We start from the raw sequence: 57108 nt of genomic DNA, 5'->3' as shown, positions 1-57108 counted from the left end.
CGAGAGGTAGCGCGCCGCTCCGCGGAACCCGATCATCGGGTTCTCCTCGATCGGCTCGTACCGGCTGCCGCCCAGGAGTCCGGCGTACTCGTTCGACTTGAAGTCGGAGAGGCGGATGATGACGGGCTTGGGATCGAAGGCCGCGGCGAGGGTGGCGACGCCCTCGGCGAGCCGGCGGACGAAGAAATCGGCGGGGCTGTCGTAGGCGGCGATCCGCTCCTCGATCTCCGCTCGGATGTCGGCCGGCTGGGTGTCGAGCTCGAGCAGGGCGCAGGGGTGGACCCCGATCTGCCGCGAGATGACGAACTCCATGCGCGCCAGGCCCACGCCGTCGTTGGGCAGAGCCGAGAGCGCGAAGGCGGACTCCGGATTACCGACGTTCAGCATGATCTTCCCGGGGAGCACAGGGAGGGAGTCGAGTTCGATCCGCTCGATCCGCACCTCCTGGATGCCGGAGAGCACGACTCCGGTCTCGCCCTCGGCGCAGGACGCGGTCACGTCCTGGCCGTCGTGGAGGACCTCGGTGGCGTTCCCCGTGCCGACCACGGCGGGAACGCCGAGCTCGCGGGCGATGATCGCGGCGTGGCAGGTGCGGCCGCCGCGGTTCGTCACGATGGCCGAGGCGCGCTTCATGATCGGCTCCCAGTCGGGATCCGTCATGTCGGCGACGAGGACCTCTCCTGCCTGGAAGTCGGCCATCTGATCAGGCGAGGTCAGCACGCGGACCGCGCCCGAGCCGATGCGCTGTCCGATCGCCCTGCCCTCGAGGAGGAGGGGTCCGGTGCTCTCGAGCCGGTGCCGTTCGATGGTGCCGGCCGAACGGCGCGACACCACGGTCTCGGGGCGCGCCTGCAGGATGTAGAGCTTCCCGTCGAGAGCGTCCTTGCCCCACTCGATGTCCATCGGGCGCCCGTAGTGGCGCTCGATGGCGAGGGCGGACCGGGCGAGCTCGGTCACCTCGGCGTCGGTGAGCGAGAAGCGCCGGCGATCGGCGGGCTCGGTGTCCACGAAGGCGGTCGTGCGTCCGACGGCGGTGTCGTCGGTGAAGACCATCTTGATCGCCTTCGAGCCGACGCGGCGCGAGAGGACGGCCGGGCGGCCGCGGCGCAGCGCGTGCTTGTGCACGGTGAACTCGTCCGGGTCGACCGCGCCCTGGACGACGCCCTCTCCCAGGCCGTAGGCGCTGGTGATGAAGACCGCGCCGTCGTGGCCCGACTCGGTGTCGAGGGTGAACATGACGCCGGAGGCGGCCTGGTCGGAGCGGACCATCCGCTGCACTCCGACGGAGATGGCGATGTCGGTCTCGGCGAAGCCCTGGTGCACCCGGTAGGCGATCGCCCGGTCGGTGAAGAGCGAGGCGAAGACGCGGCGGGTCGCGTCGAGGATGTTGTCGATCCCGCGGATGTTCAGGAAGGTCTCCTGCTGGCCGGCGAAGGAGGCGTCGGGGAGGTCCTCGGCGGTCGCGCTGGAGCGCACCGCGAAGCTCGTCCCGCGCGAGTCCGCTTCGAGATCGCGGTACGCCTCGCGGATCGCGTCGGCCAGCTCGGCCTCGAGTGGGACGCTCTCGATCTGGGCCCGGATGCGGGCGCCGGTCTCGGCAAGAGCGGTCACGTCCTCGACGTCGAGGCCGATGAGCTTCTCGGCGATCCAGTCCGCCAGGCCGGAGGCGGCGAAGTGCCGACGGAAGGCGGAGGCGGTGGTGGCGAAGCCGCCGGGCACCCGGACGCCGGCCGCGCTCAACGTCGCGATCAGCTCGCCGAGGGACGCGTTCTTGCCGCCCACCTCCGGCAGATCGGTCAGGCGCACGGCGGTGAACGGAAGGACTGTGCGGTGCGTGACCTCGAGGTCGTGGAGCAGCGTCATTGGCGTGGCCCTTTTCGTTTGGTGGAACGTCGGTCAAACTGATGGTGGTCTGTTACTCGGGCCGTCGACCCGATCGGCTGGCGTGAAGAACTCCGGTTCTTGCGCTTTCGTCAAGCGAGACGATCGCGAGCCCGAGTCCTTCCTCCGATCCGCGGCGACGCGGCCGGACGGACGGGCCGTTCCTGCCCGTGACGCCGACCCGCCCCGGATCGTGCTCCGCCCGACGCACCGTGTGAAGGAGCGCTTCTCGTGCCTCCCGTCCGACCCCTCCCCGCCGACGACGACCACGCCCTGGTGCTCGGCGCGCGTCTCCGCCACTACCGCACCGGCGCGGGGATGACCCTGGACGACCTCGCCGCCGCGCTGGGCACGAGCGCCAGCCGGATCTCCTTGATCGAGAACGGGCACCGGGAGCCGCGTCCGTCCGAGCTGCCGGCGTTCGCCCGCGTGCTCGGAGTGTCCGTCGAGGAGCTCATCAGGCTCGAGGCCCCGAACGACCGCTCGGGCCTCGAGCTGGAGCTGCGGCGCTTCCAGGACTCGCCCTCGTTCTCGGGACTGGGTCTGCCCGCGGTGAAGGTAGGGCGCGGCATCTCGGACGACGTGCTCGAGGTCCTCGTCGGGCTGCACCGCGAGCTCGAACGCCGTGTGCGGACGGCGTCGGCGACGCCGGAGGAGGCGCGCCTGCGGAACACCCAGCAGCGCGCCGCGATGCGCACTCGGAACAACCACCTGCCCGAGATCGAGGGCCTGGCCGAGGAGCGCCTCCGCGCGGTCGGGCACGTCTCGGGCGCGCTCACCCATCGCGAAGTGCACCTGATGGTCGAGCAGCTCGGACTCGAGGTCGTCTACGTGGACGATCTCCCGCGCTCCACTCGGAGCATCACGGACGTGGAGAACGGGCGCATCTACCTCCCGCCGGCGTCGATCCCGGGCGGGCACGGCCTGCGGTCGATCGCGCTCCAGGCGGTCGCCCACCAGCTCCTCGGGCACACGCCGCCCGAGTCCTACGCCGACTTCCTCCATCAGCGGCTCGAGATCAACTACTTCGCCGCCGCCTGCCTGATGCCGCAGCGTCAGTCGGTCGAGTTCCTCGCGAACCGGAAGACGGCGCGCGATCTGGCCGTCGAGGACTTCCGGGACGCGTTCGGCGTGACTCACGAGGCCGCGGCGCTGCGGATGACGAACCTCATGACCGAGCACTTCGGCATCCGCGTCCACTTCCTCCGGGTCGGAGCGGACGGCGAGGTGCTGAAGGCGTACGAGAACGACGACCTCCCGCTGCCCGTCGACGTCACGGGGGCGGTGGAGGGGCAGATCGTGTGCCGCAGGTGGGGAGCCCGCAGAGCCGCCGAGATGGCGCACCGCACGACCGAGTACCGGCAGTACACCGACACCCCCGTCGGCACCTACTGGGCGTCCGTGCAGACGGGCCAGTCGACCCAGGGGCCGTTCGCGATCACCTTCGGCGTGCCGTTCGACGACGCCCGATGGTTCCGCGGCAGGGAGACCACGCACCGGCAGACGTCCACCTGTCCCGACCCGTCGTGCTGCCGACGTCCGCCGAGCGACCTCGAGGCGCGGTGGGCGGGCAAGGCGTGGCCGAGCGCCCGACTGCACGCGCAGATCCTCGCCTCGCTGCCGACCGGGCGGTTCCCGGGCGTGGACGAGGCCGAGATCTACAGCTACCTCGAACGGCACGCCCGCTCGTGACACGGGGAGGCGCTCAGCGCCTCCCCGTTCAGGAGCGGGTCACGTCGTCCAGCACCTGGAGGACGTGACGGTACGGCTCGCCCGTCGCCCGCGTCATGCCGAGTTCGCACGTGCGGTTCACGGAGGCGTGCACGGCGGCGTCCGCGCGCCGCACCTCCTCCGCCTCCGGACCGGTCGCCGAGGCCGTGAGCTCGGGGTGCAGCATGCCGCGGTCGCCCGCGAAGGCGCAGCAGCCCCAGTCCTCGGGGATCAGCACGTCGTCCGCGGCGGCCGCGGCCACCCGCGACAGCGCACCGTCGATCCCGAGCCTCTTCGAGGAGCAGGTGGGGTGCAGGGCGAGGGAGGAGACCTTCGACGCCTCGGGGAGCCGGGGCAGGACGGTCTCGTCCACGAACGCCACCGCGTCGACGACCCGGATGCCGAGCTCGCCGGCGCTCTCGAGGAGGACGTGGAGCCCCTCGGTGCAGGACGACGCATCGCAGACGACCGGCAGTGCGCCTCCCCGGGTCGCCCGGAGCAGCGACGCGGCGACCCGGTCCTTCATCACCGCGTACCCCTGTGTCAGTCCCTTCGACTTCCACGGCGTCCCGCAGCAGAGTGAGGGCAGATCGTCGGGGGTCGAGATCGCGACCCCCGCGCGCTCGCAGAGCCGGACGAAGGACTCGCCCACGCCTCCGCCTCCCTCCGAGCCGAACATGGTCGTCGTGCAGCTCGAGAAGTACACGGCGACGGGCTCGTCAGCGGTGAGCACGGGCCGCCGGCGACCGCCGCCGGGGAGCTCGCTCGAGTACTGCGGCATGACGTCGTGGCTGATCACCGCGCGTGCTGCGGCCGTCGCGAGCGCGGGCAGGACCGACGGCACCTTCTTGGCGACCGAGAGCGCGATCCCGCCGCCGCGACTGACCGCGTCCCAGTTCTTCGCGAGCGCCTTCCAGCCTCCCTGACTGAGGGCGTCGGCGCTCTCGGCGCGGAGCCGACGGGTGAGATCGCCGGTGTTGATGAGCACCGGGCACGCGGTCTGGCACATCCCGTCGACGGCGCAGGTCTCGACGGCGTCGTACTCGTACTCCTTCTCGAGGGTCCGGAGCAGGACGGTGTCGCCGGCCTCCTTCGCCCGGGCGATCTCGCGGCGCAGCACGATCCGCTCGCGCGGGGTGGTGGTGATGTCCTTGCTCGGGCAGACCGGCTCGCAGTACCCGCACTCGACGCAGCGGTCGACCTCCTCCTCGACCGTGGGAGTGGTCTTGAGGTCGCGGATGTGCGAATCGGGATCCTCGTTCAGGAGCACGCCGGGGTTCAGCAGGCCGTCGGGGTCGACGAGCGCCTTCACGCCGAGCATCACGTCGTAGAGCTCGTCGCCGTACTGGCGACGCACGAAGGGAGCCATGATCCGGCCCGTTCCGTGCTCGGCCTTCAGAGTCCCTCCCTGCGAGAGGACGAGGGCGACCATCTCCTCCGTGAACGCCTCGTAGCGCCGGAGCGAGACGGGGTCGTCGAAGCGCTCGTTGAGCATGAAGTGGATGTTGCCGTCCTTGGCGTGCCCGAAGATCACGCTGTCCTCGTAACCGTGCCGGTCGAAGAGCCGGATGAGCTCGGTGCAGGTGCCGTACAGCTTCTCGACCGGTACCGCGATGTCCTCGAGGAGCGCCGTCGTCCCCGAGGGTCTCGCGCCGGCGACGAGCGTGTACAGGCCTTTCCGGATGTGCCACAGCTGAGCCCGGCGGACGGGATCGGTACTGAGGACCGCCTCCCCGGCGAGCGGCAGAGTCGCGAGGACCTCCACCGCCTGAGCCAGGCGGACGGCGAGCGACTCCCCTGAGTCCTCCTGGTACTCGACGAGCAGCGCGGCCTGGTCGACGACGCGCAGCGCGAGGAGGTCGGCGGTCGCCTCGGGGTCGCGCTGGGCGACTCGGAGGCTGGTGGCGTCCAGCAGCTCGATCGTGGCGAAGCCCGCGGCGACGAGTGCGGGGAGGGAGCTGGTCGCGGCCGCGAGATCCGGGAACACGAGAAGGCCGGTGGCGACGGAGGAGTGGACGGGCACCGTCCGGAAGACGGCTTCCGCGACGAAGGCCAGCGTGCCCTCGCTCCCGATCACGAGGTGGGCGAGGAGGTCGATCGCGCTGTCGTGGTCGAGGAAGGAGTTGAGGCCGTACCCCATCGTGTTCTTGATCGAGTAGAGCGCACGGATCGTGTCGAGGGAGGCGGGGTCCGCGCGGACCCGGTCCCGCAGGCGCAGGAGTCCCTGCGCGAGAGCGGGCTCGGCGCGGTGCAGCTGCTCGTCCGCGTCCGCAGCGGAGGTGTCGACGATCGTGCCGCTCGGCAGGACGAGGACCGCGGACGCGAGGGTGCGGTAGGTGTTGCCGGTGATCCCGCAGGCCATGCCGCTGGAGTTGTTGGCGATGACGCCGCCGATGGTGCAGGCGATCTCGCTCGCGGGGTCGGGGCCGAGCTTGCGCTTGTAGCGCGCGAGCCGGGTGTTCACGGCGCGGACGGTCGCTCCCGGGCCGGAGCGGACCAGAGCTCCTCCCTCGAGGACCTCGATGGAGCGGAAGTGCCGACGGGTGTCGAGGAGGACGCCCGAGGAGCCGGCCTGTCCACTGAGGCTCGTCCCGCCGGAGCGGAAGGTCACGGGCACGCCGCGGCGGCGGGAGGCGGCCAGCACGTCCGCCACCTGGCGGGCGGAGGAGGGGGTGACGACCGCCTGCGGGGTCAGCTGGTAGTGCGAGGCGTCGTGGGCGGAGGCGAGTCGGTCGGTCGCGCGAGTGGCGACTCCTCCTGGCGCGGCCACCTCTAGCTCGGCGATCAGCGCATCGGACACGGGCGCGAGAGTGGTCGAGCGCTCAGTGCGACTCACGGGACACGTCCGATCCGCGCGAGCCGCGCAGGAAGTCGAGGTCGGCGCCGGTGTCGGCCTGGAGGACGTGGTCGACGTAGAGGCGCTCCCAGCCGCTGCGCGGGTTCGCGTACGCCTGCACGGTCTGCTCGTCGGGGGTCCGGGCGGCGAGCTCCTCCGCCGGCACCTCGAGCTCGAGGCGCCCGGCGCGGACGTCGAGGAGGATGCTGTCCCCGGTGCGCACCAGTGCCAGCGGACCACCCGCTGCGGCCTCCGGTGTGACGTGGAGGACGACGGTGCCGTAGGCGGTGCCGCTCATCCGGCCGTCGCAGATGCGGACCATGTCGCGGACGCCGCGCTCGAGCAGCTTCTTCGGCAGCGGCATGTTCGACACCTCGGGCATCCCGGGGTAGCCCTTCGGGCCGCAGCCGCGGAGCACCATGATCGAGTTCTCGTCGATGTCGAGGTCCGGGTCGTCGATCCGGGCGTGGAAGTCCTCGATGCTGTGGAAGACGACCGCCGGACCGCGGTGCTTCAGCAGGTGAGGGGAGGCGGCGGCGGGCTTGATGATGGCGCCGCCCGGCGCGAGGCTGCCACGCAGGACGGAGATCCCCGCGCGCGGGATCAGCGGGGCGTCCCTGGGCATGATGACGTCCGCGTCCCAGACGCGGGCGTCGTCGAGGTAATCGACGAGTGGCTGCCCGGTGATGGTCAGCGCATCGGGATCGAGGAGGTCCTTCACCTGGCGGAGCACGGCGAGGAACCCGCCCGCCCGGTGGAAGTCGTCCATGAGGTAGCGTCCGGCCGGCTGCAGGTTCACCAGCAGCGGGACGTCTGCGCCGATGCGGTCGAAGTCGTCGATGGTGAGGTCGATGCCGAGTCTGCCGGCGATGGCGAGCAGGTGGACCACCGCGTTCGTCGATCCGCCGATCGCGGCGAGGGCCACGATCGCATTGTGGAAGCTGGCCTTGGTGAGGAACGTGCTCGGGCGGCGGTCCTGGCGCACGAGTTCTACGGCGAGGCGTCCGGTCTCGTGAGCGGCCTCGAGGAGCCGGCTGTCGGGAGCCGGTGTGCCTGCCAGGCCCGGGAGGATCGTGCCGAGCGCCTCCGCCACGAGCGCCATCGTCGACGCGGTCCCCATCGTGTTGCAGTGGCCCTTGCTGCGGATCATCGACGACTCGGACTTCAGGAAGTCGCTCGGCCGCAGCTCTCCGGCGCGCACCTCCTCGCTCAGCCGCCAGACGTCCGTGCCGCAGCCCAGGTCCTGGCCCCGGAACGTCCCGGTGATCATCGGGCCGCCCGGCACCACGACAGCGGGGAGGTCGACGGAGGCCGCCGCCATGAGGAGGGACGGGATCGTCTTGTCGCAGCCGCCGAGGAGGACGACGCCGTCGATGGGGTTCGCGCGGAGCATCTCCTCCGTCGCCATGGCCGCCATGTTCCGCCACAGCATCGCGGTGGGGCGCACCTGGGTCTCACCGAGGGAGACGACCGGCAGGTTGAGGGGGATCCCACCGGCCTCGTACACGCCGTTCTTCACCGCCTGCGCGACCTCGTCGAGGTGGGAGTTGCACGGGGTCAGATCCGACGCGGTGTTGGCGATCGCGATCTGCGGGCGGCCCTCGAAGGCGCTGGACGGCGCTCCCCGTCGCATCCACGCGCGATGGATGTACGCGTTCCGGTCGTCGCCGCTGTACCACTCGGAGCTTCGGAGGTGAGACGCCATTGCTTTGCCAACTTTCGGAATGACTGTTTAGCAGTTCGAAACTAGGGCTAGCATAGCCCCGCACCCGGGCGGAGCGCCGGTCGACCCGGGAATCCCACTCCGCAGCTCGTCCGGCTGATCCGCCTCGCTGCGCCGTGGTGCCGACGGCGGAGCCGGGAAGTCTCCCTCCCGCGTGCACCTCGCCTCAGCGCTCGTGAAGGACGGATCCCGTGCCACTGCCTCCCGCTGTCGTCTGCAATCCGGTGGACCTGCCCTACCGCTATCAGGACGTCCGTCCGCTCCTCGGGCGGAGGTCCGTGCACCGTGAGGGAGCGGACCCGTCCGTGGTCCTGTTCCGGGGGAGGTACTACCTCTTCGTCTCCCTGTCGCGCGGGTTCTTCCACTCGTCGGATCTGCGCACCTGGTCGTTCCGGAGCACGGACAGGCTGCCCGCCCTCGACTACGCGCCCGATGTGAGCGTGATCGACGGAGCGCTCTACATCTGCGCGTCCCGGCGGCTGCGGGCGTCCCCGATCTTCCGCAGCGTCGATCCGCTCGAGGACGACTTCACCGAGATCGCCACGGGCGGCTTCCCGTTCTGGGACCCCCACCTGTTCCAGGACGACGACGGGAGGACGTACCTCTACTGGGGCTGCTCGAGCCGGGCGCCGGTGCGCGGGAGGGAAGTCGACCCGTCGACCTTCCAGGGGAGGGGCGAGCGCCGGGATCTGATCTCGTCGGATGCGGGCCGGCACGGATGGGAGCGCAGGGGAGGGGACTCCGTGCGGGAGACGTCACCGACCCTCGTCGATCGGATCTCGGACGCGATCCTCGGCGACGGTCCCTTCCTCGAGGGTGCGTGGATGACGCGGCACGGTGATCGGTACCACCTCCAGTACGCCGCCCCGGCCACCCAGAGCAGCGCCTACGCGGACGGCGTCGTCACGGCCTCGTCGCCGCTCGGGCCGTTCGAGCCCTCGCCGCACAATCCCTACTCCTCCAAGCCCGGTGGCTTCGTCACCGGCGCCGGTCACGGCAGCACGTTCCAGGACGTCCACGGCAACTGGTGGCACACCGCGACGATGCGCATCTCGGTGAACCACGTCTTCGAGCGCCGGATCGGTCTGTTCCCCGCCGGCTTCGACGCCGACGGCGTCTTGTTCTGCAACCAGAACTTCGCGGACTACCCGATGGTGGTGCCCGACGGTCCGTTCGACCCGTGGCGCGACGCGTTCGCCGGATGGATGCTGCTCTCCTATCACAAGAGCGTCGTCACCTCCTCCGAGGCCGACGGTCGCCCGGGGTCTCTGGCGGTGAACGAGGACATCCGGAGCTGGTGGACGGCGGGCTCGCCCGAGGAGGGCGAGTGGATCCAGGTCGATCTCGGCGAGGATCGCGTGGTCGCGGCGATCCAGGTCAATCTCGCCGACGCGGGTGTGGCCCGTTTCGCGCCTCGCTGTGCGGACGGGAGGCCGGTCATCGACGCCCTCCGCGCCGTGTATCCCGACTCCGAGCCCACCGAGATGCTCATCGAGGTGTCGGAGGACGGCGTGGTGTGGCAGGCCATCTCGGACACGCGCGGTTCCGGAGTCGATGCTCCTCACCGCATGACCGTGCTCGAGAGTCCGCGCCCGGCGCGCTTCGTCCGGGTCACCGCGGGCAGGATGCCCTTCGGATCGCCGTTCGCCGTCAGCGGCCTCCGGGTCTTCGGAACGAAGGAGGGGCCTCTGCCGGTCGACGTCGAGGTGATGTCCGCCCGGGTCGACCAGCTGACCGCCGAGCTCCAATGGGTGCCCGTCGCGGGAGCGGACGGGTACAACGTCCGCTACGGACTCGCTCCCGACAAGCTCTACCACTCGTGGATGGTCTACGACCGGACCCGGTTGCAGCTTCCGACCCTCACGGCAGGACGGGACTACTGGGTCGCGGTGGACTCGTTCGGGGAGACGGGGATCACCGAGGGGGAACCCGTGCTGGTCCCTGCCCCGTGAGCACGGAGAGCGGGAGCAGGCCGCGCGGCGAGTCGGCGCAATCCCAATTCTCGGAACAGCTGTTCAACAATCCGAATCTCTGACTAGCATGGGTCTGCGGGGTGGACCCTCCCCGAGAGGCGGCGAGGTCGCCGTCGAGCGGTGCATGCAGCCGGATGCGTCGCCCCCTCCCACGATTCAACCCCGAGGACACCATGAAACTGCTCCGCATCGGCCCCGCCGGATCCGAGAAGCCCGCCGCGCTGGCATCGGACGACTCGTACATCGACCTCTCGGACGTCGTCGACGACTTCGACGAGCGGTTCTTCGGTTCCGGGGGACTCGAGCGCGTGCGGCCGATCGTCGCCGACCGCCTCGCCTCCGGCGCCGTCGCACCGCTCGCCGGCCTGCGCGTCGGTGCCCCGATCTCCCGTCCGCACCAGATCCTGTGCATCGGCCTGAACTACAGCGATCACGCGGCCGAGACGGGGCAGGCGGTCCCCTCCGAGCCGATCCTCTTCACCAAGTCCCCCAACACGCTCATCGGCCCCGACGACGACGTCCGCATCCCCCGCGGCTCGACGAAGCCCGACTGGGAGGTCGAGCTGGGCATCGTCATCGGCGCCCGCACCAGCTACCTCGACTCCGTCGAGGACGCCCGAGGAGCGATCGCGGGCTTCGTCGCCGTCAACGACGTCAGCGAGCGCGCCTTCCAGCTCGAGCGCGGTGGCCAGTGGAGCAAGGGCAAGTCGGCCGAGACCTTCAACCCGGCGGGTCCCTGGCTCGTCACCCCGGACGAGATCGACGACGTGCTGTCGCTGGACATGTGGCTCGACGTCAACGGCGTCCGCCGCCAGACCGGCTCGACCTCGACGATGATCTTCGACCCCTACTTCATCGTCCACTACCTCAGCCAGTTCCTCGTCCTGGAGCCCGGCGATCTGATCAACACCGGGACCCCGCCCGGAGTCGGGATGGGCTTCCAGCCCCCGATCTGGCTGCAGCCCGGCGACGTGATGGAGCTCGGCATCGAGGGCCTCGGACGGCAGCGCCAGAACGTCCTCCCTCCGCGATGAGGGCCTTCGTCATCACGGGCCCGGGGGAGGCCGGCGTCCAGGACGTCGAGCCGCCGTTCGCCGCGTTCGGCGACGTGGTCGTCGACGTCCAGCGCGCCGGTGTCTGCGGGACCGACATCGAGCTGTTCACCGGCGAGATGCAGTACCTCGCCGACGGTGCGACCACCTACCCGATCCGCATCGGGCACGAGTGGATGGGCACCGTGTCCGCTCTGGGCGACGGGGTCGATCCCCGGTGGCTCGGCCGCCGGGTGACCGGCGACACCATGCTCGGCTGCGGCGTCTGCCACCGGTGCCGTCGCGGCCAGCAGTGGGTGTGCGGGTTCCGCGGGGAGCTCGGCGTGCGCGACGGCCGTCCCGGCGCGCTCGCCGAGCAGGTCAGCGTGCCGGCGAGCTCTCTGCGCGAGCTCCCCGACTCCGTCGACGACGCGCTCGGCGCTCTCGTCGAGCCGGGAGGCAATGCTCTGCGCTCCGTGCAGGCGGCGGCACTCCAGCCGGGAGATCGCGCCCTGGTCCTCGGACCCGGCACCATCGGACTCCTCGTCGCGATGTTCGCCCGGGCGGCGGGCGCCGAGGTGCACCTCATGGGGCGCAGCGCGCGCTCGGTGGGCTTCGCTCGCACCCTCGGCTTCGACGGGGTCTGGACCGAGGACGAGCTCCCGGAGCTCACCTGGGACGCCGTCATCGACTCGTCGAACGCTCCCCAGCTGCCGGCGAAGGCACTGGATCTCGTCGAGCCGGGCAGGCGGGTGGTCTACGTGGGCCTCGCCGGCAGTCCCAGCCTGATCGACACCCGGACCCTCGCCCTCAAGGATGTGACCGCCGTCGGGATCCTCAGCGCGTCGCCCGGACTGTCCGGGACCATCGACGCCTACGCGAGCGGCGCCGTCGATCCCCGACCCCTCGTGGCGGCGACGGTCGACCTCGCCGAGCTCGCGCCGGTCCTCCGGGGCGAGCGCCCCGACGGCGCGGGCCCGGGGCCCAAGATCCAGGTCGGCATCGCCGCCGCCCTGCAGAACCAGGAGAGCTGACCCATGAGAACCGCTGTCATCACAGGAGGAGCCCGAGGGCTCGGAGCCGCGACCGCCGAACGCCTGCGCGAGGACGGGGTCACCGTGGTGACCCTCGATGTCGCCGGCGACGTCGACCACCGCGTCGACATCACGGACGAGGCGGCGCTGCAGGACGTCGCCGCGCGGATCGGCGCCGTCGACATCCTCATCAACTCGGCCGGGATCGTCGGACCGGGCGTGCCGCTCGTCTCGACCGCGGCGGACGACTGGCGGAAGGTGCTGGACGTCAACGTTCTCGGCACGGTCGCCACGATGCGCGCCTTCGTGCCGGGGATGGTCGAGCGGGGCTGGGGCCGCGTGGTCAACTTCGCGAGCATGGCGGGCAAGGACGGGAACCCGAACCTGTCGATCTACTCCGCGTCCAAGGCCGCCGTCATCGCGCTGACCAAGTCGGCCGGCAAGGAGCTCGCGACCACGGGAGTGCTCGTGAACGCGATCGCCCCGGCCGTCATCGCGACCCCGATGAACGCCGAGACCGCGCCCGAGGCACTGGCGCACATCACCAGCCTGATCCCGATGAAGCGGACCGGTCGAGCGGAGGAGGTCGCCGAGCTCGTCGCCTGGCTCTCCTCCGAGAAGGTCTCCTTCTCGACCGGCGCCGTCTACGACATCAGCGGCGGACGCGCCACCTACTGATCAGGCGTCCCCTCGACCCCGGGATCCGAGCCGCTCGTCCACGACGGCCCGGATCCCGGCCTCCTCGGCGACGAGCTTCTCGAGCGGCGTGCGGAAGGCGAGAGCGCTGATGCTGACGGCGCCGACCGGGCGCAGTCCCTCGGCCAGTCGCACCGGCACCGCGATGCAGTTGATGCCGAGTTCGTTCTCCTGGTCGTCCACCGCGTACCCGCGTTCCCGCGTCGCCTGGAGCTCGTCCCACAGGGCGGGGACCGAGGTGATCGTGCGTGCCGTGCGGCGCGGCAGCTCGTCCGTCCCCAGCCGCTCGGCGAGCTCCTCCTCGGTTTCGACGTCGAGGCTCAGGAGCATCTTGCCCACTCCCGTGCGGTAGGCGGGGTTCCGTCCGCCGATCTCCGAGGTGAGGCGGACGGAACCCACCGGGGGATCCACCTTCGCCCGGTACACCACCTCGTTGCCGTCGAGCACCGCGTAGTGGACCGTCTCGCCGTACCGGCCCGCCAGCTCCTGCAGCACCGGCTCGATCCGCAGGCCCTCCGGGCGTCCGGCGTGATTGCGGAACGCGAGCCGCAGGTACTCGTCGCCCAGGACGTAGACGCCGCGCGACATCAGCTCGGCGAAGCCGGCCCGCCGGAGCACGGCCAGCGCGCGATGCACGGTCGATTTGGAGCTCTTCAGCCGCTGCGCCATCTCGTCCAGCGTGATGCCCGAGGGATGCTCGGCGAGCTCCGAGAGGACCGCGAGGACCCGCTCCGCTCCGACGATCCGATCGCTGTCCTCGCCCATGTCCGCCGTCCCACTCCTCGGAACACGGTTCCGATCCTCGGACCAGAATACCGGCTCGACTTCGCGGGTCGCGCTAGGACCGTCCGCTCAGGAGTGACGGGCCGTGACCGGGGCGATCGGAACCGGCGCCAGGAGGTCGACGAGTGCGTCGACGCCGACCGGTTCCGACTCCCGGCCTCAGCCCCTCAGGAGGGTGATCCTCGCGCCGCCCACGTGGGTCACCGGCAGGTTCTGCAGGCGCTCGTCCCCGTTGACGACCCGACCCGTCGCGACGACCCCGTCGCGCAGCACGAGCTCCTCCACCTCGTCGACCTCGCAGCCGTCCTCCGTCGCGAAGTCGAGGATCAGACCCTGGCCGATCACGACGACGGTGTCCTCACTGCGGCCGATGACCAGAGCGAACGGCCGTCTCTCGCCCTGCACGGGGATGAGGGTCCCGGGAACGGTCTCGTCCGGCACCGGGAGCTCGCCCTCCGGCATCACGACACCGGCATCCAGCGCTATGTGCCGGAAGAGCGGCAGGGCGGCACGGGCGGTGACGTGCACACCGCCCACGACCACCTCGGCCGCGCCGGTCCCCGGATCGAGGACGACGGCGGCCAGGAGGCCGGCCGCCCGCGCCTCGATGATCTCGGCCTCGAGCCCCGTGAGGAAGCCGAGCGTCGACGCGAGCTGGCCGTACGGGTTCGAGTCGTCGACGCCGAACACCGACCAGCCGATCGCGTCGTACGTCCCGACCGCCCGGACGAGCTCCGCGGCGCTCGGCCGGCACTCGGGGACGAAGAAGGGACGGCCGTCGGCGGCGTAGGTCCTCATGACGGAATCGGCGTCCACGCCGTAGATGTCGGGAGCGAGCAGAGCCAGCTCCGGCGCGGCCGCCCTCCAGACGTCGAGCACGCGCGACGCAGGTCCGCCCGACGGGTACTGCCCGGGCTCCTCCATCCCGGGCTGCGGCCCGAGCCAGGCGTTCGCGAACATCGGGACATCGAGGAACTCCCGGCCGTGCGCCGCGAGAGCTCCGACGAAGCTCCCGACGCCCCAGGCCATGAAGACCTCGTCGACGTCGGAGCCGGTTCCGAGCACGTCCGCCCACGTCCCGCTGCGAGGAGCGCCCTGAGCCTCCCACAGGCGGCGCGCGAGCGAGTCGGCCGGAGCGGACTCCAGGTGCGCGAGCAGCGCGCTCGGAACCTCCGCCTTCCACACCGCCTCGGCCTCAGGGGACCGATCGCGGCTGTCCCCGAGGATCCCCGCTTCGTTCTCGACCTGGATCATCGCGACCAGGCCGGACCGGTCGGCCCGGGCGACGTGCTGCGTCAGGTGCTCGAACGCCGTCTTCTCCACGGCGAGCAGCTCCGGGCTGAACGCGGTCAGGACCGGTACCGGAGTCGCGCCGTCGTAGCTCATGGGGCGCCGACCCGCAGGATCCACGACCGCTCTCGGGAACCGCGCGCGGTCGGCTCGCACCCATCGCGGAGCGTAGGTCGAGGTCGCGTTCTTCCACGAGCCGAACCAGAGCAGCACGAGCGTCAGGCCGAGCTCCTGTGCCTCGCCGAGCATCGCGTCCAGGAGCGACACGTCGAAGGTGCCCTCGACGGGTTCGAACTGCGCCCAGCTCACCGGGGCGATCACGAGGTTCGCGTGCGTCGCTCTCGCATGGGCGAACGACGCCGCGATCGCCTCGGGAGACGACGACGACGAGTTGTGCACCTGACCGCCCAGGAGGAGTCGAGGGGTCCCTGCCCGGGAGAGCTCCCAGGTGCGCTCTCGGGTCAGGTTCCAGTGGTGGGGGCGTGCGGTGCCGGGCATGGCTGCCTTCCAGATCGTCGTCGTCGATGACGGGAGTCGCGGCGACAGCGGCACGGGTACCCTGCGCTCCGCCTGCGATTTCGGTTATCGAAACACTATGACGTATAACGGAACGAAGGACTGCGAATCGTCTGGCAGGCTCGCATCGGCGGCCGCACGGACGCCGCGGAAGCGCCGGGTCCGCACAGGACCCGGACGACCTCGATCGGAGAGCACCTGATGCGGATCCTCATCGTCGGAGCGGGTGCGACGGGCGGCGCCTTCGGCACCCTGCTGCAGGAAGCGGGCCGGGATGTCACCTACCTCGTACGCGGCCGCCGCGCGGAGACGCTGCGGCGGGACGGGCTCCGGTTCGTCTCCCCGTCGGGTGACCGCACGCACCGCGTCCGGACGCTGGTGGCAGGAGAGCGGGCGGAGTCGTTCGATCTCGTGCTGGTGACGGTGAAGGCGGCGGCACTCCGAGCGGCGGTCGTCGATGCTGCTCCGCACCTGCGCGCGGACGGCCACGTGATCCCGATCCTCAATGGGATGGCTCAGATCGACCTGCTCGAGGAGTCGTTCCCGGGCCGGGTGCTCGGGGGCTCGGCCAGGATCGTCGCCGCGCTCGACGCTGACGTCGTCCAGCAGGTGACCGCGCTCGCGGCGCTCACGATCGGCTCCCTGAACGGCGGGCCGGTGCCGCAGCGGATCGTCGACGCGCTGGACGTCCCCGGATCGACGCTGACGATCTCGACCGACGTCCTCGGCGCCCTGTGGGAGAAGTGGGTGTTCATCGTCGCGGCGAACGTCGTCGCCTGCCTGTTCCGCGGCGCCATCGGGGCGATCATCGACGCCGGCGGCCTGCCCTGGATCCTCGAGGCCGTGAGCGAGGCCGAGCAGGTGGCGGCCGCCGCGGGCCACCCGGCCTCGCCGGCGGCGCACGAGCAGTCCCTCGCGCTGCTGACCGAGGAGGGCTCGTCCTTCACCACGTCGCTCTACCGCGACCTCGTGGCGGGTCTGCCGACCGAGGCGGAGCACCTCCTCGGGGACTTCTCGATGCGGGCGCGAAGCCTCGGAGCCCGGGTGCCGCTCCTCGAGCTCGCTCTCGTGCAGATCCGAGCGGCCACGTCGCGATCCTGACGCGCAGGGGAGGGCTTCGCGGGCTCGAACAGGAGAGGCGGCGATCCGTTCTCCCCGGTCCATTCACATGCATGGAAGTTGTGCTACCTTCCGGGTAGTAACTATCCCTCGTATACAGGAGTCGTCTTGTCCCAGATCGTCATCTTCGGAGTCACCGGCTACGCCGGTGGGAACATCGCCCGCGAACTCGTCCGCCGCGGACACAGCGTCACGGGTGTCGCGCGCACGGCCGACCTCACCCTCGACGGGGTCGAGGTCGTGACGGGCTCGATCGCCGACGTCGAGCTCCTCCGCTCGACCGCGGCCGGTGCCGATCACCTCGTGGTCGCGATCCCCGCCTCGCCGCGACAGGAGGGGGACGCGGCGCTCCTGGACACCGTCCCCGATCTGATCCGCACGGCGATCGACGCGGGCGCACGCCTCAGCTTCGTGGGCGGCGCCGGCTCGCTCCACGTCGCCGACGGGGGGCCGCGTCTCTACGAGACGCCCGGATTCCCGCAGGAGTACAAGGCAGAGGCGGTGGCTCACGGCGCTGTCCTCGACGCGCTGCGCGAGAGCCCCGCCGAGCTGGACTGGTTCTACGTCAGCCCCGGCGCGGGCTTCGGATCGTGGAACGCGGGCCAGCGCACGGAGGACTTCCGCCTCGGCGGGGACGTCCTGCTCAGCGACGCGGACGGGCACTCCGACATCTCGGGGGCCGACTACGCGATCGCCTACGCTGATGAGATCGAGCGCGGCGCGCACCCCCGCCAGCGCTTCACCGTCTCCTACTGACGACCTGGCCGAGAGGGCCCCGTGGACGAGAATCGCGAGTTCGACCCGTACGGACCCGGCTGCCCGAGCAGGCAGCTGGTGGACCGCATCGGATCCCGCTGGACGATCCTCATCATCGGAGTCCTCTCGGCCGGGCCCGCTCGGTACAGCGAGATCGCCGCCGGAGTGGCGGGCATCTCGCCGAAGATGCTCTCGCAGACCCTCAAGGCGCTGGAGCGGGACGGGATGGTCACCCGTCACGCCTTCGCCGAAGTGCCTCCCCGGGTCGTCTATGAGCTCACCACCACCGGCGCGAGTCTGCGGCCGGTCCTCCTCTCGGTCGAGCAGTGGGCGCGGGACAACATGCCCGCGGTCCTCGCGGCGCGCGAGGTGTACGACTCGATCGCACTCCCCGCCTCACCTGCAGGGGTCGTCGGTTCCTCCGACTGATCCCGGTTCCTGCTGCGACCGCGCCCGTGGACGCACTGCCGCCTCCGTTCGCGCCCGGCTCCTGTCCGGTGGCAGAACGGGGAGGGGCCGCCTCGAGGTCGCTCGAGGGCTGCGGCTCCGGACCCTCATGCGGTATGTTCGCCGTAATTCCCACTGGCGCAACCTTATTCCGTCTATCGGAATTCAGGGGTGATCTCAGTGGGGGTCCACTCTTCCGATCGATGATGATGGGAGTCTCGATGACGAGCTCGCTCCACCCCGAACCTCCGACCGTTCCGCCGTCCCCTGCCGCCCCGCCGGTCGAGGGCGTCCTGCCGGTCGACGATCCCGGCCCTCAGACCATGAGCCGATGGCTGTGGGTGGCCTACCCGCTCGCCTTCATCGGAGTGAGCGCGGTGTGGGGCGGTGTCGTCCAAGTGCTCCTCGGCACGCAGGTCGCGACGATGGTCGGACCGGACAACGCTCCGGCGACCCTCGGCATCGTCTCGGCGGTGGCGGCCGTCTCCTCCGTCCTCTCCCAGCCGGTCATGGGGCTGCTGAACGATCGGACCCGGTCCCGCTTCGGCCGTCGGAACATCTGGGTGCTCGGGGCGTCGATCGTCTCGGCCGGGGCGCTGCTCGCAACCGCCGTGAGCCCCTCCGTCCCCGTCCTCGCCGTCCTGTGGGCGCTCGCGATCTGGCCGTTGAACGCGCTGCAGGGGGCCCTCGGCGCCGTTCTGCCCGAGCGGATCCCGGTACGGCTGCGCGGCTCCGTCTCGGGACTGCTGGGAGCGGCCTCCTTCGGCGGCAGCTTCATCGGCATCGCGATCGCCGGGCTCTCGGGCAACGTCTTCGTCGGTTACGCGGGCATCGCGGTCGTCGTGCTCGCCACGGCCGTGCTCTTCGCCTTCACCACCGAGGACTACACGCCGCCCGCACGTCGGACGGGTCCGCTCCGGGCGCGACGCGGTGCGATCGCGCCCGGCTTCCGCGCGGCGCCGGACTACTGGTGGACCTTCGCCGGCCGCTTCTCCATGATCTTCGGCGCCTCCCTCGTGGGCGGCTTCCAGCTCTACATCCTGCAGAACTACATCGGAGTCGGTGACGGCTCCCTCGGTGCCGCCGCGACCGCGCTCGTGGGCCTGTCCGGCATCAGCGCACTTACGACGATCGTGTTCGCACTCCTCGGCGGGTGGATCTCCGACCGCTTCGAGCGGCTGCGGATCTTCGTCGGCCTCTCCACCCTGATGTTCATCCCCGTCGCGCTCGTCTACCTGTTCGTCCCGACCTATCAGGGAGCGGTCATCGCCAGCGTCATCACCGGAGTCGGCTACGGCACCTACCTCGCCGTCGACCAGGCCCTGATCAGCCGGGTCCTGCCCAGCAACGAGAACGCGGCTCGCGATCTCGGGATCATGAACATCGCGAACGCCGGCCCCCAGATCCTCGCCCCCGTCCTCGGCGGCCTGCTCGTCACGGTGACCGGCGACTACCGGACGCTGTTCGCCGTGATGATCGTCGCGGTCATCGTCTCCTCGGTCTTCGTCACGTTCGTCCGGTCGGTGCGCTGACCCGATCGACCACCGCGTGCACGGCACCTCCCGGTCTCGATCACCGGTCGGAGCGGAGGTCGTAGAGGTCGCCCGCGAGGTACTTGAGACCGGTGTCGCACGCCACAGTGGCCACGGTCCGCCCCGCACCGAGCTCCTCCGCCAGTCGGAGGGCGCCGAGGATGTTGACCGCGGTGGACGTCCCGGCGAAGACCCCTTCGCGACGGGCGAGGGGCAGCGCCAGATCGCGGGCGGCCGCCTCGTCCACGGTCAGGACGCTGTCGCGCAGATCCCGAGGCAGCAGGGGCGGCACGATGCCCGTGGCGATGCCTTCGACGTGGTGCGGTCCTGCCCGGCCGGTGCTGAGCATCGGCGATGTCGTCGGCTCCAGCGCCGTGATCCCGACCCCCGGGATCCGGTCCTTCAGGGTGCGGGACACTCCGGCGAGCATCCCGGCGGTTCCGACGGCGGCGCAGAAGGCGTCGATCTCGAGGCCGCTGCTCCGGGTCTGCTCGACCAGTTCGCGGCCGAGCACGTCGTAGCCGAGGAGCGCGTCGGTGTTGTGGAACTGATCGGTCCAGAAGGCGCCGTGCTCGAGCACCAGCTTCCGCGTCGCCTCGCGCATCCGGTCGAAGAGGGCCGCGGTGATCAGACCGCCCTCGCTCGGCACGATCACGACATCGGCGCCGAACGCCCGCATGGTCCGGATCTTCTCCTGCGCGAACGTGTCCGACGTGACGATGGTGCAGGGGTGGCCCATGACCGCGCAGACGTACGCGAGGGAGGAGCCGGTGCTGCCGCCCGAGTACTCCACGACCCGTTGTCCGGGTCGGAGGGTGCCGCGGCGCTCCGCCCCCTCGATGATGGCCAGGGCCATGCGGTCCTTGTAGCTCCCGGTGGGGTTGACCCCCTCGATCTTCACGAGCACCTGCGCCGCTCCCTCCGGCACGAGATGCCGCAGCCGGAGCAGTGGGGTGTCGCCGATGGTGGCCAGCAGGGAGTCGACGACGCCGGCGCTCATGACGCGGCTCCGGCTCGGCGGACGACGCTCCAGCGGGGAGTGCTCGACGGAGGGCGTCGCATGCGCGCGCAGCGCTCCTGCTCGGGGAGGCGGGTGGGTGTCATGGTGTCTCCTTCGTGAGTCGCCGGGCCGGGGCCGGGCGGGGCTTCTGCGGTCGGTTCCGCTCGGGGTCGGAGGTGATCAGGATCTCGGGGGGAGGAGGGAGTCGATCGACCCGATGAGGAGGCCGGTGCCGATGACCAGCAGTGCGACTGCGCCGAGACGGGTGATCACCCGATCGGCCGTCGCCGAGCGATGCACTCCGATCCTCCGCACCACCCCGATCGCGGCCCCCCACCAGACGCCTGCTCCGAGCACGACGGTCGCGCACAGCACGAGGGTGCGCCACTGCGCGCCATCGCCGGCCCCGATGAACGAGGGGAGGATCGCCGCGAAGAACAGCAGCGCCTTCGGGTTGGTCGCGTTCGTGATCAGCCCGCGGACGAAGCCGCCGTGCATCCGGTGGACGACGTCGTTCGCGGTGGGTGGCCCGCAGGCGGCACGGAGCATGCTCCCGCCCAGCCAGAGCAGGACGCCGGCCCCGACCAGTCGGACGACGGTCAGGGCTCCCGGCGCCGAGACGAGAAGGGCGGTCGCCCCCGCGGCGGCGAGCCCCGCGTGCATCGCCAGGCCGGTGACGATCCCGGCCGCGGTCCGTGCTCCCTCCCGGACGCTCCGGCTCGCGGAGTGGACGACGAGCACGAGGTCGGGGCCGGGCATCGCCAGGGCCACCAGCAGTGCGCCCGCGAAAGCAGCCCAGTCCTGAGCGTCCATTCCTTCTCCCGTTCGAAGTCCGTCCGGGGGTAACACTAGGAAGTCGATTCGCTACTGTGCCCGCATGGTGGAATCTGGAAAGAAGACTGTTGCGACATCCGAACTGGATTCGGTGGACTGGGCGATCCTCGAAGTTCTCCAGGTCGATGCGACCACGCCGAACAAGGACGTCGCGGCTCGGGTGGGGGTGGCGCCGAGCACGTGCCTCGAGAGGATCAGGCGGATGCGCCGCAACGGGACGATCGTCGCGACCCGTGCGCATGTGCTGCCGAGTCTGCTCGGCAGAGCGGAGCAGGCGTTCCTCGGCATCCAGATCCGTCCGCACGCGCGCGACACGGCCAACGACTTCGTGCGGAGAGCCCTCGCGATGCCCGAGACCCTCGCCCTGTACAACGTCAGTGGCAGCGAGGACTACCTCGTCCATGTCGCCGTCGCCGACAGCACCGAGCTCCAGACCTTGATCATCGACAAGATCCTGGCCCTACCGCAGGTCGCGCACTGTCGCACGCAGCTCATCTTCGGCGAGCCGTGGACGGCTCCGTTGCGCGGTCGGGTCTGATCGATCCGTCCGTACGGCCCGCCGGTGCTCGATGCCCCTCGATGCGGAGCCGTTGGCTGCTCGGCCCGAGTGCGCTAGCGTCGAGGTGTTCCTACTGACGCAAACTAATTCTGTTAATCGGAATGCTGCGGTCGGATCTCTTTCTTCAGATGACGACGATTGGCGCTTCGATGACGAGTCCTGTCTCCCCGGGGTGGACGACCGCGGGCAGCCCGAGGCGCACGTGCGGTCGGATCCTGCGGCCCGGGTTCGAGAGCGCCGTCCGATGACGCGGACGACAGCGTCCGCACGTCCGACGGGGCGGCGTCGATCCGTCCCGCGCGCGCTGTGGGACGCCGTCGGGGCGCGCGTTCTCACGCTGCCGAGAGCGACCCACCGGTACAGGACCCTCGAGGATCTGCGGATCCCCCTGCGGGACGGCGTAGAGCTCCTCGCCGACGTCCTGATCCCGGCGGGTGAGCAGAAGGGCACCCTGCTGTTCCGGTCGCCCTACGGCTGGCCGCCCCTCATCGCCGGGCTCACCGCCAGCATGTACGCGCGCTACGGCTACGTCGTCGTCCTCGCGCGGTGCCGGGGCACGTTCGGTTCCGGCGGTCGACTCGAGCCCCTGGTGAACGAAGCGGCGGACGGTGCGGACACCGTCGGCTGGATGCGACGCCAGCCCTGGTTCACCGGCACGTTCGCCACGGCGGGAGGCTCCTACGGCGGGTGCACCCAGTTCGCCGTCCTGATGGATCCGCCACCCGAGCTCGTCACCTGCGTCATCCAGTGCGCCCCCTTCGATCTCGGGCGCCACATCCACCGCGACGGCGCGTTCGCTCTGAACGCCTGGTTCGGCTGGACCCTCGCCGTCCTCCGTCAGGAGTCGGGGTTCGTGCGCTCGGCCCTCGAGGCGCGACGACGGAAGCAGGACGATGAGCGCCTCGAGCGCACGCTGTCCCTCGAGAGAGGAGCCGCCGAGGCGTTCGGCGGTCGCGCACCCTGGTATCGGGAGTGGATCTCCCGTCGTGATCCCGCGGATCCCTACTGGGCCGGCTACGACCTCAGCGAGTCTCTGGACCGCGTCGAGGTGCCGGTCCTCCTCCAGGTCGGATGGCAGGACCTCTTCCTCGATCAGGGGATCGAGGCGGTCGATCGCCTGCAGAAGCGCGGCGTCGACGTCGCCATGACGGCGGGGCCCTGGACGCACAAGAGCGCACCCATGGAGGGCGGATCCACTGTCAAGGAGACGCTGCAGTGGCTCGACGAGCACTTCACCTCGTCCGCGGAGCGACGGCCGTCGCCCGTGCGCGCTTTCGTCACCGGAGCCGAGGAGTGGATCGGGATGCCGTCCTGGCCGCCGTCGTCGCGGGACGCCGTCTTCCATCCGCACTCGACGGGCGAGCTCAGCGCCGACCCGGCCGGTGAGGGCTCCCGGGCGGGCTTCCTCTACGACCCCGAGGATCCGACCCCGTCGATCGGCGGCCCTCTGAACAGCGCCGCCGGAGGGTCGGTCGACGATTCTGCGCTCGCCGCGCGCGACGACGTCCTCGCCTTCACCAGCTCGCCGCTCGACGAGCCCCTGCGGATCATCGGCGCACCGCGGGTCGAGCTCGTCCAGGAGCTCTCGAACCCCCACGCGGACGTCTTCGCCCGTCTCTCGGTCGTCGATCCCCGAGGACGCTCGCGGAACATCACCGAGGGCTTCGTCCGGCTCGATCCCGGGGCGCCGACCGGCGCGCTCGTCCTCGCGCTGGACGCCACGGCGCACGAATTCCGCGCGGGGGAGCGCATCCGCCTCGTCCTCGCCGGCGGCAGCTTCCCCCGATGGGAGCGCAACCTCGGAACGGGGCAGGACCCGGCCTCCTCGGCCGATCTCGCCCCCTCCGCACGGATCGTGGATCTGGGGCGCTCTCGGCTCGTCCTGCCGGTGCCGGTGCAGCCCTGATCGGGACGCGCTCGACACGAGGGTCGGCCGTGCACGCCGCTCAGGGCAGCCGTACGCTCGCTCCGGACTCGGGACGAGTGGACTCCACGAGCGCGTCGATCAGTCTGAGGAGTGTCTCCGCACTCCGCCCGACAGGCAGCTCCGGGTCGATGAGCCACTGGGCCTCGATGCCCTCGACCGCACCGAGGATCACCGTGGCGAGTGCCTCGGCGTCGACGTCGGCGGGGAGCTCACCGCTCGAGACGGACCGGGCCGCCGCCTCGGCGATCCGGCGTCGGAGGACGCCGTGGCGCCGGAACGCCCAGGAGCGCGCGGGATGGCGCCCGTCCGCCGCCTCGGCGGTCAGGATGTGGGCCAGCTGCACGAGCGTCCGGTCGCCGAGGACGGCCGTCATGACCTCGGGGAGCCGGGCGAACAGGGCCGGGAGCCCCTCCTGGGGGTCGAAGATCCCGGAGGCCTCCAGCTGCTCGTCCCGGAGGTCGAGGAGCGCGAGGAGCATCGCCTCCTTGCTGGGGAAGTGATGGAGCAGACCTGCCCGGGTGTACCCGGATCGCTTGGCGACTTCGTTCAGCGAGCCGCCTCGGTACCCGCTCTCCGCGAACACGTCGCGGGCGGCGTCGAGGATCCGCTGCGGTCCCGCGGCGATTTCGGTGGCTGTCACCGTAGGAGCTTCTCACAGGCTTGAAGCGAAGTTCTACCGACATGTTGGTAGGCATGATAGACAGGACCTCGCCCCACCGTTCGAGCCACGCAGAGCCGCGTGGCCTCTTCGAGGAAGAAGATCGAATGCCACCAGCATCCACCGCCCGGCGTCCCCACTCCTGGCCGGTCGCCTCCGCCGCGATCGGCGGCTCCGGGGCCGTGGACGTCCTCATCGCCCTCGCCGTGCTTTCCACGCGCGACCAGCGGAGCGGTCCGCAGGACGAGCCGTTCCTCGATGCCGGGCCCCGGAGACCGGCGGACGCGATGACCGACTGACCCGACCGTCCCGGGGCTCTTCACCGGCCACGGACATCCGCACCGACTGCGACGCGTCGGACAGACGACGCCTCGCTCAGACCATCAAGGAGGAAACACATGTCGAGCTTCGACCGTCACATCCCGAACCTGCAGAACCCGCCCATCGAGTTCCGACCCGAGATCCGATGGTGGCTGGCCGAGGGCCTCCACACCGACGAGACGCTGCGCCGCGAGGTCGACGCCGCCCACCGCCTCGGTTTCGGCGGGATGGAGTTCCTCGCGATGGACGAGGGCGCGATCGACCACGAGCGCTACGGCTGGGGCGCGGAGGAGTGGCTCCACGACTCGCAGATCGTCGTCGAGGAGACGACCAGGCGGAAGATGTCGGTCAGCTTCACCTCGGGCACCAACTGGTCGAACGCCAACGTCCCGGGGATCGACCCCGACCACGACGCTGCGGCGAAGGAGCTCGACTTCATCGCCGAGGACCTCGCCGGTGGAGCAGGACGACGCGGGCCGCTCCCCCTCATCCAGCTCGATGAGGAGCGGCCGGGCGCCTCCCTCCCCGGCCACCGGGTGGCGCCGGAGCGGCAGGATCTGGTCGCGGTCATCGCCGTGCCCGTTCTCGAGGACGGCACCCTGGACGCCGGAGCGGTCCTCGACCTCACCGAGCAGGTCGAGCAGGAGGCTCTCGACTGGAGTGCTCCTGAAGGCCGGGACTGGCGGCTGTTCACGTTCCGGATGCACGGCACGGGTCAGACCGCCTCGCCCTCGGCGACGGTCAACTACACCGTCAACTACCTCGACCCCGCCGGCGTGAGAGCCGTGACCGACTACTGGACCGAGTACGTCCTCACTCCCGAGCTCAGGGCGCAGATCGCTCAGAACCCGCGCACGCAGATGTACATGGACTCCCTCGAGCTGACCACCTGGGGTGCGGGCGGCATGTTCTGGGGACGCTCCGTCGCAGACGAGTTCCGCGCACGACGCGGCTACGACATCGCTCCGTGGCTGCCGTTCCTCGTCCGCACCGTGCAGATGATGGCGGTGGGGACCACCTATCTCTACGAGCCCTCGGCGCAGGACCGCGTCACGGTCGACAAGGTGCGCTTCGACTACGTGAAGACCCTCACGGACCTCTACATCGAGTGCATGCTCCGCCCCTTCGCGACGTTCCTGCACGAGAACGGCATCACGCTGCGCTCCGAGATCAGCTACGGACTCCCGTTCGAGCTGACCCGTCCCGGTCCCGAGGTCGACGGCATCGAGACGGAGTCGCTCGAGTTCGGATCGCAGATCGACGGGTATCGACTGCTCGCCGGCCCCGCTCATCTGTTCGGCAAGCAGTACTCGTCGGAGACCGGTGCCACCTCGCGCAACCACATGCTCGACCACCGCTTCTACGACCAGATCATCGCCACGCAGTTCGCGGCCGGTGTGACCAAGACGGTCCTCCACGGCTGGGCGAGCCCGGCGGGAGCAGAGGGCGTCACCGAATGGCCGGGCCACGAGGGCATGTGGTCCATGTTCTCCGAGCGGTTCGACACGCGGCAGCCGGCGAGCGAGTTCTACCCGCTCTGGAACGACGCGATGGGCCGGTTCCAGTACCTGCTCCGCCAGGGTCGACCCCGCGTCGACGTCGGCATCCTCCGCACCGATCACTTCGTCGACAACACCGTCGGCATGGCCCTGATCGACGAGCGCGGCCAGCGCATCCCCGACGAGGACGCCTACGGGCAGCGCTGGATGCGGAACCGGCAGAACCACTGGTGGCGGGACCTGGGCATGCAGGACGCCGGATGGAGCTACGACTTCTTCGACGGCAGCCTCCTCCTCCACGACGACGTCGCTTTCGGCGACGGCGTCGTCCAGCCCGACGGGCCCGGCTACCAGGCGCTCCTGGTGTACCAGGACACGCTGGAGGCCGACGTCGCAGCACGCCTCCTCGAGTGGGCCAGAGCCGGTCTGCGGATCCTGATCGTGAACGGCGCCAGCGAGGTGAAGTGGCTCCTGACGGGCAGCTACCGGACGCACGATCGCGCTGCCGCCCGCACTCCAGGACTGGACGGCCGCGACGACGAGCTCCGCGCCGTCCTCGAGGAGCTCGCGGCGCTGCCGAACGTCGCTCGGATCGACGACCCGTCCGAAACGGTCTCGGCCCTCCGCGGGCTCGGTGTGATCGGCCGCGCCGAGTTCACCGCCGACAACACGGACGTCCTCAGCTGCCTCCGCGAAGACGGCGACCTGCTGCACCTCTACGCCTACCACTTCCTCTACGAGACCGGAGAGGCGACCACCGTCGAGTTCGCCCTCCCGGGAACCGGGACGGTGCACCGCATCGACGCCTGGACCGGCGAGATCCGGCCTCACCGGGGCGTACGCGTCGACGGCGACCGCACGATCGTCACCGTGCAGCTGGCCCCCGGTGAGACGGCACTGCTCACCCTCGACCGGTCGATGCCGGCGGTCGAGACGGACGCGAGTGCACCGACGCACCTCCGGGAGCTGGCCGACTGGTCCATCGCGGTCGAGAGCTGGGACGCCGGAGAACTCGAGGTCGTCTCGGAGGACCGAGGGCTGGGCTACGTGACGCGGGAAGTGCGGCCCTCGACCGCGGTCACCTCCCTGACGGCGGAGAGCTCGGCACTGGTGCCGTGGACCGAGCTCGCGGGAGTGGGCCCCGACGTCTCGGGCGTCGGCTCCTACTCCACCGTCGTCTCCCTGCAGGAGTCCGATCTCCGAGGCGCACGGATCCTCCTGGACCTCGGCTCGACCGAGGGCGGGCTCGGCTCGGTCGCCGTCAACGCCGGCCCCGCCAGGGGCTTCGACACGTCTCGCCCCGTCGTCGACATCACGCCGGATCTCCTCCCGGGGACCAACGAGATCGTCGTCCGTGTCGCCAGTTCGCTGAACAACCGCCTCATCGCCCGCGGCTACTACGCGCAGTTGATCGACATCGTCAGCGCGTTGACCGGAGGGGCGCCAGCACCCCACAGCACCCGGATCCGGTCCCACGGACTGACCGGACCCGTGCAGCTCCTCCGCACGGCCGAGTAGCTCCGGCACGAGAGAGCCCCCGGTCGCTTCCGCCTCCGGGGGCTCTCCCGTCGGCACGTCCGGCGCCGCCGTCCGGCGGGTGCCGGCGTCTCCGCGGACGGCGGCGCTCCGCCTAGAGCACGTCCGCTCCGGCGGCGGCCGGCGGCGAGGCGGGGGAGCCCGTTGCGCGCCGGAGGAGCGATGCCACGGCGGCTCGGCCTGCGCGGTTCGCTCCGACGGTCGACTGCGAGGGCCCGTAGCCGACCAGGTGCACGCGTCCGTCGCGTCGGGCCTGCGTCCCGTCCACAGGGATTCCGCCCAGTGGCCCGCGGAGATCCAGGCCGTCCAGGTGGCGCAGCTCGGCCCGATAGCCCGTCGCCCACACGACAGCGTCCACAGCGGTCGTGGACCCGTCGGCTTCGACGACGTGGTTCCGGCCCAGGGAGGTGAACAGGGGCCGGCGCTCCAGCACCCCTCGACGTCGGGCCTCGACGGCGTAGTCCGTCCAGCCGAGCCCGGTGTAGGACACGACGCTGCCCAGGGGGCGTCCGGCGGCAGCGTCCTCCGCGACGCGCTGCTCCACCCGCACGCCGTCGCCGGTGTGCGTGAAGTCGTGGTCGAGGAACTGAGGGGGACGGCGTGTGTACCACGTCGTCTTCGCGACCCGGCTGATCTCCTCGAGCAGCTGCACAGCGGAGATCCCGCCGCCGACGACGGCGACGCGCAGGCCCTCGAAGTCGCCTGCCCGGACGTAGTCCCGGCTGTGCAGCTGCAGGCCTTCGAAGACGTCGCGACCGGGGATGTCGGGCATCCGCGGGTTGTTCCAGGAACCGGTCGCGTTGATGATCGCCCGCGCGCTCCACTTCCCTGCATCGCTGTGGACGATCAGATCGCCGTCGGGGTCGTCGTCCTCCCGGACGACCGATCGCACCGCGGCGGGACGCAGGATGGGCAGGTCCTCCGCTGCTTCGTAGGCCGCGAAGTAGCGCGGAACGGCATCGCGACTCGACTCGTTCGGATCCACGGGCGGCAAGGGCATGCCGGGCAAGTCGAAGATGCCGTTCACCGTCGCCATGCGGAGCGACTCCCACCGGTGCTGCCATGCCCCTCCGGGGCTGCGGTCGGCGTCAAGGACGACGAAGGTGCGGGGCGCGCCGGGATCCTCGACGGCGGAGACGAAGCCTCGGCGCCGGAGATGGTGGGCGGACGACAGGCCCGCCTGGCCCGCGCCGATGACGACGACCGTCGCCGGCCGAACCGGAGTGGACGCGCCGGTCACGGCGCGAGGACGGCGTCGACGTGCTCGTGGAGCGCGGCCGTCACCACCCGCACGGCCTCCAGCTGCTCGGGGGTGAAGGCGTCGACGAAGACCTTCCTGATCAGCCGCAGGTGGGCGGCCGACGAGCTCCGGAAGACGTCGGCGCCCGCTCCGGTCAGGGTGACCGCCGCCCCTCGGGCGTCCCCGCCCACGGGGCCCCGCATCACCAGCTGCCGTTCCTGCATGCGGCGGAGGTGGTGCGAGAGCCGGCTGCGCTCCCATCCCACGACCGCCGCCAGGTCCGACGAGCGGAGGGTGCTGTCGGGCGCCTCGCTGAGCGCAAGCATGACGGCGTAGTCCCCGGGTGAGATCCCCGAGGTCTCGAGGAACGCCGCCGAGAGCGTGCGCTTCACCCGCTCGGAGGTCTCGACGTAGTCGCGCCAGACCGCCAGCTCGCTCGCGTTCGGTGTCCGCCGGCGTCCCTCGTGGTTCGTGCCGCTCATGCTTCCTCCTCGTTGACAACTCGACGGTAGCGGCACATCATTGACGCGTCAACCAAATAGTTGACGCGTCAATGAAATGAGGAATCATGTCCGACATCATCTTCGGTCTCGACACGTTCGGGGACGTGCCCTCCGATGACAGCGGCGCGCAGGTCAGCCACGCGCGCTCCCTCCGGGCACTCGTCGACGAGGCGGTGCTGGCCGATCGGCTGGGCGTCGACGTCTTCACGGTGGGCGAGCACCACCGGGCCGAGTACTCGGTGTCCTCTCCCGAGACGGTGCTCGCGGGGCTCGCCACGGTCACGTCGCGCATCCGCCTCGGATCCGGAGTGACGGTGCTCAGCTCGGACGACCCCGTGCGGGTGTTCCAGCGCTTCGCCACGGTCCACGCTCTCTCGAGCGGACGCGCGGAGGTGATCCTCGGGCGCGGCTCGTTCACCGAGTCGTTCCCCCTCTTCGGCTACGACATGGCCGACTACGAGGTGCTGTTCGAGGAGAAGGTCGAGCTGTTCTCCCAGCTGCTGCGCGAGGAGCCCGTCACCTGGTCGGGGACGACGCGTGCACCGCTCGTCGACGCGGAGGTCTACCCAAGGACCGAAGGGGGACTGACCACCTGGATCGGCGTCGGAGGATCGCCGCAGTCGGTCGTCCGCACGGCGAAGTACGGCTTCCCCCTGATGCTCGCGGTGATCGGGGGCCAGCCCCAGAGATTCCTGCCCTACCTCGACCTGTACCGGCGAGCAGCCGCCGAGTTCGGCACGACGGCGCACCCGGTCGGCATGCACTCGCCCGGGTTCGTCGCCGACACCGACGAGGAGGCCGTCGAGGCCTGGTACCCGCACTTCAAGGTGGTCCGCGACCGGATCGGCGCGCTCCGCGGATGGCCCCCCGTCACGCGGGCCGAGTTCGACCGCGAGGTGGCGACGGGCTCGATGTACATCGGCTCACCGGAAACCGTCGCGCGCCGCATCGCGAAGACGATCCAGGTCATGGGCGTCGGACGCTTCGACATGATCTACACCTCGGGTGCCCAGACCCTGCGATCGCGGCGCCGCTCCGTCGAGCTGTACGGGAGCGTCGTGATCCCGCGCGTCCGCGAGCTCCTCGCAGACGCACCAGTCCTGCAGGACGTGCGATCGTGACGAGCACCGTCGCGATCCTCGGCTCCGGGAAGCTCGGCACGGTGCTCGCGCGGCTCGCGGTCGCCGCCGGTCACCGGGTCCTCGTCGCGGGCTCGAAGGAGCCCGACGCCATCCGCCTCATCCTTGCGGTCGTCGCGCCCGGAGCGACGCCGGCATGGGCCGTCGATGCGGTCCGCGACGCCGACGTCGTCGTCCTGGCGCTTCCGCTCGGGCGGCTCGCGACCGTCCCCGTCCAGGCACTCGAGGGCAAGACCGTCATCGACGCCATGAACTACTGGTGGGAGGTCGACGGAGTCCGCGAGGACCTCTCGGACCTCCGCGTCTCGACCTCGGAGCGGGTCCAGCAGCAACTGCGGGGATCCGCCGTGGTGAAGGCGTTCAATCACATGGGATACCACGACCTCGATGAGGGCCCCCGTCCCGCCGGTGCCACGGACCGGAAGGCGATCGCCGTCGCCGGCAACGACTTCCGGGCCGTCGCCGTCGTCGACGCACTCGTAGACAGCATGGGATTCGACCCCGTCCCCGCAGGATCGCTCGCGGACAGCATCTCGCTGCAACCCCATGCGGAGGCGTTCGGGGCCAACGTGCCAGCTGCCGAGCTCACCAGCATGCTCGCGCGCTTCCCTCACACGGACAGGGGACACGAGGTAGCGCTCGCACGCGCGAGAGCATCGGCCTCATGACTGAACCCGCGGTGGAAACCATTGCTGACGTCACTGGACTTTGATGAGGCGATCCTCGGCGGGTGAAATGACATAATCACGGCTATCGGCGATGTGTTGCTCTACACGTCGATAGCTCTACGCCCGCTCTCCGTTCTCGAGGGACCGCAGAGTCGAGCCGGATACTCATGGGATGACATCACCACTCGTCTTGGCCGTCGCTCACTCCGGCCTCACCGTGACCGATCTCGACGACTCGGTGGATCTGTGGTGCTCCGGTCTCGGCTTCACGCTCGAACGCACCTTCACGCTCGATTTGGACACCACGGTCGCGACCACGGGCGTCGACGGAACGACGATCCGGGGAGCGGTGGTGACGCTCGGAGACCACCGAGTCGAGCTGCTGCAGTACGACCCCCCTCGGTCGGCTCGAGCAGCCGGCTCACCCGCGGACATCGGCTCGGTGCACATCGCGCTGACGGTCTCGGACCTCGACCGGGTGCTGGGCCTGTGTGCTGTGCACTGTTGGCGGCCGGTCGGTCCTCCCCACCGGATGACCAGCGGCGCCCGAGCGGGTACACGCATCGTCTACCTCGAGGGTGCGCTCGGCGGCTTCCTCGAACTGATCGCGCCACCGCGACTTCCCTAGCGCGGGCCTGCTCCACTGAGCAAGACTTTGCGTCCCGTATTTGATGCTCTGGCAGCCCTCCCCAGGCTTGAACGCTTCGCCGATAATGAACGTTATGTCAGTTTGTTGGTCGAAGGAGCTCGTTCCGATGTCGCCTGCATGATGCCTCGCATCGAGACAGTGCGAATAGGGGGCGATAGATCCGAGCATGCTCGGAACCATCGCCCCCTTGTTGCTCCGGTGGGCTGGAGCAACCGGGCTACTTGCCGGAGCCGCGGTACGAGACCTTGATGGTCTCGCGGGTTCCGTCTGGAGCCGTTGCGGTCACTCGGACGGAGCCGGCGGGCACTCGCGACAGGTGCGTGTCGATCGACACGCTCCTCGTCCGCCCCTCGGCCAGCGCAGTGACCTTCAGAGCGCCGAACGGAGTCGGGATGCTCAGCGTGACGGGCGTGTTTCCGTTGTTGGTCGCCGTGGCAGTGAGGGCGATCGATCCGTTGCGCTTCGTGCTGGTGATCGTCACGTCGACGTCGACCTCGGTCGCCGGGGCGACCACGGTGAGGGCGGGCAGGACGCTGCTGACGCCGCCGGTCGTCGCGGTGATCGCGACGGCGCCGGTGCCGGGTCCCGCGGTGGCCGCGGGAAGTGCCGCGGAGCCGTCGGCGCCGGTCGCGACGGTGGCCGTCGTGCCGCCGTCGGCGAAGCGGGCCGGCCCGTCGAGCGTGAACGCGACGTCCGCCCCCGCGACGGGAGCGCCCGCGGCGTTCGTCGCCGTGACGCCGAGCCCGGTGATCGCGTCGCCGGTCTCGACGGTCTGCGCCGCGCCGGTCGCGGTCAGGGTGGCGACCGCGGCCGGGTCGGTGAACATGGAGCGGCTGAGCGGCGTGACCGTCAGGCTCTCCACTCGCGCCGTGCCCCCGGTGGCGAGGAGCGAGACGCCCTCGCTGCCGGCGTCGGGGAAGATCTGGTCGGTGATCGTCGCGATCCCGCCCTGGGCGAAGGTCTCCACCGAGGCGGTGTCGACGTAGAGCTCGAGGTGCAGCTTCCCGTCCTCGAGGGCCACGGGCGCGGTCTCCACCGAGGGGAAGTCGGCGTCGAAGCCGACATCGCCCGAGCGGGTGCGGTCGACGTTCAGCTGACCGGACGCGACGTCGTACGTGATCGGCGTGCGCTGGCTCCCGTCCGCCGAGTTGCGGACCGAGAGGCCGAACGAGTCGGCGTCCCCGGCGCTGAGCACGGCGTCGAGCTTGTAGACGCTGCCCTCGGCGGCCGCGGGCAGCGCGGTCTCGCCCTCGGCGATGTCGGTCGCTCCGAGCGTGAACGCGTTCTCCGTCTGCTCGAGTCCGGCCGTCTGGTCGACGACCGTCTGCACGAGCTTCGGCGCGCCGTCGACCGTCTGCAGGGCGAGCTCACGCGGCAGGGCCATCGCTCCGCGCCACTGGCCGGTGGGGATCGCCTCGCCGTACTGCCAGTTGTTCATCCACGCGATCATGATGCGCTTGTCGTCGGGCGCGTTGTCGAAGGTGACTCCGGCGTAGTAGTCGCGACCCCAGTCCAGCCAGTCGTAGTCGACCAGGCGGCTCTGCGCGGGCTCGTCGGCGAGCATGAACTGGTCGGCGAGGATGTGGCCCCAGCCGGCGCGGTTGTTGTCGACAACCTGGAGGTGAGCGGTGCGGCCGGCCAGGTCGGCGACGTCCCAGCTCGTCCAGTCCAGCGTCTCGCTGTCGCTGCCGGTCGCGGTGCGGACGATCTCGCCGTCGACGACGAGGTTCACGCTCGTCTCGTTCGAGCGGACCTGCGCCGGGGTGTCGGCGAGCACGATGTGGTCGACCGTCAGGTGACCCCAGCCGCCGGTCGCGTCGTCGACGACGACGATCCGCGCCGCCTTCCCCTGGTACGCGGAGACGTCCCAGCTCTTCCAGTTCAGGGCGCCGTCGTTCGTGCCGGCGGTGGTCCGCACGACCTCCCCGTCGACGACGAGCTGCACCTCGAGGGTCTGGGGGTCGCCCTCGGGGCGGAAGCCGCCGCCGACGAGCATGCTGAGGTGGCTCTCATTGATCGTGAACTCCGGCGAGGTCAGGGTGCCGAGGTTGTCGTCGCCCTTCGGCCCGCCGTCGAAGGTGTTGATCCGCTTCTGGCCGAGGAAGAACTCGCCGCCGCTGGTCGAGGGGTTGGTGCCGCCGGCGAGGTCGCCGGTCACGGTCCAGCCGTTGTCGGTCAGGCTCTGCTGATCGGGGTACTCGAAGCCGTCGAAGAGCAGCTCGCTCCCGGCGGGCGGGTCGTTGGCGAGCTGCGTGCCGTCGACGTGCGGGTGGTTGCCGCCTCCGACGAGGAAGTTCAGGTGGTCCTGGTCCACGGTGAAGTCGGGCGACTCCATCGTGCCGACCGGCCAGTCGCCGTCGTTGAAGCCGTTGATCAGGCCCGTCCCGGAGAAGCCGGTGACGGTCTGCTGGCCGTCGATCGGACCGGTGGCGGGGACGGCGCCGAAGGGCCCGTCCTTCCAGTTGCCGGGCTCGTTGTTCACGGTCCAGCCGTTGTAGGTGCCGTCGTCGAACCCGGCGAGGGTCGTGCCCTCGGGCAGGGTGTCGGAGGCGACCGTCGACTCGGAGGTGAAGGTGGTGCCGTCGAAGTCGCCGACGAAGTACTGGCTGCCGGAGCCGCCGCCCACCGCGCCGGGATTGAGGCTGACGACCATGACCCACTTGATGTTCGAGGGGTCGCCGTCGACCGCCAGCGGGAAGAGGTCGGGGCACTCCCAGACGCCGCCGGTCGCGTTCGCGGGGCCGAACTCGCTGAGCTCGGTCCAGTTCCGCAGGTCCGTCGACTTGTGCAGCAGGACCTTGTGGTCGTCGGCCTCCACGGTGACGACCACCCAGTAGGACGACTCCGGAGTGCCGCCGTCGTACCAGAACATGTGCGGGTCGCGGAAGTCGTTCTGGTCGCGGTCGATGACGGGGTTGCCGTCGTACTTCGTCCAGGTCTGACCGGCGTCGGTGCTGTAGGCGAGGGCCTGCGCCTGCTCCCCCGTCTTGTACGCCGCGGTGTACATCGCGACCAGGGGCGGGTTCTCGGCGGTGCCGAACCCGGAGGTGTTGTCCTTGTCGACGACGATCGAGCCGGAGAAGATGTCCGACTCCGCGTCCCCCGGGATGGCGAGCGGCTGCTCGGTCCAGTGCGTCAGGTCGGTGCTGGCGGCGTGGCCCCAGCTCATGTTGCCCCAGCGCGTGCCCTGCGGGTTGTACTGGTAGTAGAGGTGGTAGACGCCCTCGTAGTAGACGAGACCGTTGGGGTCGTTCATCCAGTTCTGGGCGGGCGAGTAGTGGATCGCGGGCCGGTAGGCCTCGGAGGCGGCGCCGGGAACCGCGGCCGAGGCGGCGGGGACGGAGAGTCCGCCGCCGACCAGGCAGAGGGCCGCCGCGACGGCGACGACGCCGCCGGCGCGACGCGGCCGGGGCTCGGAGGAACGGGGAGATAGCACTGAGGGACGCCCTTCGTTGCGCGTGTCACTCGAGGTGACAACGTTGTCAATGTGCGGGCGAATCTACGGACTGTCCTCCGGACAATTCAAGGGCTCCTGCGAAAGTCATCAGCCGGCGGTCGTGAGCCGGTCAGCCGGGAGCCGCAGGAGGGCCCCGCGGGCGCGGCACGTGGCCGCCGCGATCCGCATGCAGTCGTCGAGCATCGCGGCGGCGTCGTCCGCCGAGCCGGGGACGCCGCGCCGGGCGATCGACGAGACGGCGGCCGCCAGGCAGGCGTCGCCCGCGCCCATGGTGTCGATCACGGGCCGCGGATCGGAGGCGATCGGCGCGTCGGCCGCCGTCCCGTCCTCGAGGTGCAGGCTCGCCCCCTGCGCCCCGCGGGTGGCGAGCACGGTCCGGGTGCCCGCACTGCGCAGCTGCGCGACGACCGCGCGCAGCGGTTCGCCGTGCAGCAGGGCGACGTCGTCGTCGCCGAGCTTGACGAGGAGGGACCGCTCGGCCAGCCGCTCGAAGCCGCGGCGGAAGCGGCCCGCGTCGGCGAGCATCCCCGAGCGCGGATTCGGGTCGAGGACGAGCCGCTCCCGCGGGCGCGCGACGGCCGCGAGCAGCTCCTCCGCCTGCTCCTCGTCGTCGAAGGGGAAGCAGCTGACGACGACGAGGGCGGCAGCGTCGAGCGCCGTGCGCTCGCGGACCCCGAAGCGGATCCGCCGGTGGCGGGCGGCGTCGTTGAAGACGTAGTGCGGCTCGCCGTCGACGCGCTCGCTGATCGCGACCGAGGTGCCGAGCGGACCGACGGTGGGCACGAGCTCCACCCCGTGCTCCGCGGTCGCCGCGCGGATCGCCGCGCCGTCCTCGTCGTCGCCGATCATCGCGAGCAGCTGGACGCGGTGGCCGAGCAGGACGAGACCGACGGCGACGTTGTAGGCGGCGCCGCCGAGGAAGCGCTGCTCGCCTGTCTCGTCGCGGATCACGTCGATCAGGGCGTCGCCGAGGACGACGACGGCCGGCTCGGACACGGCCGGCTCGGACACGGACGGCTCGGACACGGACGCCGCGGACACTGACGACTCAGACATGGACGGGGACCTCTCCGGAGCCGCGGGCGATCAGGGTGGTGGGGATGACGAAGGTCTGCGCCGGCTCGTCCTCGCCGTCCAGGCGCAGGAACACGCGCTCGGCGGCGGTCCGCCCCATCAGGCCGGGGTTCTGCGCGATGACGGAGACGGCGGGGTGCAGCAGCTCGGCGAGCGGGATGTCGTCGAAGCCGATCAGCGCGACGCGCCCGTGCTCCTGGCGGCGGCGCAGCGCCGCGAGGACGCCGATGGTGACGAGGTTCTGCCCGCCGATGATCGCGGTCGGCGGCGTCTCCTGCGCCAGGAGCTCGGTCGCCATCTCCTCGGCCGCGTGCTCGTCGTGGGCGCCGTGGCGGACGAAGCCGGGGAGCACGGGGAGGCCGCGCCGTGCCATCTCCTCGAGGAAGCCGCGCTCGCGCTCGCCGGCGGTGAAGATCTCCGGTCGGTCGCCGAGGAAGGCGATGCGCTCGTGGCCGAAGGAGGCGAGGTGGCCGACGGCACGCGCGATCCCGGCGGCGTTGTCGGTGATCACCGCGTCGGCCGTGATGCCGGTGGGGACGCGGTCGACGAACACCGCGGGGGTGCCGCGGTCGATCTCGACGCCCAGGTAGGCCTGGCTGGGGGCGACCGTGGTGAGGATCAGCCCGTCGACGCGGCGCGAGACGAACGCGTTCACCGACGACCGCTCGCGAGCCGGGTCGTCGTCGAGACTGGAGGCGAAGACCGCGACGCCGCGCTCGTTCGCGAGGTCCTCGACGGCGCGGTGCACCGCTCCGGAGAAGGGGTTCGCGACGCTGCCGACCAGCAGGCCCAGCGTGTTCGTGCGCCCGTTGGAGCGCCGCAGGTTCCCGGCGTGGAGGTCGGGCTGGTACTGCAGCTGCCGCGCCGCGGCCTGCACGCGCTCGATCGTGGCGGCCGAGACGTTCGGCTCTCCGTTGACGACACGCGAGACCGTCTTGATGCCGACTCCGGCGAGGGCGGCGACGTGCTTCATGGTGGGGCGGCGACCGGAGGCGACAGTGTCGCGGGGTCCTGACATCGATGTCACGGTGTCGTCTCACTTCCTCGGGGATGACTTGACCTTAGCTGTGAGAACACGATAGACCTACCCCTGACATCGTTGTCGGGAGGCAGCTCCCGCCCTATGAACAGGACTTTCAATGACGAACCGCTCCCCTCGCTTCAACCGGTACATCGGCCTCGGCTCGGTCGCGATCCTCGCGGCCCTGGGCATGACCGCCTGCTCCAGCTCCGGCTCCTCCGACGCCGGCTCGACCGCTGACAGCGGCGACGGCGTGGGCGTCACCCTCATCGTCAAGACCACCACGAACCCCTTCTTCGTCGCGATGGAGGACGGCGCTAAGGAGGCGGCCACCACCGCCGGCGTGAACCTCACGCTCGCCGCGGGCAAGGAGGACGGCGACGAGGACACCCAGATCCAGGCCATCGAGAACGCGATCTCGAAGGGCGACAAGGGCATCCTGATCACCCCCAACGGCCCGTCGGTCGTCGACGCCATCGCGAAGGCCCGCGACGCCGGCTTGTTCGTGATCGCCCTCGACACCGCGCCCGACCCGGCCGACGCCGTCGACATCACCTTCGCCACCGACAACTTCACCGCCGGCGAGTCGATCGGGAAGTGGACCGCTGCGCAGCTCGACGGCGAGAAGGCGACCATCGCGATGCTCGACCTGTTCGACGACAAGGTCGTCTCGGTCGACTACAACCGCGACCAGGGCTTCCTCACCGGCATGGGCATCGACGTCGCGGACGAGGAGGTCAACGGCGACGAGGCGAAGACCGGCAGCTACAGCGGCGGCGACTACGAGATCGTCGGCAACGAGGCCACCCAGGGCGCCGAGGACGGAGGGCGCACCGCCATGGAGACCCTCCTCTCCAAGAACCCTGACATCAACGTCGTCTACACGATCAACGAGCCCGCCGCCTACGGCGCGTACCAGGCCCTCCAGGCCGCGGGCAAGGAGAAGGACGTCCTGCTCGTCTCGATCGACGGCGGCTGCGCCGGCGTGAAGAACGTGGCGGAGGGCCTGATCGGCGCGACCGCGCAGCAGTACCCCGTGAAGATGGCCCAGCTGGGCGTCGAGGCGATCGCGCAGCTCGCGGAGGACGGCACCGAGCCCAGCACCAGCGAGGGCCTCGACTTCTTCGACACCGGCTCGCAGCTCGTCACCGACACCGCGGTCGACGGCCTGGACAGCATCAGCTCCGACGACGCCGCCGGGATCTGCTGGGGCGAGTAGCCCACCGCGGGCGGGGCGCTCCGGCGCCCCGCCCTCCCCCTTCCGCTCCCAGCGACTCCAGAAAGGCCATCGTGGCTCAGAAGACCACCGACCCGAATCCGCCGACCTCCGCACTCGATCTCGCGAGCGAGTTCCTCGACCGCCGCACGCCGCTCGACCGCGTCCGCGGCGTCCTGCACCGCTACCCGGCCGTCAGCCCCGCCGTCGTGCTCGTCCTCGCGATCATCGTCTTCGGACTGCTGAACGACCGCTTCCTCGATCCCTCGAACCTCTCCCTGATCACGCAGCAGGTCGCGGTCGTCGGCACGCTCGCCGTCGCGCAGACGCTGATCATCCTCACGGCCGGCATCGACCTCTCCGTCGGCGCCGTGATGGTCCTCACCTCGATGGTCATCGCGCAGACCGCGACCGAGAACGGCCTGCCCGCGATCGTCGCCCTGCTGCTGGGCCTGATCGTCGGACTCGCGGCCGGCGCCTTCAACGGCGTGCTCGTCACGCGGCTGCGGCTCCCCCCGTTCATCGTTACCCTCGGCACGCTCAACATCTTCGTGGCGCTGACGCTCCTCTACTCCAGCGGCTCGACCGTGCGCGGCACCGACATGCCCGCCCTGCTGCCCTCCACCGGCGGCACCTTCGACATCCTCGGCGTCCGGATCAGCTTCGGCGTGATCCTGATGCTCCTGCTCTACATCGTGGTCGCGTTCATCCTCGGCAAGACCGCCTGGGGCCGCCACGTCTACGCCGTCGGCGACGACAAGGAGGCCGCGCGCCTCGCCGGCATCAGCGTCAACCGCGTCCTGATGAGCGTCTACCTCGCCGCCGGCGCGATCCTCGCCATCGGCGCGTGGATCCAGATCGGCCGCACCAACGCCGCCAGCCCGAACGCCGGAGCCGACCTCAACCTCGACTCCATCACCGCCGTCGTCATCGGCGGGACCAGCCTCTTCGGCGGCCGCGGCACCGTCTGGGGCACCCTCCTCGGCGCCCTCATCGTCGGCGTCTTCCGCAACGGGCTCTCGCTCGCCGGACTCGACGTCCTCTACCAGACGCTCGCTGTGGGCGTGCTCATCATCGTCGCCGTCTCGGTCGACCAGTGGATCCGGAAGGTTCGCAAGTGACCCTCATCGACGCCGCGGGGACCGCCCCCGCCGCCGCCCGCACCCCCGTCCTGCAGGCCAAGCGCCTCGTCAAGACCTTCGGCCGCGTCGTCGGGCTCGACGGCGTCAGCCTCGAGCTCTACCCCGGCGAGGTCCTGGCGATCATCGGCGACAACGGCGCCGGCAAGTCCACCCTGATCAAGTGCCTCACCGGCGCCGAGATCCCCGACGAGGGCGAGATCCTCCTCGACGGCAAGCCCGTGACCTTCAAGCGCCCCCAGGACGCGCGGGGCGCCGGCATCGAGACGGTCTACCAGAACCTGGCCGTCTCCCCCGCGCTCGACGTCGCGTCGAACCTCTACCTCGGCCGCGAGAAGCGCAAGAAAGGCGTGCTCGGCTCCGTGTTCCGGATGCTCGACACCGCCGGCATGCGCAAGGAGGCTCGCGAGGAGCTGACCGAGCTCGGCATCTCGACCCTCCAGGACGTCACGGTCCCGGTGGAGAACCTTTCCGGCGGTCAGCGCCAGGCCGTCGCCGTCGCCCGCGCCGCGGCGTTCGGCTCGAAAGTGGTCGTCCTCGACGAGCCCACCGCGGCCCTCGGCGTGCGCGAGTCGAACCAGGTGCTCCAGCTCGTGCGCAACCTGCGCGATCGCGGCATCCCCGTCATCCTGATCAGCCACAACATGCCGCACGTCTTCGACGTCGCCGACCGCATCCACATCCAGCGCCTCGGCAAGAAGGCGGCGACCATCACGCCGCAGTCGCACTCGATGACCGACGCGGTCGCGATCATGACCGGAGCGGCCACCGCATGACGGACACCGCCCCCCGCATCCTCTACGCCGAGTTCACGGCGAAGCCCGGCCACGAGGACACCGTCGCCGGCATGATCACCGACCTCGGCGAGCTCGTACGCCAGGAGCCCGGCAACATCGAGTTCGTGCCCTACCGCCGCGAGGACGACCCCGCCCGGTTCTTCGTCTACGAGATCTACCGCGACGAGGACGCCTTCCAGGCGCACATCTCCGCCGACTACGGAGCCGTCTTCAACGAGAAGCTCGGCCCGCTGATCGTCGAGCCGAACTCTCAGCTCACCTGGCTCCAGCGGATCTGAGCACTCCGCCACCAGACGAGAAAGAGCACTGGTCTCCCCTCGGGAAGGCGGTGCTCTTTCTCGTCGGACCGTCGATTCGCCCGGCCGAGAACTGAGCTAAGTTGCTCGAGCACTCCTGCAGGTCAGCCGTGAAGAGTAGCTTCCGCATCGCAGTCGACCACCGGACGACCCGCTCAAGCGCTCCGCCGATACTCGCTTCCGAACTGAGCAGCAGCTGTATAAATCGTCGATGACCCCCGGAATTTACCGGTATCGACCCTGTCTCGACGAAGTCGGAAAAGACGCGTTGCGTCAACGATTTTGACGAAATAGCGTCGCAGTCAGGCGTTTGACGAAGGCCGTCGAACAGGCCGAGGAGTCAGCGTTGCTCACCTTGCGAGACGTAGCGGAACAGGCGGGAGTCCCCGTCTCCACAGTCTCGCTCGTGCTCAACGGCCGTGACAAGGGACGCGTGCGGCCCGAGGTGGGTGACCGGGTACGAGAGCTCGCCGAACGCCTCGGCTACCTACCGGATCTGCAGGCTCGCGGCTTCCGCACGCGTCGAACACACACCATCGGCTTGCTTTCGGACCAGGTCGCGAGCGTACCGTTCTCCGGCGAGATGCTCGGCGGAGAACAGCACGTCGCCGGCGAGGAAGGCTACCTCCTGCTGCTGATCGACACCGACGGCGACCACCGCCTCGAGCGCGACGCCGTCGACAGCCTCGTTCAGCGTGGAGCGGACGCCCTTGTTGTAGCTGGCGGAGGTCGTCTCCTTGTCGTAGGTGCCGATCAGTTCGGAGAGGGTGCGCAGGAACTCGTCTTCTGCGACTCCGCCGGCGTAGAGCTTCACGTTTGCGGCGGACTACAGCTTGAGCATGCCTTCCTTCCCGAACACTCCGACGCCCTGGGACCAGGACTGGAACACGGCCATGATCGGGATCCCGCGCGAGCCGTAGTGCGAGTACAGGTCGGGGAGGTCTTTCCACCGGCACACGTTCGCGGCCTCGTCCAGGACGGCCACGAGCGGCGTCGCCAGGCGCCCGCCGCGGGAGCGTGCAGCGTGTTCCTCCGCTGCCTCGATCGTTGCGGCGGTGAGGGCGGTGACGAGGGGGCCGGCGGTGCCGGCGCCTTCCTTCGACAGCGAGTACAGCGTCTGGGTCGACGTGACGAACGTCTCGGGGACGAACTGCGGGCGGGTGTCGTTCGGGCGGGCGTTCACCCAGTCGGCGGTGGCCGCGCTCTTCAGGCACACGGCCATGCCCTGCGCGGTCGAGTGGATCCCGTCGCGGGCTTTCTCGGCGGTGTTCGTGATGCCGCGGACCGCTCGCGCGTTGGTCGGGTAGCCGTTGTCGTCCAGGCGCTCGACGGCATCCCGCCCTAAGCGCGGCCGTGCCGCTAGCGGCACTGATTTTTCCTCAATAGTCCCACAGGCTGTGGGACTATTCCTCCGCGGCCCCGCTGACGTCGATCGCGGCGATGATGCGCCGCTCGTCCGGGAGCGCGAGGCGCTCAGCGGCGGGGAGCGCATCGTAGGTGTAGGTCGCGACGGCGATCGGTGAGGCCGCCTGGCTGAGGGCGTAGCGGACGATGTGCTCGTCCTTGTCGCCGCAGATGAGGATGCCGATGGTCGGAGCGTGGCTCGGCCGTCGGAGTCGTTCGTCGACGAGGGCGATGTAGAACCCGAGCTGGCCGGTGAACGCGGGCTCGAAGTCGCCCTTCTTGAGCTCGACGACGACGTACCGGAGCTGCTCGGTGTGGAAGAAGAGCAGGTCGAGGGAGAAGTCCCGGCCGCTGACCTCGAAGTGCACCTGGCGGCCGGCGAAGGTGAACCCGGTGCCGAGCTCCTGCAGCGTCTCTGCGATGCGGTCGAGGAGGGCGTTCTCCATGTCGCGCTCGGCAGCGTCCTCGGTGAGGTTCAGGAAGTCGAAGACGTAGGGGTCCTTGGCGATCTCCCGAGCGAGAGCCGAGTCGGCGGGCGCGAGCCGGTCGACGTAGTTCGACGGTGCCCGGCCGGCCCGCTCCAGGGTCTGGTTCTTCACGTGGTTGAGCAGCGTCGACCGCGTCCACGAGTTCTCGGCCGCAGCGGCGGCGTACGCCGCGCGCACATCGGGGGTGGAGAGCTTGTCGAGGAGCAGGCGGACGTGGCCCCAGGGCAGATGTCCCACAGCCTGTGGGACTTTCTCCCGATCGGGCCAGGCGGCGGCGAAGGCGCGCATGTAGAAGAGGTTGCTGCGAGACAGACCCGTCATCGCCGGGAACTCTCGGCGCAGGTCTTCCGCGAGCCGGTCGAGGACCCGGGTGCCCCACGGCTCCTTGGCCTGCTGGTCGAGGATCGCGCGGCCGAGCTCCCAGTACAGGCTGATGAGCTGCGCGTTCACGGTGCGCTGAGCACGCAGCTGCGCGTCCTGCACCCGGGTCGTCACCGAGCGCAGGAACGGCTCGTAGCCCTTCGGCAGCTCGACGTCGCGTCCAGTCATCCCGCAATTATCCCTGACCGGCGCCGATTACCCGGCGCGCTCGGTCTAGCAAGAGCGCTCGGTTCGCCCAGAGACTCAGTGAGGAGTCCAACAAGCTGTTGGACTCCTTACATGGGTCACATCATCCTGCTGCTGTCGGAATCTAACGATTCCGACGCTACCGCCCGGTAGGTGGCGGCTGGCACCGAGCACCACCGGTCCTCATGGACCTCCTACGGTTCATGTGTCATCTTTTCAAGGTCGCAAGCTGCTCTTCGCTGAGCAGATGCCGCACCGTATCCACGTGGAACTTTCGTTGACGGTAAGCCCCATCCAGACGGCGCCAGTAACCCGTTACGAAGTTCGGCTCTCCAAATGTGAGAGTCAGGTCTCTTGGTTCTGCCGTGAACCATTCGCTTTCCTCAAGCACGCGGGGAGTACATCGCGCGGTCTGCGATATTCCGTCAGTTCCAATCCACGACACGGTGATTACAACCGGTTCGGGGACATTCGAGAGCTCGATGATTTTATCTACTTCAGCTTTGTCCGGCCACCGCTTGCCCTGCGAGTACCGCGGTTCATCCTCAGCCAGGAGAAAAAAGGCTTCAGGTGTGAAACCAAAGTGCTCAACACCACCCGGCTCAATTCGTTTCGAAATTTCACGATTCTTGACAGCGCGTAGCGCGACCCCTGCAGGCCAAGCCGATTCGATCTGAACATGACTCGCTGGTGTTGCGCTCACGTTCTCAATCGACCACATTGTGCCCCGCTCGCAATTGTCGGCCAAACCCTCGGCGGCGTTCACGACATATGGGCTGATGGTGGCGAGCCAGGCAGGACGGTGCAACTCGTTGTGAATGTCTTCCGCCCGTCGCTGCGCCCGGTTCGCATGAGCGTTAGCCCGGAACGCCACGATTACAGCAATGGCGCCGAATAGAGCTGCTGCCACCGAGCCGAGAGCGTCGAGGGCAGACCAGTCAAAGCCGCCCTCGACGACGGAGACGATGTAATCGGAATCCACTCTGCTTACTGTAGGGCGCCAACGGTCAGCGGCTGCGGTCACTGCGTTGACGTTGCCTGCTGACGGCGGGTGTTGTCGGAGACTTCACCCGGGCACTGCGGTTGGTTGAGTTGAGCACTTCGGCGGCGGGCCGAGCCTGGTCGACGTCGGCGCGTAGGCGCGCCTTGACGTCTTCCGCACTGATGCCCCTGTCATCCAAGCTCGCCGCGAAGGCGTCGCGGCGCTCCGAGCTGTCGTAGGCGTTGCCGGCGCCGGCACGAGCCGCATTCACTTCACCTGACTGCGCAGACGCGAGCACGTCAGTCGCTGCGTCCCGGTGGAGCTGCGCCTGAGCGCGCGCGTCGCTGGCCAGGTTGCGCAGCTCGTCCGAGGTCTTGCCGTCCTCGCCGCCGCGGCCGGCGGCCGCGTCGTACGCGAGTGCCTGCGCTTTGAGCTGCGCGACGACATCGGTCGCCGTCTCGCCGGAGACGGGAGCGTCCTGCGCGCGGTCATCGAGCCTGTCAGCTTCCACGACGAGCTGTGATGCCTCAGTGCGCTCCTCGGTCGCCTTCGCTCGCTCCTGGGCCACGAGGGAACTGACGTCAACGCCGTAGCGGTCCTGGACCTCGCGGCCGATCGTATCGGCGGTGGCCGCCGCACGGTCGTCGAACCCTCGCCACGTCTGGGCCGTCTCGGCGACGCGGGCGATATCCGAGACGGTCGCGCTCTCCCACCACTGGGGGCGGTCGACCACTACGAGCTCTGCGACGGCCGCGCCGCGCTGCGCGTCGAATCGGGTGGACATCTCGCGTGCCGCGGCGGCGTCTCGTCGCTCTGCGTCGCGCAGCATCTGCTCGCGCAGGCGGGAGAACTTCTCCGCGATCTGCATCGCCACAGTCAGCGCAGTTCGGAGTGCGGCGTTGGTCGATTCCTCGACACCGCCGTCTGCGTCGTTATCGCTCATGGTCGATCCCCTCATTCGGTGGTGATGGTTCTAACGGTCGCGGTCATCGTCACGGCCACGCTGCGGCGCCGGCGCGTCACGCGCCCAATCCGAGGTGCGCTTCTCCAGCGGCTTCGGCAACGGTGTGCCCTCGGCCCACCCGCGCTCCGCAGTCATCCGCGCGTGGACCTGCTGCTGCTCCACGGTGAGCGTCGACTGCGTCGGCTTCGCCCAGCCGGCGTCAGGAAGGGCGGGCATCTGCTGCGACACCGACTGCAGCCGCTGCTGCATCATCACGCGCACGTCCTGCGCCCGGCGGGCATCGCCCGCGGCTCGGTGCATGTCGTGAACGGCGCGGGAGAGCTTCTCGAGCTCGCGCAGCACGAGTGCCAACGCGACGGTCGGCTTGCCGGTCTGCGCGACGTGCATCAGCACCATCGCGTTGCCCGCGGCGGAGGACCACGACACCGGTCGCGCCTTCGTCTCGTGCGCGCGCAGGTGGGCGGAGCGGGCGAGCGATCGTGACGCTTCCGCGAGCGGTCCCGGTGTCGGTTCGACCCTCCTCGACCAGGCCGCGAACGCGCCGGCCGTTTCCCTGGCGACTCGCGCCCACGTGTCGCGGTCCTCGAAGGAGACGCTACTCAGCTTCTCCCGCAACGCTCCCAGCTCACGGGCGTACTGCGACCACAGCTCAGGCGACGGTTCGCGCATCTCACGGCCCGGATTCGCGGGCTCGTACCGCCACGGATTCTTCGACGTCGCCCGCCACTCCTGCACAGCTGCGGTGGCCGTCTCCGGACGATCTGGCCATCCCTTTCGCAGCTCCGGCAACGTCAGATCCCGCGCCAGCTTGCCGCCGCCGTGCCAGACGACCGGCTGCCCCTTCTCGGGTCGCAGCGCTACCGAGTAGCCGGCTACAACGTCATCCCGGCCCGCCGCGAAGCGCGGGCGGATGAGCACGCCGGCCTGACGCATCCGACGCACGAACTCGCCCTCATCCACCGACGCTGTAGCCGACGCCCGCACCGCCCGCTCGAGACGGTGCATGTCCGGTTCGACCTGGCCGCGGCGCTGCGCGGACTCTCGCGCTCCGGGCTTCACACCACGCTCGCCGTACTCGCGCTCGGGCTGGGTGGAGACCTGCAAGCCGTAGTCGCGTTCGAGCTCCTGGCTGATCTTCTGCGAGCGGGCGAAGTCATGATGCACGTCCGCCTTCGTGCCGTCCTCGCGCACGAGCGACACCGCGATGTGGACGTGATCGTTGCCGTTCTTCGACAGCCCGTGACGCACCGCCACCCACCGACAATCCGCCTTCCCCAGGTCTTCCCCCGCGAACCCCATCCGCTGCACGAAATCGGTGGCGATCTGTCCCCACTTCTCATCCGTCAGCTGACCCTCCTCCGCCGACAGGGACAGCGAGCAGTGCCAGACATCCGCCTGCACCCGCTCCTTCACAACCGCGCCAGCCGCGTCGCGGAGAGCGACGCCGTTGTCGTCCTTCTGCACCGCGAGCCGCGTGACTTCCGTCCCGAAGAACCGGCGCGGACGATCCAGACTCTTCGCGATCTCCACCGCCGCCGCGCGATCCAACACCGCATCACCGTGCATCGCCATGATCGCCGCATCCCCGGCGACCAGGTGCTGCTCGGTGTGCTCGTTCGCCTTGCCCGCACCAGCCAGGTAGGACATCAGCCCGGACATCTGCGCGCCGCGCGTGATGTTCGTCCTCACTGCCCCGCCAGCCGATCAATCGTCGCCTCCAGCTTGGGCACCAAACGCCGGTACTCGGCGTACACATCCTCCGCCTCAGCCGGAAACCGACCCTCCGCATTCGCGAAGCGCGCGAGCTGATTCATGTTGTCCGAGACCGACTTCAACAGCCGCGACACACGAAACAACTCAGCACCCACCAGCTTCCACTCCGTGTCCGTCCGCACCTGCGCATTCATCGCAGACTCGAACAACAGACGCGGCACCGTCACGTCCAAAACTTCCGCCCGAGCGCGCAGATGCGCGTCCTCGGACGGAGACACCGCCACCTCGTACTTCTTCGAACGACGCTGCTCCCCCGGCACGTTCGCCCGACGACGACGACCGAACAGGCGGCCCTCACGTGACGTCTCCGACACGATCCCACCGTCCTTCCCGGCTCAGCGCAGCGAACCCGCCCCCAGGCGGGGACCATACGACCAGTATGCGTCGCACCGGCCGCGCAGCGGAAGGGGCGTGAGCGGGTTACCAGGGGTAAACCTATAGCTTGCTCCAAGCACGTGCCTCCAAAAACGTACTCCCGATGTCGCGCGCTGTCGGGGTATCGGTCATTGATCCGCGTCGCAGATCCATGACCTGACGGCGGTGCCATTGCGCCGGGTGCAGGGCGGTTATTCTGGGCGCATGGCAGAGAAGACGATCGACCCCGATTCCGCCGCCGCGTCTGCGCGAGCGCTCCTTGAGAAGTCGGTAGAGGAGCGTGTCGCGGCCGTGCGCTCCCTCGTCGCGGCGACGAACGACGTTGACGCCGCCGACCAGTCAGCACGCGAGGCCCGCGACGCGCACAGCAAAGCCTGGGACGCAGCCCTCGCCTCCGGGTGGAGCGACAAAGATCTCCGCGCGACAGGCGCAAGGGCACCCGGAGACCACATCAAGCGCACCCGCACCAAGCGCACCCCGAAGGAAACCACGCCGGCGACAAGCCACGTCACGGCCGACGCCAGCACGCACAGCGAGTAACGATCCGGGGCGGTCGTGGGCCAGCTGAGGTGCAGACGCCCCTGAGCACCTGGGCACAGCCCAGCTCTCTCCTTCGGGCTGTCCTGCACACAGGTGGACAGCGGGACCCCGACAGCCCCACAAGCACCCGCCAAGCACGGGACACTCGTCGTGAGAAGGCACCCCACAACTGTTTTGAGAGGCAAAGCGATGCCCGCCGATCGAGCGCATGAGCTCCGCCAATGGGCGTTCGGCGACGACTCCCGCTCCGCGGCGATCGAGCTACTCCTCCGCACTCACCTCGTTAAAGAGTCCTACCCGTGGGTGGTGCACGATCGCGCATGGGACACCTGGGCCATCGACTTCGACGCACTTCTCGAGGTCACCACAGCACTCGCGGCAGAACAACAAGCGTGGAACTTCCCATCTTCCCGACTTGCCGTGCTCCGCGTCGCAGCATCGCTCGCGGACAACATCCCACTGCAGCTGCGCGAGCTGCTCCCCACCCTCGAGTACGAGCACACCGAACTCGTCATGATCGCCCTCGCCCATAGCGCCGGCTACGCGCGCTTCACCACCGAAGAAACCGACACCGGCAGCGCCGTCCCACCGCGTCCACCCCTCGCCACTTGGCCCGACGAACCCACCCCGCCCGACAGCTGACTTCGCCGAATGCAGCATCGGCTGCACCGCTGACAGCGGAGACGGACAACACAGATCTCGAACACCCCTACCTCGACACAGCAGGAGTACCATGGCGCAACGCACGACCCTTATCGATGACCTCGACGGGACCCCCATCACCCCCGGCCGCGGCGGCACCATCACCTTCTCCCTCGACGACAACGTCTATGAGATCGACCTACGACTCGCCAACGCAGCACACCTGCACCGTGCGATCGCCCCCTACATCAACGCCGCGCGACCGACCGACGCCGAGCACGCCGGGAGACCGCGACACCGCGTCACCGCTGTCCGAGCGAGCGCCGGCCGTAAGAGCCCCGAAACACTTGCAGCAATCCGGCACTGGGCTACCCGCCACGGCCACGACGTCCCCCGCTCGGGACGCATCCCCGCCGACGTTCAAGCCGCCTACGACATCGCTCACTGACCCGGTCCGGATTTCTCGGCGCACGCGAAGCGAGGTGTCCCGCTGCTGACCGCAGCGACGCCGCATGCACAACCTGCCGTTGGCGGCGAGCTATTCGCGATCCACGGCAACAGGCTCGATCGCTCGATGCGGACTGCTAGTGACCAAAAACTCGTGAGACGACCAACTGGCCGACCCCCTTTCAGCCAGGTTTGACGGAGGGGCTCTGCTTGGTGAGGCCGGTGTAGCCGGTCTTGGTACCGGTGACCTTGACGGTGATCGTTTTGCCCTTGTCGGCGGTGACGAGCTTGTACGTCGCGGCGGTCGCTCCGCTGATCGCAGTGGTTCCGCGGAACCACTGGTAGTTGAGCGTCACGGGGCTGGGTCCCCAGGTGCCGGGCTTGGCGGTGAGGATCTGGCCGACCTTCGCGGTACCTGCGATGGTCGGGGTCGCTCCAGTGAGGGTGCCGTTCGCGATCTTCGCCGTCGTCGCGCTGGTCTTGGTGGCAGGCGAGTAGCCGGGCTTGGTCGAGGTGACGGAGACAGTGATCGTCGCTCCTGCATCGGATCCCTTGAGGACGTAGGTCTTCGACGTCGCTCCGGAGATGTAGGTGCCTCCATTCTTCTTCCACTGGTACGTCAGCGTGGTGCCGGCGTCCCACGTCCCGGGGTTCGCGGTGAGGGTGCCGCCCACAGTCGTGGTGCCGGTGATCGTCGGGGTCGGCATGAGGGTCTGGAGGGCGGGTGAGACCGTGACGGCGGCGCTGGTTTTCGTGACCGCGGTGTAGCCCGTCTTCGTGCCGGTGACGGTCACGGTGATCGCGGCGCCAGAATCGGCGGCAACCAAGGAGTAGGTGGAGGCGGTGGCTCCGCTGATCGCGGCGCCACCGCGCTTCCACTGGTACGCGAACGTCACAGGCGCGGGCGTCCATGTGCCGGGGACGGCGGTGAGCTTTTGTCCTACGGCTGCGGTACCGGTGATCGTCGGAGTCGGACCGGTGATGACGGCTCCGTTGGTGATGGCAGCGGTGGTGGCGCTGGTTTTCGTCGCAGGCGAGTAGCCGGATTTCGTGCCGGTCACCGACACGGTCAGCGTCGCTCCTGCGTCGGAGGCCTTGAGGACGTAGGTCTTCGAGGTCGCGCCGGAGATGTAGGTGCCACCGTTCTTCTTCCACTGGTAGCTCAGCGTCACGCCGGAGTCCCAGGTGCCGGGATTGGCGGTCAGCGTGGACCCGACAGTGGTGGCACCGGAGATGGTGGGGGTGGGCATGAGTGTCAGGAGCGGTTGCCCGACGGTCTTTCCGCTGCTGGTGCGGGAGGCCGGCGCGTACTCGGTCCGCTTTCCGGTGACAGTGACCGTGATCGTGGTTCCCCCGTCGGCGCTGACGGGGACATAGGTGGTTTTGGTTGCGCCGGAGATCGGAGCGGCGTTGCGGTTCCACTGGTAGGTCAAGGTGACGGGCTGGGGCGCCCACACGCCAGGGTTGACGGTGAGAGTGCTGCCGGCGGTCGCGGTACCGGTGATCGTCGGTGTTCCTGTGACGAGAGTGCCAGCGGGGGTGATGGTGAGGGTGAAGTTGCCGGCGTAAGGCCAGTTGCTACCGACCTGGAACAGGTAGGTCTTTCCGGCGACAGCGGAGAACGTTGTGCGTGAGGTAGACGGTTCGCTCGAGGACGCGGAGCCGTCGCAGGCGATGGCCGATGTCGGCTTGGTGCCGTCGGTGTTGTAGACGATGACGTTGGCGTCGTTCTCGGCGCTTTGCGTGTCGACATCGAGAAGCTGAGACGCGGTCGCTGTGTAGCGGTACCACGTGCCCAGTTCGGGCTCGGACGGCTGCTGGTCATCGCAGCCGCTGAACCACGTGATGTCGGAACCGTCGTCGTAACCGGTCACCGTGGCAGGAATGGCAGGGAACGTCAGCGGCGCGGTCGCAGACACCCCATCAACAGGAGCCGAGCTCGTGATGGTCAGAGAGGCGAAGTCGTCGGGCTCCGCGTGGTTGATCTGCTCGGAGTAAACGTTCGTCCCAACACCGACCTGGAAGTAGTAAGTTCCACCCGCCAGCGCCTGGATCGCGTTGGTATCGCCGAACTCCTCCTCGTCACATCCCAGCCGGTGCAACTGCGACAAGGGCGCAGCGGCGTAGGCGTTAACGACCCAGGGCTTGTCCCCCACCCTCGCAGTGAACTGCAGCGTCTGACGCACCGGAGAGGTGTACTTGTACCAGATCGAATCCGTCACAGGAGTGAAGTAAGAGCTGCCATCCGGATCCGTAGTCCGGCACTCCGTAGGCTCCCCGACTTCCAACGTCGCTCCGAAATACGGGGCATTCGATATTGAGAACGGCACGGATGCCACCGTCGCCGCGTTCGCGAACTTATCGTTGCCCGGGACAGCGGCCACCGCAGCTCGCGCCCCCTGCTGTACCGCCGCCTGATCCGGTCGCGCTTCCAGTGCCGCAGCATCAGGCACCGGACGCGTGTGATCCGCGCCCTCCGAGGGCACAACCAGCCCCGCCACATCGTGCGCAGTCAACTCACTGCTCAGCTCCGTCGCCGATACGTCGCCGGCAGAGCCGACGACTACGCCAGCGAAGACCATCACGACAGAAACAAGAGCAGCAAGAGCGGGAAAGGCGCGGCGGGGCGAAGGCACAGTGAAACTCCAGGCGAACGACGGGGCGAAATGACGAGCTGTACGCCTCGTACTTCAGACCGCAACTGAAAATCCGTTCCGAGCGAAGGCAGCTCAGCTTGGCAGTAACACCCCCCGCAGCACACCACCATTTCGCGCCACGAGGCGCTCGCACCTCGTGGCTCGCGAACAACACCGACGACGGCGAACCAAGCCGAGCTGGCCGCCACAGAAAGCCAGTACTGCGTGCAATCGGGTACACCCCTACGCAACGTGCAGCTTCCACTCAGAGAACGCAGCTCTAGGGTCCTATCGGCGTCTGCTGCGACAGATCTGCGACAAGGTCTAGACCTGCCGCAACATTCGCGTCAGCGCCTCTCCGCCCGCCTACGCACCGTCCGCGGCGCACCGCTCGCCGAGTACAAAGTCCACCGCGGGGTCCCCCTCTCCGTCGACGGAGCGATGTACCGCGGCACCCGCGTCGAGATCGCGCCGTACATCGTCGCCGTCGGAACGCACCTCGCCGACCGCTACGTCACCGCCGTCATCCCTTTGACCCGCGCGCCGTCATCACCCCCGCGCTCGTCGCCCTCCGCACGACGGGCACGCCCCGCGCCTAGGCTCGCGGAACGGCGAGTGCCGGAGTGCGCCCCAGCGCCCCTCCTCGCCCGAGACGTACGAGAGGAACTTGCAAACGATGGGGCTGTTCTCCCCGCGCCGCCCCGTGAGCGGCGATGTGGATGCGGTGGCGGTGGTCGCCAATCCGGCCGCGAAGCGAGCACGGGTGGGTGCCGACGCCGTGCGGATCCTCCCGCTGGTGCTGGATGACCGCTCCGTCGCGGTGCTGCTCACCCGATCCGCGCCCGCCGACGCCCCGATCCTGGCGCCGCACGCGTCAGGGTTGACCATCGCCCACGTCCTTGACCGGGACGGGGCGCGGGAGTATGTGACGGCGTCGACGGCGGTGCGCCTTCGGCACACCGCTGAGTCGCACGCCGCGGAGGCGCTCGCCTGGCTGGCGCGCATCGACCCGATCGTGTCCGGCGGCGACGGGCGATTCCTCCTCGAGACACCGCCCGGCAGCGAGGAGCTCGCGGCGTCCCTGATCCTGAGGGCGGGGTTCCTGCACGCGCTGTTCGACGAATTCGTCGACGGCGACCCAGCGGTCGCGATCGGTCAACGTGTGTCGATGCACGTCTGCGGCACAGAGGACGCTGATGCGGTTGCGGGCCTACGCGAACTCGCCCGCGGCCTCTACGACGGCGGCGACGCGGCCCCGGTCAGCACCACTCTCTACCGCCTCGGCGCTGACGGGTCGGCCACGCCCTACTGACGACTCATTGCCTGCCCCACTGAGGCCAACGGGTGCTGGCGCTTTTGAGCGCAGCAAGCTCACTGCGCCAAACCTAGACAGGTGTCAGAACGCGCGCTTGTCTAAGCGCTCTGGGGCAGCGTTCATTGGATCCGCCCACTGCACGCCGGCGGCGACCGTGCGAGCCAAACTCGCGAGGTCGGTGCCGAAGTAACGGGTAATCCGGCCGCGTAGCGGCTCCTCGCTGCGGTGCTCCGTCACCGCTGCGCGAGTACAGCTCGCGCCCCCGGAACGGGGAAGACCGGGGAGTGTGAGGGGGTCCCCCCTCACGGGCCGGCCCGCCGCGCTCACCGGCGCGACCGGGCGCTCGGAGCGTCGAGGGTCCCGGCGAGGCGGCGGATGATGCGCAGGGCGTGAGCGTGCTGCGCGGCGGTGATGCCGATGCTCTTCGACGGGGAGTAGGTGAGCAGCCCCGGGGCGCGCAGCCAGTTCGCGGCGACCTTCGCTTGCGACATGCGCAGGAGCCGGGCGGTCTGGCGGAGGTCGCGCAGGATCGGGTTGGGGTGCGGGGCGTTCATCGCGCGTCCGTCTCGGTCGGCGCGGGGATGCCGAGGAGGTCGCGCACGCGCGCTTCCTGCTCCGGGGTCAGCGGTGCGGTGTCTCCCGTGTCGGCGTTCCCGCCGAGGATCACGGCGCTGCCGTAGACGGGACTGGGGTGGCCGAGGAGGTTGGCGAGGAATGTGGCGGGGCGGTTCAGGGTGCTCCCGTTGATCATGCCTTCGTCGTCGACCCACAGGTCGATCCCGTGCTCGCAGCGGATCACGTCGAACCAGTGGCAGCCGATCGCGGCCTGCAACTCGGTGACGTGCGTGTCCTCTCCCGGGTCCGCGATGCTCACCGTCTCGACTTCGTCGGCCGTGATGCGAATGGCGTCCATGTCTGCTCTCCTCTTGCTGATCGTTTTTCTTTGCCTCTCCGGCGGGAAGAACCGTTTGAGTGGAGTCGGCGGAGTGACGCCGATTCCGGGCGAAATAAGCCCGCGGGGCGCGCCCGGAATCGGTGGCACGAAGCCGGTGGAGCGAAATAGGTTGAGACCGCGGAGAGGTGAAGAAAACGGGTGGAACGGGCCGCATCGCGGCCTCCAACTCGCGGCGCTCCGTCGCCGCTGCGCGAGTGCAGCTCGCGCCCCCGGAACGGGGAAGATCGGGGAGTGTGAGGGGGTCGCCCCTCACGGGCCGGCCCGGAAGGCCGGCCCGCGGCGCGCGGCTAGTAGTCGGGGGGCTCGTAGCAGTTGGGGCAGTCGCACGGTCCGCTGTTCTCTGCCCATTCGATGGCCTCGATCTGCGCGGCCCGCTCCGCCGGGGAGAGCGCCTGCCACGCCTCGTTGGACCGCCTCCCGATCTCGTCGCTGGCCGCGCGCTCGTCCGGCGTCCGTGGGGTGTCGGTGCTCCAGACGTCCGGCTTCCCGGGCGGGGTGAGGAACGCAATCAGGGCGGCGGCGTAGGCGGTGCCGTCGTCGGTGACGGGGAACCCGCCCGGAGCGCCCTCGCCGGGGAGGGTGAGCGTGTCGCGGACGTGCGCGAGGATCTCGACGTCCGAGGCGGCCGCGTCGTCATCGGACTCGGCACGGCGCGTGTCCACGATGAGGGCGAGCTGTTCGGTGCTGGCGCTGCCGAAGTCGACGGGGGTGTTGATGACGACGTAGAGCTCCTCAGTGCTGGCGCTGTTGATGTCGATGCGGGTCATGGTGTGGTCCTCTCAGCGGTTCAGGAATGGGGCGACGCGGCGGATCGCTGCGCGGCGGGCGTGGGCGACGCAGTGGCGGAACGAGCCGCTGGTGATGCCGTGCAGCTGGTCGGAGTGCCACGCCTCCCAGACGCCGGACGTGCGGCGGGTGACGTGCACCGAGGGCGTCGCCTGGGGGTCGGTGCCCACGACGCGGATATCGACCGCGCGGGTGCCTCCGAGGGTGAGGTAGGTCTTCGTGGTGGTCTGCAAGTCGGTGGCGGTCTGCATGGTCTGGGGTGCTCCCTCTGGCTGATCGTTTTTCTTTGCCTCTCCGGCGGGAAGAACCGTTTGACCGGAGGCGGCGTAGTGACGCCCATTCCGGGCGAAATAAGGGAGCGCAGCGACCGCGTCCGGAATGGGTGGCACGGAGCCGGTGGAGCGAAATAGGTTGAGACCGCGGAGAGGTGAAGAAAACGGGTGGAACGGGCCGCATTGCGGCTTCCTTCTGGCGGTGCTCCGTCGCCGCTGCGCGGGCGGAGCTCGCGCCCCCGGAACGGGGATGCGGGGAGTGTGAGGGGGTCGCCCCTCACGGGCCGGCCCGCAGGCCGGCCCATCGCCTCTCAGCCCTCGCCGTCCACGCTCTCGTCGTCGTCGGCGTCGAGGATCGCGGCGATACGGTGCGCAGTGGTCAGTACCCGCGCGGCCGTCTCGCGGATCGTGTCGGCCTTGCAGTCGCTCCACGTTGCGACGTAGCCGACGCTGTAGGCGCTGGTGTCGAAGCCCACGAGCCCGGCGACGACGAACGCGACGGACTCGGCTTCGGTCTCCATCAGGCCGCGGTGCTGCGCGTACTCCTCCAGGTCATCGACGTGACCCATGAGCACATGCGCGGCCTCGTGGATCAGGGTCTTCGCGGCCTGCTCCGGCGACAGGTTGGAATCCACGACGACCGTGCGCTCCTCGGGGGCGGCGTACCCGTTCGTTCCCTGCGGAAGCCGGCGACGCTCGATCGTCCACCCTTCGGCCTCGAGAGCGGCCGTCAGCGGCGCGATGACGCCGTGATCGTGCTCCCCTGTGAGCAGCTGCGCGATGTCGCGGGGATCCTCGGCGCCCTCCATAAGGTCGGTCTGCTCGATCGCGAACACGGACACGAGCGGGTAGTACGTCTGGGTCTTCTGCCCCTTCTTGTCGGTGCTGGTCGTGGTGCTCTCCTCGGGCGCCTCTTCGGCGGCGATCTTGCGCTGAGCGAAGCCGAAGATCTTGATCCCCTTCTCGCCCTTGCGCACCTGGCGGCCCTTCGCCTGCCACGCCTTGAACCCCGCGACCGCGGAGGCGTCCGGGCGCTGAGCGAGGATCAGCAGCAGATTGCCCAGGCTGTAGCGGTGGAAAGAGGACGCGAACGCGAGGAACCGGCGCCACTGCTCGGAATCGCGCAGCGCCTCGACCTGCTCGGTGATGCTCTCGTGCAGCGCGGTCGCCTGCTCGCGGCGCTCCTCCGGCGTCGTGCGCGGCGGGCGCTTCTTGGTCGCTCCGGGCTTGCGGGTCTTCGTGGTGGTGGTCACGGTCGGTTCTCCCTCGGTGGGGATCAGCGGGGCGACATTCTCCGCGGGTCTAGTACACCTGCGGGCCTGCCTGGCTGATCGTTTTTCTTTGCCTCTCCGGCGGGAAGAACCGTTTGAGTGGAGGCGGCGCAGTGCCGCCGATTCCGGGCGAAATAAGCCCGCAGGGCGCGTCCGGAATCGGTGGCACGCAGCCGACAGAGCGAAATAGGTTGAGACCGCGGAGAGGTGAAGAAAACGGGGGGAACGGGCCGCATCGCGGCCTCCAATTCGCGGCGCTCCGTCGCCGCAGCGCGAGCGAGCTCGCGCCCCCGGAACGGGGAAAACCGGGGAGCGTGAGGGGGGCGCCCCTCACGGGCCGACGGCGCCGGCCCGCCCCCTCGAGCGGCCCATGTCAGCGTCGGGTGCAACGATGGGAGCATGTCGGAGTTGGCACGCCGGACGCGCACTGAATCGGCATCAACGGTGGTGCGCAGCAGCAGCTACACATCGCCTCATCGCCTCCGTCGACGCCGTCAGCGCCGCAGACTCCATGTCCCACAGCCTGTGAAACTATCGAGGGATACTTGGGTTCACTCGCGGTACGAAGTTCTGTCGAGTACGGAACGGCCGTTGACCGGATCGAGGACGGCTACCTGTCGCGAAGGCTCGTTATGAGGGCGTGGGGGTGGTGTCAGGTTACGGCCGAGTGATGAGCCCTCCTGATGCGGGTTCCCTTCGCGGTCCCGTGCGTCCTGGACCGCCCAAGCGTGAAGACGTCTTTCGTTCGGCTATCGCTCGCCGGAGGAGGCGAGGCCGGGAAGGAACTCCTCCGGGAGGGTCTCGACAGGGACGAGCACGAGGTCCTGGATC

48 protein-coding genes and 2 pseudogenes (1 of these 50 only partly in view) are annotated in these 57108 nt (G+C 69.7%); 25 read left to right on the top strand and 25 right to left on the bottom strand.

Features of this window, described 5'->3' with window-relative positions; genetic code table 11:
• A protein-coding gene (gene ppsA, locus HQQ86_RS20270) for a phosphoenolpyruvate synthase (RefSeq protein WP_173290555.1) crosses the window boundary here: on the bottom strand, nucleotides 1-1863 show its 5' portion. It extends 522 nt beyond the left edge of the window; the window shows 1863 of its 2385 coding nt (coding positions 1-1863); its start codon is at nucleotides 1861-1863; its stop codon lies off the left edge, out of view.
• A gap of 249 nt (nucleotides 1864-2112) precedes the next feature.
• On the opposite strand from ppsA, the gene HQQ86_RS20265 reads away from it, so the two are divergent.
• Nucleotides 2113-3573, top strand: coding sequence for a helix-turn-helix domain-containing protein (locus HQQ86_RS20265; protein WP_367948753.1), 1461 nt, complete (start codon nucleotides 2113-2115; stop codon nucleotides 3571-3573).
• Between the two features lie 28 nt (nucleotides 3574-3601).
• Here HQQ86_RS20265 and HQQ86_RS20260 read toward each other — a convergent pair whose 3' ends face one another.
• Together HQQ86_RS20260 and HQQ86_RS20255 are read right to left on the bottom strand one after the other, a co-directional pair.
• On the bottom strand, nucleotides 3602-6427 hold the full coding sequence (locus tag HQQ86_RS20260; protein ID WP_173290553.1) for an FAD-binding and (Fe-S)-binding domain-containing protein: 2826 nt from the start codon (nucleotides 6425-6427) through the stop codon (nucleotides 3602-3604).
• Complete coding sequence (locus tag HQQ86_RS20255; RefSeq protein WP_173290551.1) at nucleotides 6414-8132, bottom strand: IlvD/Edd family dehydratase; 1719 nt, start codon at nucleotides 8130-8132, stop codon at nucleotides 6414-6416. The genes HQQ86_RS20260 and HQQ86_RS20255 overlap by 14 nt, the downstream gene beginning before the upstream one ends.
• 209 nt (nucleotides 8133-8341) lie before the next feature.
• On the opposite strand from HQQ86_RS20255, the gene HQQ86_RS20250 reads away from it, so the two are divergent.
• From HQQ86_RS20250 to HQQ86_RS20235, 4 genes are all read left to right on the top strand, one after another.
• Nucleotides 8342-10102 carry a family 43 glycosylhydrolase gene (locus HQQ86_RS20250; protein ID WP_216845741.1) on the top strand — a complete coding sequence of 587 codons (1761 nt, stop codon included), beginning with the start codon at nucleotides 8342-8344 and terminating at the stop codon, nucleotides 10100-10102.
• A 194-nt stretch (nucleotides 10103-10296) separates the two neighbouring features.
• Nucleotides 10297-11157, top strand: a complete 861-nt coding sequence (locus HQQ86_RS20245; protein WP_173290549.1) for a fumarylacetoacetate hydrolase family protein — start codon at nucleotides 10297-10299, stop codon at nucleotides 11155-11157.
• Nucleotides 11154-12188, top strand: a complete 1035-nt coding sequence (locus tag HQQ86_RS20240) for a zinc-binding dehydrogenase (protein ID WP_173290547.1) — start codon at nucleotides 11154-11156, stop codon at nucleotides 12186-12188. Before HQQ86_RS20245 ends, HQQ86_RS20240 begins: the two co-directional genes overlap by 4 nt.
• Nucleotides 12189-12191: 3 nt before the next feature.
• Nucleotides 12192-12866, top strand: a complete 675-nt coding sequence (locus HQQ86_RS20235; protein ID WP_173231060.1) for an SDR family NAD(P)-dependent oxidoreductase — start codon at nucleotides 12192-12194, stop codon at nucleotides 12864-12866.
• Here the strand turns inward: HQQ86_RS20235 and HQQ86_RS20230 are convergent, their stop codons facing one another.
• Entirely contained in the window at nucleotides 12867-13649 is a 783-nt protein-coding gene (locus HQQ86_RS20230) for an IclR family transcriptional regulator (RefSeq protein WP_173290545.1), read from the bottom strand.
• Between the two features lie 177 nt (nucleotides 13650-13826).
• Complete coding sequence (locus tag HQQ86_RS20225; protein ID WP_173290543.1) at nucleotides 13827-15455, bottom strand: DUF5597 domain-containing protein; 1629 nt, start codon at nucleotides 15453-15455, stop codon at nucleotides 13827-13829.
• 219 nt (nucleotides 15456-15674) lie between these two features.
• Here HQQ86_RS20225 and HQQ86_RS20220 point away from each other — a divergent pair, with 219 nt between their 5' ends.
• The 4 genes from HQQ86_RS20220 to HQQ86_RS20205 all read left to right on the top strand — a co-directional run bounded on the left by HQQ86_RS20220 (nucleotide 15675) and on the right by HQQ86_RS20205 (nucleotide 19327).
• Entirely contained in the window at nucleotides 15675-16574 is a 900-nt protein-coding gene (locus HQQ86_RS20220) for a ketopantoate reductase family protein (RefSeq protein WP_173290541.1), read from the top strand.
• A gap of 126 nt (nucleotides 16575-16700) precedes the next feature.
• Nucleotides 16701-17348, top strand: a complete 648-nt coding sequence (locus HQQ86_RS20215) for an NAD(P)-dependent oxidoreductase (RefSeq protein ID WP_173290539.1) — start codon at nucleotides 16701-16703, stop codon at nucleotides 17346-17348.
• A 21-nt stretch (nucleotides 17349-17369) separates the two neighbouring features.
• Entirely contained in the window at nucleotides 17370-17777 is a 408-nt protein-coding gene (locus HQQ86_RS20210) for a helix-turn-helix domain-containing protein (protein ID WP_173290537.1), read from the top strand.
• A gap of 341 nt (nucleotides 17778-18118) precedes the next feature.
• Nucleotides 18119-19327 carry an MFS transporter gene (locus tag HQQ86_RS20205; protein ID WP_173290535.1) on the top strand — a complete coding sequence of 403 codons (1209 nt, stop codon included), beginning with the start codon at nucleotides 18119-18121 and terminating at the stop codon, nucleotides 19325-19327.
• 40 nt (nucleotides 19328-19367) lie between these two features.
• Here HQQ86_RS20205 and HQQ86_RS20200 read toward each other — a convergent pair whose 3' ends face one another.
• Both HQQ86_RS20200 and HQQ86_RS20195 read right to left on the bottom strand, forming a co-directional pair.
• Nucleotides 19368-20327, bottom strand: a complete 960-nt coding sequence (locus HQQ86_RS20200) for a PLP-dependent cysteine synthase family protein (RefSeq protein ID WP_173290534.1) — start codon at nucleotides 20325-20327, stop codon at nucleotides 19368-19370.
• 180 nt (nucleotides 20328-20507) lie between these two features.
• Nucleotides 20508-21140: a LysE family translocator gene (locus tag HQQ86_RS20195; RefSeq protein ID WP_173290532.1), complete on the bottom strand. Its 633-nt coding sequence runs from the start codon at nucleotides 21138-21140 to the stop codon at nucleotides 20508-20510.
• A 64-nt stretch (nucleotides 21141-21204) separates the two neighbouring features.
• On the opposite strand from HQQ86_RS20195, the gene HQQ86_RS20190 reads away from it, so the two are divergent.
• Nucleotides 21205-21699: an Lrp/AsnC family transcriptional regulator gene (locus tag HQQ86_RS20190; protein WP_173290530.1), complete on the top strand. Its 495-nt coding sequence runs from the start codon at nucleotides 21205-21207 to the stop codon at nucleotides 21697-21699.
• Nucleotides 21700-21964: 265 nt separating this feature from the next.
• Complete coding sequence (locus HQQ86_RS20185) at nucleotides 21965-23626, top strand: CocE/NonD family hydrolase (RefSeq protein WP_173290528.1); 1662 nt, start codon at nucleotides 21965-21967, stop codon at nucleotides 23624-23626.
• A 40-nt stretch (nucleotides 23627-23666) separates the two neighbouring features.
• On the opposite strand, the gene HQQ86_RS22235 is transcribed toward HQQ86_RS20185, so the two are convergent.
• Nucleotides 23667-24287, bottom strand: a complete 621-nt coding sequence (locus HQQ86_RS22235) for a TetR/AcrR family transcriptional regulator (protein WP_173290526.1) — start codon at nucleotides 24285-24287, stop codon at nucleotides 23667-23669.
• Nucleotides 24288-24412: 125 nt separating this feature from the next.
• Between HQQ86_RS22235 and HQQ86_RS20175 the strand changes: the two genes are divergently transcribed.
• Together HQQ86_RS20175 and HQQ86_RS20170 are read left to right on the top strand one after the other, a co-directional pair.
• On the top strand, nucleotides 24413-24604 hold the full coding sequence (locus HQQ86_RS20175) for a hypothetical protein (protein WP_173290524.1): 192 nt from the start codon (nucleotides 24413-24415) through the stop codon (nucleotides 24602-24604).
• A gap of 99 nt (nucleotides 24605-24703) precedes the next feature.
• Entirely contained in the window at nucleotides 24704-27643 is a 2940-nt protein-coding gene (locus HQQ86_RS20170; protein ID WP_173290522.1) for a glycosyl hydrolase, read from the top strand.
• 112 nt (nucleotides 27644-27755) lie between these two features.
• Here HQQ86_RS20170 and HQQ86_RS20165 read toward each other — a convergent pair whose 3' ends face one another.
• Nucleotides 27756-28901: an NAD(P)-binding domain-containing protein gene (locus tag HQQ86_RS20165; protein ID WP_367948752.1), complete on the bottom strand. Its 1146-nt coding sequence runs from the start codon at nucleotides 28899-28901 to the stop codon at nucleotides 27756-27758.
• On the bottom strand, nucleotides 28898-29383 hold the full coding sequence (locus tag HQQ86_RS21570) for a MarR family winged helix-turn-helix transcriptional regulator (protein ID WP_254072299.1): 486 nt from the start codon (nucleotides 29381-29383) through the stop codon (nucleotides 28898-28900). Before HQQ86_RS21570 ends, HQQ86_RS20165 begins: the two co-directional genes overlap by 4 nt.
• Nucleotides 29384-29469: 86 nt before the next feature.
• Between HQQ86_RS21570 and HQQ86_RS20160 the strand changes: the two genes are divergently transcribed.
• The 3 genes from HQQ86_RS20160 to HQQ86_RS20150 all read left to right on the top strand — a co-directional run bounded on the left by HQQ86_RS20160 (nucleotide 29470) and on the right by HQQ86_RS20150 (nucleotide 31839).
• Complete coding sequence (locus HQQ86_RS20160; RefSeq protein ID WP_173290518.1) at nucleotides 29470-30525, top strand: LLM class flavin-dependent oxidoreductase; 1056 nt, start codon at nucleotides 29470-29472, stop codon at nucleotides 30523-30525.
• Nucleotides 30522-31211 (top strand): NAD(P)-binding domain-containing protein, encoded by a 690-nt coding sequence (locus tag HQQ86_RS20155; RefSeq protein ID WP_173290516.1) that lies wholly within the window; start codon nucleotides 30522-30524, stop codon nucleotides 31209-31211. Before HQQ86_RS20160 ends, HQQ86_RS20155 begins: the two co-directional genes overlap by 4 nt.
• A 172-nt stretch (nucleotides 31212-31383) precedes the next feature.
• Complete coding sequence (locus tag HQQ86_RS20150) at nucleotides 31384-31839, top strand: VOC family protein (protein WP_173290514.1); 456 nt, start codon at nucleotides 31384-31386, stop codon at nucleotides 31837-31839.
• Between the two features lie 238 nt (nucleotides 31840-32077).
• On the opposite strand, the gene HQQ86_RS20145 is transcribed toward HQQ86_RS20150, so the two are convergent.
• From HQQ86_RS20145 to HQQ86_RS20135, 3 genes are all read right to left on the bottom strand, one after another.
• Nucleotides 32078-35296, bottom strand: a complete 3219-nt coding sequence (locus tag HQQ86_RS20145) for a GH32 C-terminal domain-containing protein (RefSeq protein WP_367948751.1) — start codon at nucleotides 35294-35296, stop codon at nucleotides 32078-32080.
• A 108-nt stretch (nucleotides 35297-35404) separates the two neighbouring features.
• A complete protein-coding gene (locus HQQ86_RS20140) occupies nucleotides 35405-36373 on the bottom strand; it encodes a PfkB family carbohydrate kinase (RefSeq protein WP_216845740.1) in 969 nt (322 codons plus the stop codon).
• Nucleotides 36366-37409 carry a LacI family DNA-binding transcriptional regulator gene (locus HQQ86_RS20135; protein WP_254072298.1) on the bottom strand — a complete coding sequence of 348 codons (1044 nt, stop codon included), beginning with the start codon at nucleotides 37407-37409 and terminating at the stop codon, nucleotides 36366-36368. Before HQQ86_RS20135 ends, HQQ86_RS20140 begins: the two co-directional genes overlap by 8 nt.
• Nucleotides 37410-37530: 121 nt before the next feature.
• Here HQQ86_RS20135 and HQQ86_RS20130 point away from each other — a divergent pair, with 121 nt between their 5' ends.
• The 5 genes and pseudogenes from HQQ86_RS20130 to HQQ86_RS22230 all read left to right on the top strand — a co-directional run.
• Nucleotides 37531-38631: a substrate-binding domain-containing protein gene (locus HQQ86_RS20130; RefSeq protein WP_173290512.1), complete on the top strand. Its 1101-nt coding sequence runs from the start codon at nucleotides 37531-37533 to the stop codon at nucleotides 38629-38631.
• 71 nt (nucleotides 38632-38702) lie between these two features.
• On the top strand, nucleotides 38703-39749 hold the full coding sequence (locus tag HQQ86_RS20125; protein ID WP_123446891.1) for an ABC transporter permease: 1047 nt from the start codon (nucleotides 38703-38705) through the stop codon (nucleotides 39747-39749).
• On the top strand, nucleotides 39746-40543 hold the full coding sequence (locus HQQ86_RS20120) for an ATP-binding cassette domain-containing protein (RefSeq protein ID WP_173290510.1): 798 nt from the start codon (nucleotides 39746-39748) through the stop codon (nucleotides 40541-40543). Before HQQ86_RS20125 ends, HQQ86_RS20120 begins: the two co-directional genes overlap by 4 nt.
• Entirely contained in the window at nucleotides 40540-40842 is a 303-nt protein-coding gene (locus HQQ86_RS20115) for a putative quinol monooxygenase (RefSeq protein WP_173290508.1), read from the top strand. The genes HQQ86_RS20120 and HQQ86_RS20115 overlap by 4 nt, the downstream gene beginning before the upstream one ends.
• Nucleotides 40843-41266: 424 nt before the next feature.
• Nucleotides 41267-41524: pseudogene (locus HQQ86_RS22230) on the top strand (LacI family transcriptional regulator); the annotation flags it as partial.
• 54 nt (nucleotides 41525-41578) lie between these two features.
• Here the strand turns inward: HQQ86_RS22230 and HQQ86_RS21565 are convergent.
• The 6 genes and pseudogenes from HQQ86_RS21565 to HQQ86_RS20080 form a co-directional block, all read right to left on the bottom strand.
• A pseudogene (locus tag HQQ86_RS21565) lies at nucleotides 41579-42082 on the bottom strand (TraG/TraD/VirD4 family protein); the annotation flags it as partial.
• Between the two features lie 181 nt (nucleotides 42083-42263).
• On the bottom strand, nucleotides 42264-43301 hold the full coding sequence (locus HQQ86_RS20100; RefSeq protein WP_173290506.1) for a YhcG family protein: 1038 nt from the start codon (nucleotides 43299-43301) through the stop codon (nucleotides 42264-42266).
• 226 nt (nucleotides 43302-43527) lie between these two features.
• On the bottom strand, nucleotides 43528-44301 hold the full coding sequence (locus HQQ86_RS20095) for a hypothetical protein (protein WP_173290504.1): 774 nt from the start codon (nucleotides 44299-44301) through the stop codon (nucleotides 43528-43530).
• 25 nt (nucleotides 44302-44326) lie between these two features.
• Nucleotides 44327-45244 carry a hypothetical protein gene (locus HQQ86_RS20090; RefSeq protein ID WP_173290502.1) on the bottom strand — a complete coding sequence of 306 codons (918 nt, stop codon included), beginning with the start codon at nucleotides 45242-45244 and terminating at the stop codon, nucleotides 44327-44329.
• A 30-nt stretch (nucleotides 45245-45274) separates the two neighbouring features.
• Nucleotides 45275-46954 (bottom strand): relaxase/mobilization nuclease domain-containing protein, encoded by a 1680-nt coding sequence (locus HQQ86_RS20085; RefSeq protein WP_173290500.1) that lies wholly within the window; start codon nucleotides 46952-46954, stop codon nucleotides 45275-45277.
• Nucleotides 46951-47352, bottom strand: a complete 402-nt coding sequence (locus tag HQQ86_RS20080; RefSeq protein WP_173290498.1) for a plasmid mobilization relaxosome protein MobC — start codon at nucleotides 47350-47352, stop codon at nucleotides 46951-46953. The genes HQQ86_RS20085 and HQQ86_RS20080 overlap by 4 nt, the downstream gene beginning before the upstream one ends.
• 265 nt (nucleotides 47353-47617) lie before the next feature.
• Here HQQ86_RS20080 and HQQ86_RS20075 point away from each other — a divergent pair, with 265 nt between their 5' ends.
• The 3 genes from HQQ86_RS20075 (at nucleotide 47618) to HQQ86_RS20065 (ending at nucleotide 49043) form a co-directional block, all read left to right on the top strand.
• On the top strand, nucleotides 47618-47953 hold the full coding sequence (locus HQQ86_RS20075; RefSeq protein ID WP_173290496.1) for a hypothetical protein: 336 nt from the start codon (nucleotides 47618-47620) through the stop codon (nucleotides 47951-47953).
• 189 nt (nucleotides 47954-48142) lie between these two features.
• Nucleotides 48143-48595, top strand: coding sequence for a hypothetical protein (locus HQQ86_RS20070; protein WP_173290494.1), 453 nt, complete (start codon nucleotides 48143-48145; stop codon nucleotides 48593-48595).
• A gap of 91 nt (nucleotides 48596-48686) precedes the next feature.
• Nucleotides 48687-49043 carry an Lsr2 family protein gene (locus tag HQQ86_RS20065; RefSeq protein ID WP_173290492.1) on the top strand — a complete coding sequence of 119 codons (357 nt, stop codon included), beginning with the start codon at nucleotides 48687-48689 and terminating at the stop codon, nucleotides 49041-49043.
• A 181-nt stretch (nucleotides 49044-49224) separates the two neighbouring features.
• Here the strand turns inward: HQQ86_RS20065 and HQQ86_RS20060 are convergent, their stop codons facing one another.
• A complete protein-coding gene (locus HQQ86_RS20060) occupies nucleotides 49225-51627 on the bottom strand; it encodes a hypothetical protein (RefSeq protein ID WP_173290490.1) in 2403 nt (800 codons plus the stop codon).
• 727 nt (nucleotides 51628-52354) lie between these two features.
• On the opposite strand from HQQ86_RS20060, the gene HQQ86_RS20055 reads away from it, so the two are divergent.
• The gene (locus tag HQQ86_RS20055; protein ID WP_173290488.1) at nucleotides 52355-52990 is read left to right on the top strand and encodes a hypothetical protein; all 636 of its coding nucleotides are present in this window, start codon (nucleotides 52355-52357) and stop codon (nucleotides 52988-52990) included.
• 326 nt (nucleotides 52991-53316) lie between these two features.
• On the opposite strand, the gene HQQ86_RS20050 is transcribed toward HQQ86_RS20055, so the two are convergent.
• The 5 genes from HQQ86_RS20050 to HQQ86_RS20030 form a co-directional block, all read right to left on the bottom strand.
• Nucleotides 53317-53547, bottom strand: a complete 231-nt coding sequence (locus tag HQQ86_RS20050) for a hypothetical protein (protein ID WP_173290486.1) — start codon at nucleotides 53545-53547, stop codon at nucleotides 53317-53319.
• Nucleotides 53544-53906: a DUF3846 domain-containing protein gene (locus HQQ86_RS20045; protein ID WP_173290484.1), complete on the bottom strand. Its 363-nt coding sequence runs from the start codon at nucleotides 53904-53906 to the stop codon at nucleotides 53544-53546. Before HQQ86_RS20045 ends, HQQ86_RS20050 begins: the two co-directional genes overlap by 4 nt.
• A 329-nt stretch (nucleotides 53907-54235) precedes the next feature.
• Nucleotides 54236-54715 (bottom strand): hypothetical protein, encoded by a 480-nt coding sequence (locus HQQ86_RS20040; protein ID WP_173290482.1) that lies wholly within the window; start codon nucleotides 54713-54715, stop codon nucleotides 54236-54238.
• Nucleotides 54716-54727: 12 nt separating this feature from the next.
• On the bottom strand, nucleotides 54728-54985 hold the full coding sequence (locus tag HQQ86_RS20035; protein ID WP_173290480.1) for a hypothetical protein: 258 nt from the start codon (nucleotides 54983-54985) through the stop codon (nucleotides 54728-54730).
• A gap of 332 nt (nucleotides 54986-55317) precedes the next feature.
• On the bottom strand, nucleotides 55318-56259 hold the full coding sequence (locus tag HQQ86_RS20030) for an ArdC-like ssDNA-binding domain-containing protein (RefSeq protein ID WP_173290478.1): 942 nt from the start codon (nucleotides 56257-56259) through the stop codon (nucleotides 55318-55320).
• Between the last annotated feature and the right edge of the window lie 849 nt (nucleotides 56260-57108).

The sequence above is a fragment of the Rathayibacter sp. VKM Ac-2857 genome (assembly GCF_013205025.1).
GTDB lineage: Bacteria > Actinomycetota > Actinomycetes > Actinomycetales > Microbacteriaceae > Rathayibacter.
The sequence above is the reverse complement of the archived record's forward strand: the minus strand, read 5'-3'. Positions and strand labels throughout refer to the sequence as shown.

Excerpts from the sequence above, each read along its gene's own strand:
- HQQ86_RS20115 (WP_173290508.1), top strand. The coding sequence starts at position 40,540 with ATGACGGACACCGCCCCCCGCATCCTCTACGCCGAGTTCACGGCGAAG.
- HQQ86_RS20235 (WP_173231060.1), top strand. The coding sequence starts at position 12,192 with ATGAGAACCGCTGTCATCACAGGAGGAGCCCGAGGGCTCGGAGCCGCG.
- HQQ86_RS20140 (WP_216845740.1), bottom strand. The coding sequence starts at position 36,373 with ATGTCTGAGTCGTCAGTGTCCGCGGCGTCCGTGTCCGAGCCGTCCGTG.
- HQQ86_RS20050 (WP_173290486.1), bottom strand. The coding sequence starts at position 53,547 with ATGAACGCCCCGCACCCCAACCCGATCCTGCGCGACCTCCGCCAGACC.
- HQQ86_RS20150 (WP_173290514.1), top strand. The coding sequence starts at position 31,384 with ATGACATCACCACTCGTCTTGGCCGTCGCTCACTCCGGCCTCACCGTG.
- HQQ86_RS21570 (WP_254072299.1), bottom strand. The coding sequence starts at position 29,383 with ATGAGCGGCACGAACCACGAGGGACGCCGGCGGACACCGAACGCGAGC.
- HQQ86_RS20230 (WP_173290545.1), bottom strand. The coding sequence starts at position 13,649 with ATGGGCGAGGACAGCGATCGGATCGTCGGAGCGGAGCGGGTCCTCGCG.
- HQQ86_RS20055 (WP_173290488.1), top strand. The coding sequence starts at position 52,355 with ATGGGGCTGTTCTCCCCGCGCCGCCCCGTGAGCGGCGATGTGGATGCG.
- HQQ86_RS20035 (WP_173290480.1), bottom strand. The coding sequence starts at position 54,985 with ATGCAGACCGCCACCGACTTGCAGACCACCACGAAGACCTACCTCACC.
- HQQ86_RS20240 (WP_173290547.1), top strand. The coding sequence starts at position 11,154 with ATGAGGGCCTTCGTCATCACGGGCCCGGGGGAGGCCGGCGTCCAGGAC.
- HQQ86_RS20045 (WP_173290484.1), bottom strand. The coding sequence starts at position 53,906 with ATGGACGCCATTCGCATCACGGCCGACGAAGTCGAGACGGTGAGCATC.
- HQQ86_RS20160 (WP_173290518.1), top strand. The coding sequence starts at position 29,470 with ATGTCCGACATCATCTTCGGTCTCGACACGTTCGGGGACGTGCCCTCC.
- HQQ86_RS20170 (WP_173290522.1), top strand. The coding sequence starts at position 24,704 with ATGTCGAGCTTCGACCGTCACATCCCGAACCTGCAGAACCCGCCCATC.
- HQQ86_RS20075 (WP_173290496.1), top strand. The coding sequence starts at position 47,618 with ATGGCAGAGAAGACGATCGACCCCGATTCCGCCGCCGCGTCTGCGCGA.
- HQQ86_RS20185 (WP_173290528.1), top strand. The coding sequence starts at position 21,965 with ATGACGCGGACGACAGCGTCCGCACGTCCGACGGGGCGGCGTCGATCC.
- HQQ86_RS20040 (WP_173290482.1), bottom strand. The coding sequence starts at position 54,715 with ATGACCCGCATCGACATCAACAGCGCCAGCACTGAGGAGCTCTACGTC.
- HQQ86_RS20090 (WP_173290502.1), bottom strand. The coding sequence starts at position 45,244 with ATGAGCGATAACGACGCAGACGGCGGTGTCGAGGAATCGACCAACGCC.
- HQQ86_RS20065 (WP_173290492.1), top strand. The coding sequence starts at position 48,687 with ATGGCGCAACGCACGACCCTTATCGATGACCTCGACGGGACCCCCATC.
- HQQ86_RS20130 (WP_173290512.1), top strand. The coding sequence starts at position 37,531 with ATGACGAACCGCTCCCCTCGCTTCAACCGGTACATCGGCCTCGGCTCG.
- HQQ86_RS20190 (WP_173290530.1), top strand. The coding sequence starts at position 21,205 with ATGGTGGAATCTGGAAAGAAGACTGTTGCGACATCCGAACTGGATTCG.
- HQQ86_RS20100 (WP_173290506.1), bottom strand. The coding sequence starts at position 43,301 with ATGACTGGACGCGACGTCGAGCTGCCGAAGGGCTACGAGCCGTTCCTG.
- HQQ86_RS20255 (WP_173290551.1), bottom strand. The coding sequence starts at position 8,132 with ATGGCGTCTCACCTCCGAAGCTCCGAGTGGTACAGCGGCGACGACCGG.
- HQQ86_RS20225 (WP_173290543.1), bottom strand. The coding sequence starts at position 15,455 with ATGCCCGGCACCGCACGCCCCCACCACTGGAACCTGACCCGAGAGCGC.
- HQQ86_RS20135 (WP_254072298.1), bottom strand. The coding sequence starts at position 37,409 with ATGTCAGGACCCCGCGACACTGTCGCCTCCGGTCGCCGCCCCACCATG.
- HQQ86_RS20175 (WP_173290524.1), top strand. The coding sequence starts at position 24,413 with ATGCCACCAGCATCCACCGCCCGGCGTCCCCACTCCTGGCCGGTCGCC.
- HQQ86_RS20245 (WP_173290549.1), top strand. The coding sequence starts at position 10,297 with ATGAAACTGCTCCGCATCGGCCCCGCCGGATCCGAGAAGCCCGCCGCG.
- HQQ86_RS20200 (WP_173290534.1), bottom strand. The coding sequence starts at position 20,327 with ATGAGCGCCGGCGTCGTCGACTCCCTGCTGGCCACCATCGGCGACACC.
- HQQ86_RS20205 (WP_173290535.1), top strand. The coding sequence starts at position 18,119 with ATGAGCCGATGGCTGTGGGTGGCCTACCCGCTCGCCTTCATCGGAGTG.
- HQQ86_RS20070 (WP_173290494.1), top strand. The coding sequence starts at position 48,143 with ATGCCCGCCGATCGAGCGCATGAGCTCCGCCAATGGGCGTTCGGCGAC.
- HQQ86_RS20195 (WP_173290532.1), bottom strand. The coding sequence starts at position 21,140 with ATGGACGCTCAGGACTGGGCTGCTTTCGCGGGCGCACTGCTGGTGGCC.
- HQQ86_RS20220 (WP_173290541.1), top strand. The coding sequence starts at position 15,675 with ATGCGGATCCTCATCGTCGGAGCGGGTGCGACGGGCGGCGCCTTCGGC.